Origin of the sequence: Bacillus infantis (assembly GCF_008180445.1) — a bacterium.
GTDB classification, from domain to species: Bacteria; Bacillota; Bacilli; order Bacillales; family Cytobacillaceae; genus Bacillus_AB; species Bacillus_AB infantis_B.
The window spans coordinates 403,215-460,885 of sequence record NZ_VTER01000002.1 but is presented as its reverse complement, the minus strand read 5'-3'; the positions used below and the strand labels follow the sequence as shown (position 1 = coordinate 460,885).

Below are 57,671 nucleotides of genomic sequence, written 5' to 3'. Positions count from 1 at the left end.
TGTATGGCGATTGGCCGAAGCCCATCTGCTGTCCATACTGAGGCTGGTATGGGGCTCCATAGCCCATTTGCGGCATGCCCATCCCCATATGATGCATTCCTGGCTGCATACCATGGTGCATGCCCGGCATCATCTGCGGCTGGCCTGAGCCGCATCCGCAGTCATCAGACATCCCCTGGACGCCCTGCTGAGGCATGAGCGGCATCTGGGCTTCAGAAGGCATGAGCGGCATTTGGCTTTGCGAAGGCATTAATGGCATCTGGGCCATAGAAGGAGACTCATATCCCTCCATCGCTCCCTGTACCATAGGCTGCTGAGGATATCCGAATGGCATCCCCGGTTCACAGGCACCGTAGCCAGGGCCAGGCATTACCGGTGAAACCGGGTGAAGGCAGGCTGGGTATGGAGGATATGGATACTGCTGCTGCATGGCAGGCATGGTCTGGGTCGGCTGGAGCGGAAGCTGCTGCTGGGACATAGGCGATAATGGAAGCTGCTGCTGATGATCTGACATTCCCATTACACCTGAATGCTGGGCATACATCGGATTTGTGTTTGCCATAGGCATAAAAGATGAAGATTCTTCATAATGGTGCTGCATCTGGCCGGCACCTTCCATTCCAGGCATCATGCCGTATGGCATCTGCTGCTGGTATGGCATGGAAGCCCCCTGAACCTGAGGATAATGGCCAGGCTGCTGATAACCATGCCCCGGGTTCACCGGAGATCCTTGATAATAGTTTGGCTGATAAGGGTACATAGGCTGTTTATAACCTCCTTGCAGCGGCAACTGCGCTGTTTCTGGACTTTCCATCTCAGGGCTTTCTTCACCAGCCGGTTTAATGCCGGGAAGGATATTCATTGGCTTCGGCGGCAGCTGCGGCTGCTGCTTTGGCATGGTGATCGGCATCTGGGCTGCCGGCTCTTCCATCGGCTTCGGCTTGTATTCCTGTTTCGGCATGGCCTTTGGTTTTGGCTGCGGTTTAGGGGCAGGCATGTTCATCATATAGTAATTGTTGATATCAATATCCGGAATGATCGGCTGCGGCATTTTTGGAACAAAAGGTGCTTTCGGCTGTTCCATCTTTGGAGCCGTCACCTGCGGCTTTGGTGCTTCTTTCTTTGGCTGCGGCGCTTCCACAGCCTGCATTGGCTTTTCTTTTGCAAAAGGATGCTCTGTTTTTGGCATTTCCTTCTTCGCGCCCATATTGATTTTTGCTTCAGGAGACATTCCCATCGGGGCTTCTTTCTTTATACTTCCCCCTGCTGTAGGAACTTTTATCTTCATCCCGGGCATAATCATATCAGGGTTGCTGAGCTGCGAATTCATCATCTTCAGCTCTTCAAAGTTCACGCCGTACTTCTTGGCGATCTTCCAAAGAGTATCCCCTTTCTGTACGATATGGATCTTCACTCTGATATCCCTCCTATGCATAAGTCCATACATTGTATGACGGAATGGGCAAATTGCTAATCATTATCAAAAAAACTTATGCGGTTCCAATAAACTTTGCGCCTCGAGCCTTGCAGCGGTGCCATAATCAATTGAGAAACAAAATAAAACAGTCCCTTCGTCTTCAATGATATGAATGGCAGGCTTGCCATATAACAAGGAAGAAGAGGGACTGCTGAAAAGCTCAGATATTTATTTATTTTACTTTTTGGTTTGTTAAACATTGTTTTACACGAATGAGCCCAAAATCAACAAGGTATACTAATACAGCCTATTTTAAAAAAAAGGTCAGGACCGTGCAAGCATCCTCTCAAGGGCAAGCCTTGCATTGGAAGCATGGGGCTCCGAAACTGTGATCCTGTTCACGGCATTTCCTTCCGCCGCCATCTCAAGCGACCAGACCAAATGCGGAAGGTCGATTCTGTTCATGGTCAGGCAGGGGCACATATTCGGGTTGAGGGAGATGATCTTTTTGTCCGGATGGGATTGGATGATCCTGTTCACAAGATTCATTTCGGTCCCGATCGCCCACTGGGTCCCCGGAGCAGACTTTTCGATTGCCTGGATGATGTAATTGGTTGATCCGGCAAAGTCAGATCGTTCGACTACCTCTCTCCGGCATTCAGGATGCACGATGATCTTCATGCCAGGATAGTCTGCCCTGACCTGCTCGATGTTTGCCAACGTAAAGTTTTCGTGGACAGAACAGTGCCCTTTCCAAAGGATAACCTTTACTTCCTCCAGATTGCCTTCGTATTCAAGAATTTCAGAGATGGGATTCCAGACGGCCATTCTGTCAAGCGGGACAGCTAGATTGAAGGCTGTATTCCTCCCAAGATGCTGATCAGGCAGAAAAAGCAGCCTTTCTTTTTGTGTAAACGCCCACTCCACCATTTCTTCTGCATTCGACGAGGTAACGGTGGCCCCTCCATGTGCACCTACAAATGCTTTGATCACGGCTGTTGAATTTACATAAGTCAGGGGCAGCATTGTATCGCCGAACATGGCAGACAGCCGGCTCCACGCTTTCTCAGTCTGGCGGATATCGGCCATATCAGCCATGGAACAGCCAGCCCTCATATCAGGCAGATAGACCTTCTGACTTTCTGTAGTCAGGATATCCGCTGTCTCAGCCATAAAATGGACCCCGCAGAAGACAATATGCTCTGCGTCTTTATTCTCAGCAGACAGCTGGGCAAGCTTCAGCGAATCTCCGGTAGCGTCGGCAAATTGGATGACTTCATCTTTCTGATAATGATGTCCGGGGATGAAGAGCTTCTTTCCAAGCCTGCTTTTTACAGCCCGGACCCTTTCCTCAAGCTCTTCCGCTGACATTGTTTTATATTTTTCCGGCAGCATCTTTGCCCCTTGCTCTGCTATCTCAAAAATATTCATCCTTTTACCTCCTGAAGCATTTTGACTTTTACACTGATATCCAGCGATTTGACAGAATGCGTGAGAAAACCTAGCGAAACATAATCAACATTTGTTTCCCCATAAAGGGCAAGTGTCTCCATCGTAATCCCGCCTGATGCCTCTGTTGTGATAGCTTCCGGGACGAGCGGCAGCCATTCGAGGATTTCTTTGGGAGACCGGTTATCAAACATGATGACATCCGCCTTCGCTTCGACCGCCTCAAGCACCTGTTCTTTAGTCTCTGTTTCAACCTCTATTTTCACCATATGCCCAAGTCTCGACCTGACCGCCTCGACTGCGTTTGTAATGCCCCCTGCGAAGGAAATATGGTTATCCTTGATCATGACAGCATCATACAAACCATACCGGTGGTTAAAGCCTCCGCCTGTACGGACTGCATATTTCTCCAGCATCCTCAGGCCCGGGGTCGTTTTTCTTGTATCCGTGACCCTCGTGCGGCTTCCGGCCATTAACTGTACGGCTTCATTTGTCCTTGTCGCAATCCCGCTCATCCGCTGCAGCAGATTCAGGATGACACGCTCCCCTTTCAAGAGGCTGTGAACCGGACCGCTCACCCTTGCAAGAGTCTGGCCGGCTCTTATCTGCCCGCCGTCCCTGGCGATTAAATCAATATCAATGCTGCTGTCCAGTAAAGGGAAGCCTGTCAAAAGGATATCAGCTCCGCAGAAAATGCCATCTTCCTTTGCCAAAAATACAATCTCCCCCAGTTCTTCTTCCCCGAATATCAATTCACTGCTAACATCCCGGTCCCCGATGTCTTCAAGAAAAAATTGTTCAAGTAGCAGCCGCAGCTTTAATCTGTTCATTTTCCCCATCCTCTTCTTTTTGATCTTTCTGCTGGATTATTTGTACTCTCAGCCATTTCTGGTCATCCTCAAATGGAAAGTCGCTGCGGAAATGCCCTCCGCGGCTTTCGGTCCTTTTTAAGGCCGCTTCTGTGATGAGCCATGAGGCAATCAGCATGAAGATAACCTTCATATCCTCCCGGCGATATCCTTCAAGCGAAGCGCTGACCCACTTTTCCGCTCCAAATCCCTGCAGCCATTCCCTTTGTGCAAGAAGGCCGGAGGCGGTCCGGACAATCCCGGCATTCATCATCATGTGCTCTTTTATTTCCTCGATATCGGGCAGGTATGGCAAAGGGCGGGATTCGTCTGTCTCTATGCTCCTGGATCCCGCCTCATTGCGCTGCACCCGGCATGATAAGATATATCGGGCAAGCTGCCTTCCAAAATAAAGTCCTTCGAGCAAAGAATTGCTCGCCAGCCGGTTCGCCCCATGGACACCTGTACAGGCAGCCTCTCCTATGGCATAAAGGCCGCTGACTGATGTCCTGCCTTCCAGATCGGTCCTGATTCCGCCCATCAGGAAGTGGCTGCCGGGAATGACCGGCAAAAGCCCCCGCTTCAGGGATATCCCGTTTTCCCTGCACATCTCCGTTATTGTCGGGAACCGGGAAGCGAAATTCCCGATAGAGGTAATATCAAGAAAAATGTCAGTTCCGCTATTTATATACTCGAAAATGGTTTGCGACACAATATGGCGCGGAGCCAGATCCTTCATAGGGTGGACGTTCTCCATGATCGCGCGTCCATCAGCTGTGACAAGCCTTGCCCCTTCTCCCCTCACAGCTTCAGAGATCAGGCCTGCGCCTTTTCCGCCGATTGACAATAATGTTGGATGAAATTGAATAAACTCCATATCTGCAACCTCTGCCCCGGCCCTGTATGCCAAGGCGATTCCGTCCCCCGTGACAGCTGCGGCGTTGGAGGTATAACTGTACAGCTGGCCGCAGCCCCCTGTTGCCAGCACAATGTGATTTGCGTAAAAATCAGCCTGTTTCCCATCCTGCCCTATGCCTCTCACCCCATAGCAGCCGGAATCATTTGTCAGAAGATCATAGACAAAAAAGTCTTCAATGATCAAAGTTTTTTCAGTAGTTTGTGCCAGTAAAAACGCTATCAGCTTTTTTCCTGTTGCATCGCCGCCTCCATGGACAATCCTTTTTTCCCGGTGTGCCCCTTCCATTCCCAGGAGAAGCTCCCCGGCTGTACTTCTGTCGAATGAACAACCGGATGCAAGCAGTTCATTGATCAATCCGGGAGCGGCTTCTGTCATACGCCTTGCTGCCTTCTCGTCATTATGCCAGCGGCCTGCTTCCAATGTGTCTTTCAAGTGAAGAGAAGGGCTGTCCTTGCTGCCAAGAGCTGCCGCTATGCCGCCCTGGGCCATATAAGAATTGCTATCTGTCGCTTTAGATTTTGTGAAAATAATCACATTCATATCACGGCTTAGCTCCTTTGCCATTTGCAAAGCCGCCACACCGCTTCCAATGATAATCACATCGGTGCGATTTGCCATTTTTTCTTCCTCCTGTTTTACAGGTGTCTTGACACCTATATTTACATAGATTTAAACTTATGACAAGTGATTTTTAATATTCATAGATTGGAAGCTGGTTTACGATGAAATATTTTGATTATGCTGCGACGTCTCCATTAGATCAGGATGCGGCAAATGTATTTGTGAAAGCGGCCGGGGAATATTTCGGCAATACAGGCAGCCTGCACGACACCGGCAGCCGGGCAGCTTCCCTTCTCGAAAGCTGCCGTTCCCAGCTGTCACTCGTGCTCGGTGCCGATAAAGAAGGGATTTTTTTTACAAGCGGGGGAAGCGAGGGGAATTTCCTTGCCATCCATGCACTGCTTTCTGCTGCAGAAAAGAAAGGAAAGCACATCATAGCAGGCAAGGCAGAGCATTCTTCTGTCCACAGTACACTCAGGCGGCTTCAGGATGAAGGCTGTGATATAACTCTCCTGCCTTTTGATGAAAAAGGAAGAATCAGAATTTCCGACTTTGAAGCTGCCATAAGGGAAGATACAGTGCTGGCTGTCATCCAGCACAGCAATTCCGAAATCGGGACCATCCAGCCAATGATGGAAATAAGCGCTCTTTGCCGGAATAATGGAATTCTGCTGCACAGCGATATGGTCCATTCTTTTGGGAAAATAGAGCTGGCCGGCATTCTTGGACATGTCGACAGCCTTTCAATTTCTGCCCACAAATTTTGCGGACCTAAAGGGGTTGGAGCTGTATACATCAGACCCGATCTTTCCTGGAAGCCTTATTATCCAGGCAGTGCGCATGAGAATGGTTTCAGGCCAGGCACTGTAAATGTCCCAGGGATAGCGGCTATGACAGAAGCCGCAGGCAAGGCATACCGCTCCTTGGCTGACTTTTCGGCGCTTGCTGAAAGGCAGAGGAAAGAATTTCTTGCCGTGCTGAAAGAGGCGGACCTCCCTATTACGGTATATGGTTCCGGCTTTCCCGGGGAGCAGCTTGCCTCTACGGTCGGTCTTGGGATCAGCGGGATTGAAGGACAATGGGTGATGCTCGAATGCAATCGGAGAGGATTTGCGATATCAACAGGAAGCGCCTGCCAGACAGGCATGCAGATTCCTTCCAAGACCATGAAGGCGATGGGGATAGAAGATGCTGCAGCAAAGGAATTTATCCGTATTTCCTTTGGGCGGGATTCTTCCTTTGAGGAAATCAGAGAACTTGGCAGCACAATTGCCGGCATCATCAGGAATTACAGCCGGCATAAGCGTGCCGCTGATTGATCGCTTTCAGGAAAATGCTGTGTTAAAATGGTTCATTATAAAAGGTGTTAGGAGAGTTTTGTATGAACGGACAGAAAAAAGTTCTGGGGGATGAACGGCGCTCTATGCTGCTGGATCTCCTGAAATCCCGCCAGGAGCCAGTCACAGGGAGCGAGCTTGCCAGAAAAGCGAATGTCAGCAGGCAGGTCATCGTCGGCGATATCACGCTTCTTAAGGCAAAGAATGAGCCGATCATTGCCACCAGCCAGGGATACCTCTATCTTCAGCAGGTCCCTCCCGCCCAGCTGTTCGAACGGACGGTCGCATGCTCCCACTCTCCAGACAAGACAGAAGAGGAGCTGAATCTGCTTGTAGACCACGGGGCAACTGTTAAGGATGTGAAGATTGAGCATCCTGTATATGGGGACCTCACAGCATCCATCATGGTGTCCAACCGGCGGGAAGTCAAACAGTTTTTGGAAAAAATCAGGAAAACGAATGCTTCCTTCCTCTCAGAGCTTACCGGAGGCTTTCACCTCCATACCATCACCGCTCCTTCTGAGGCAATTCTGGATGCTGCAGAACAGGCCCTTTCGGAAGCTGCTTTCCTCGTTGACCTTCCATAGAGCGGATATTCATCTTAAACAGGCAAAAGGCCGGGCTACAGAAAGCCCGGCCTTTCTTTTATGTTGTTAAAGCGCATTGGATGCCTTATCCTTCGTTTTCCTGCCAATCTGGTAATACGGATAGCTTCCCAGTATTTTCACTCCGCATCCCAGCGCTTCCAGCTCTGCTACCGCTCCAGGTATCAGGATATCATCGGCTTCCATATCAATATCAATGATGAAAAAATAATTGCCAAGCCCCGTTTTCATCGGCCTTGATTCAATCTTGGTCAAATTCAGCTTTCTCCAGGCAAATGCAGATAAAACCTGATGAAGCGCACCTGCCCGGTCTGAAGGCAAGGTGGCCATAACGGTCGTTTTAAAGCCCAGCGCCTTTGTTCTTTCAAGCTTGACAGGCTTTTTCGAAATAACAGCAAAGCGGGTGTGGTTATATTGAAAATCATGAATATCCCTTTTCACAATAACCAATCCATATTCCTCTGCCGCGAGTTCATTGGCAATGGCGGCTGCCTTCATTTCCGGATTCTCTTTCACAAATTGCGCGGCAGCAGCCGTCGAGGTCATATTTTCTGACGGGATGCCCCTCAAATCCTGGTGCAGGAATTTATGGCATTGGGCGATTGCATGAGAATGGCTGTAAATGATTTCAGTATCCTGCCACTCTTCTGCATGCTCCGGATGCACCATCAGATGCTGGCTGATTGGAGCCGTTATCTCTCCGCAGATCGGCAAATCCACTTCGTGAACCAGATAATCCAGCGTAATATTGACAGATCCTTCAAGCGCATTCTCAATCGGAACAACCGCAAAATCAATTTCACCATTCAAGACCGCGTCCATGCAGCCTGGAATGGTGCGGTAAGGGATAGATTCCATACCCGGAAACATCTCCCTTACTGCCAAGTCAGTGAATGTAGCCTTTGGCCCAAGATAGCCTGCTTTCATAGTCAATACTCCTCCCAAACAGATCCACAGTCCTTTTTATATACTTTAACACTTTACACTATGTATGTCCTTATTTTTTCAGGCCTGGAATGGATAAATCTGAACAATCGTGCTGACATTGCACCCCTAATTTTAAGGCTTTGTTAAACATTATTGTTGATTTTGGGCTCATTTTAGCCAGATATTCAGCTGTGCTGAAATGCGTGTGAAACAGAGTTTCACACACATGAGCCCAAAATCAACAAGGTATACTAACACAGCCAATTTTAAAAAAAGGCGCCGGGAATATGGCTATGCACCTGATCCCAGCACCTCTACTTTTTCAACAAATTCCAATTTTCTCAGCCTGGCCAAAAGCTCATCGATCTCAATTCCCATCCCGCTCGTATTGAGAGACATGGTGACATTCGCCCTGCTCTGCAGAGGGATGGTCTGATGAATCGTTAAAACATTGCAGCCTGAGGATGCAACAATCCCAAGGAGCTGTGATAATGTCCCTGATCTGTCCTCCAAATGGAAAAACAGAGTGATGAGACGCTCTTTGATCACAGTATGGAAAGGAAAGACCGTATCCCGGTACTTATAAAAGGCACTTCTGCTTAAGTCGACCTTCTGGACAGCATCCCACACCGATTCTGCTTTCCCTCTATCAATCATTTCCTTCGCTTCAAGCGTTTTTTTCATGGCTTCCGGAAGGACATCTTCACGGACCAAATAAAATTTCCTATCTGACTTATCCTGTCTCATTCCTTTCACCCCTTCGCGTAAAGCAGTGTCTATGTATGTATAATTTTCCCTTGAAAAAGCCATGAAGCCTGCGCCGGCCCATCAGGGTTCTCCGGCGCAGCGGCTTTATATACTACTCAACAAATTCGAATTCAAACTCAAGCAGCTTGATCGTGTCGCCATCCTTGGCTCCGCGTTCTCTCAGTGCCTCGTCCACGCCCATGCCCCTCAGCTGGCGCGCGAAACGGCGGACAGATTCTTCCCGCGAGAAATCGGTCATCTTGAACACTTTGATGACTGCATCGCCGGAAAGGACAAAGCTGCCGTCCGGATCCCTAGTAATCACAAACTCAGTCTGAGGTTTTTCATGCTTATAGACAACCCGGTTAATTCCGTTATCTTCTTCTTCATCTTCCATGAGAGGGAATTCAGGCGTTTCCTCGATCTTGTCTGCCACAGCAAACAGCAGATCCCTGAGGCCCTGCCTTGTAAAAGCAGAGATCGGGAAGATCGGATGATCATCAGTCAGCCTGCTTTTGAATTCCTTGAGATTTTCTTCAGCTTCCGGCATGTCCATTTTATTGGCTACAATGATCTGCGGACGCTCTGTCAGGCGCAGATTATACTCTTTCAGCTCTTTATTGATCGTGAGATAATCCTCATACGGATCACGGCCTTCCACTGCTGCCATATCAATAACATGGACAATGACACGGGTCCTTTCAATATGACGGAGGAATTGATGCCCCAGTCCAACACCTGAGTGCGCCCCTTCGATCAGCCCGGGCAGGTCTGCCATTACAAAGCTTCTTCCATCTTCTGTTTCAACCATCCCTAAATTAGGGGCGATCGTTGTAAAATGGTATTCAGCAATCTTCGGCCTTGCTGAAGAAACAACCGAAAGCAGGGTGGATTTCCCGACACTTGGGAAGCCGACAAGCCCTACATCAGCAAGAAGCTTCAGTTCAAGGACTACTTCACGCTCCTGGCCAGGCTCGCCATGCTCTGACAGCTCCGGCGCAGGATTGGCAGGAGTAGCAAATCTGGTGTTGCCCCGCCCTCCGCGTCCGCCTTTTGCGATGATGGCCCTTTGCCCATGCTCAGTCAGGTCTGCAATTACATCATTTGTATCTGCATCAGTCACAATCGTTCCAGGCGGAACCTTGATGATCATATCCTTTGAATTTCTGCCATGCTGATTTTTGGACATTCCATGTTCCCCGCGGGATGCTTTGAAATGGCGGTTATAGCGGAAGTCCATGAGTGTCCGAAGACCTTCTTCCACCTCAAATACTACATCTGCACCCTTGCCTCCGTCTCCGCCGGCAGGGCCGCCCTTAGGCACGTACTTTTCACGGCGGAAAGCAACCATCCCGTTGCCTCCGTCGCCGCCTTTCACATATATCTTCGTTTGATCGACAAACATATTAAAAACTCCTCCTGTCTGCTTTATGTACACAAAATTGCGAAGCTACAGCAGTAAAAATCTGCTTTGCCCTAAGCAACGCGCAGCGGCATCTTTCCGCAGCATATCCCTTCAGGGCACCCAGCTACTCTAATCCCCTGCTGAATGGCATAAACACTTCCAGTGCCAGCTCCTGCTCTGACAGCTCCTCCATCTTCATCCTGATGGCCTGGTGCTGCTCTCCCAGATAAGATCTGATCGATTCTCTCTCTGTTATTATTCCGCTAAAATCAAAAAACAAACGGATTCCATCCTCCTGAGGCTCTATCAATACCGATAAATGGTTATCATGAAAGGGTTTGACCGAATCGTCCAGCCTTGCAAAAAAGGACCTTGTCCAGCTCTCCAGGAACTGGTCATCCAGTTTTCTGCACTTGACATCATCCAGCACCTCATAATCAATCTGGAACGAATGGTTTTCCCAATTGTAGGTAAACAGCAGGGAGGCAAATTGGGGAATATTCAAGTTGGAAAGCTTTGCTTCATTCTGGGCTTCTACAACGATTTCATCGATGATTTCCTTGGCTCTGTCATATTTGCTTAGGGAAAGATTTCCTTTAATTAATTGTATTTTATTCATCCAGTCATGGCGTGCATGCCGCAAAACCTCAACTGTGCTCCAATCTTTTTCCATAAATGCACTCCTACACAATTATTAGTGTCATAAGATTGCCTGCTGATAGTATATCAAAAAAGAAGATGGGAGTAAGCAATTTCCTTTAAAAATGGCTTTGTTAAACATTGTTGCTGATTTTGGGCTCATTTTAGCAAGCTGTGCTGAAATGCGTGTGAAACAGTGTTTAACACGAATGAGCCCATAATCAACAAGGTACACTAACACAGCCTTAAAATTAAAATATCCCGGCAGCCGGGCACAAGCCGGCGAACCGTGGAAAAGCCACGGCAGCCCGATGGGGATCCATGCCCTTTCCGCGGTCCACGCTTGATCAGCAGCCCTATAGCTGGAATCGCATCTAAAGGAAAAAAGAAAACTCTAACCTGTCGGTTAGAGTTTTCTGTGGTAAGCTTAAGCTTCTTGAGCAGCTGGATAAACGCTCACTTGCTTGCGGTCACGGCCTACACGCTCGAACTTGACAACTCCGTCCACTTTCGCGAAAAGAGTATCGTCGCCTCCGCGTCCAACGTTCACTCCAGGGTAGATCTTTGTACCGCGCTGACGGTAAAGGATAGAACCGCCGGATACGAATTGACCGTCTGCACGCTTAGCGCCAAGGCGCTTAGAGATTGAGTCACGGCCGTTCTTTGTAGAACCTACTCCTTTTTTAGAAGCGAAAAACTGAAGATCTAATCTTAGCATTTGTTTCACCTCCTATTTTTTGAAGGTTATTTTTATGTGCTTGCCATACTCGCGCTCAATCGTCTCCAATGAAACAATCATGCCTTCCAGCAGAAGCTGGACTTTCTCTTGCGTCTCTTCAGGAAGATCCTGCGGAATGTCGCATCGGAGAAAGCCGCTGTCTCCCTGTTCGATGTCGGGCTCGACTCCTGTCAGCGCCATGATGCTGTTGATGGCACCGATGGACACTGCAGAAGCGCCTGCACATACGATATCTTTGCCATGGTTGGCAAAAAGGGCATGCCCGCTCAATGAAAAAGACCTGATGCGGCCGGCTTCAGTACGAATAATCGTCGTATGGATCATACAGCCAAACCTTATGCGTTGATCTTTTCGATCACAACTTTAGTGAACGGCTGACGATGACCTTGCTTTTTACGATAGTTTTTCTTCGCTTTGTATTTGAAGACAATGATCTTCTTTGCACGGCCTTGTTTTTCAACTTTAGCCGTTACAGTAGCGCCTTCAACTACAGGGCTTCCTACCTTTACATTGTCGCCGCCTACGAATAAAACTTTGTCAAAAGTAACTGTTTCGCCTTCTACAGTGTCCAGCTTTTCGATGAAGATAGCTTGGCCTTCTTCAACTTTGATCTGCTTTCCACCAGTTTCGATAATAGCGTACATGAACTGCACCTCCTTATAGACTAAGACTCGCCAATTGCAGGCGTTTTGCAAAAAGCAAAAACTTGAATACCTGCTCTGAGCGGTTGTAGCTTGGTGCGCTACAAACATAACATAAGAATACTATCATATATTCAGAGAGTGTGTCAATACGTTATCCCGGTTTTAAATCAGGAAGCTTTATTGCTTTTTATGCTTTGCTTCAATTTCCTTCATGCTTCCCAGCTGGCGGATTTCATAAAAAGGAGTCCTTGAGTCTTCTGCAGCGAAAAAGAGCCTGATGCCGCATGTTTCTTCCAGCCTTTTCCGGTGGATCTCCTGCTCGCCCGAAAAAACATCCAAAACGTCTGCAGAAAGCCTGATCAGGGCAGCTTCATAATCGCTTCCCCGCTGTTCCCAAAGCTCCCGCTCAAGCCGGAAGGCCGCTGTTTCTGCACTGACCATACGCCCAGTCCCTTCACAGGCCGCACACTTGACCGTAAGTGATTCAGAAAGGGCAGCCCGCGTCTTTTTCCTTGTAATCTGCAAAATGCCAAGCGGAGTGAACCCGACGATCCTCGTCCTCCGCTCATCTTTGCGGAGCTCTTTTTCCATCACCCTTGAAATATGCTGCCGGTCTCTTTCCTCTTTCATATCAATGAAATCAATCAGGATCATGCCGCCGATATCCCTGAGCCTAATCTGCCTTGCAGCCTCTGCCGCCGCCCATTCATTGGTCCTGAGAACCGTGTCGCGCAGATTTTCCCGGCCGGAGTATTTTCCTGTATTCACATCGATGACAGTCAGTGCCTCTGCTTCGTCAAAGATAAGGTAGGCCCCATTATCAAGCCAGACGATTTTTTTTAGCGCCTTATCGATTTCCTGATCAAGATTATAGGCAGAGAAGATGCTTTCCTTGCTGTTATAGTAACGGACTTCAGACTCTGCCGCTGCTTTTTCCAGTTTCTGCTTTACAGCAAGGTCGTCAACCACAACCTCGCCGGCTCCAAGCCTGGCCACCTCAGCTGCCGCTTCCTCCAGGAAGGTTTCTTTTTCAGCAAGCTTTGCAGGCTTCTTTACAGAAGCAGCCTTTTTAGCAAGCTCAAGGTGCTCTGCACGAAGCTCCTCCAGTTCTTTTTGGAAGTCTTCTTCAGATGCTCCTTCAGCAGAAGTACGGAGGATGAGCCCTTCTTCTTCTTCCTTCAGTTTCATCCCGAGCGTTCTCAGCTCTTCCCTTGCAGAGTCATCCTCTATTTTCCTTGAAACAGCCACATACCGGCCAAAAGGCATATAAATAAGCTTTTCGCCCTGAAATTCAATGATATTGGTAAGCCGGGGACCTTTCGTGCCTGCTGCATCTTTTTCAACCTGTACAAGCAGTTTTTCACCTTCACGGACAAAAGAGGAGATTGATTTTTTGTCTTTCTTCTCTTTGTCTTCGGCTGAACGCACATATGACGCGAGCCTGTCGCGGTGAAGAAACCCGCTCTTTTCTTCCCCAATCTCAACGAAGGCAGCATTCATCCCAGGCAGCACCTTTGCGACCGTCCCGAGATAAATGCTGCCTACTGCGGATAGATTTTTCGGCTGGTCGATGATCACCTTTTCCGGCTTGCCCGATTCATTAAGAACTGCATAGCGTTTTTCTCTTGTTGCATAATTGATGACTAATTTTTTCAACTTTATTCCCCGCTTTGATATATCTAAAAATCTTTGTCTATTATTATCAAGCTTTAATAGGCATAAAGCAAATCAGCCATCCGGGCAGTGGTGAGCTTTTCGGAAAAATAAGCATGAAGGAGCTCATTCTCATCAAGCGCTGCATGCTCCTTTCCATCCTTTTCCACAATAATCGGATGCTTGGTGCCGCGCTGGAAACGTTCAAGCACTTCGACAACCATCTCATCCTCCTTGACGATCAATGGCTTCAGTACTTTGAATTCATTCCGGTTTCCATAATACCGCTCCAGCAGGAATCGCATAAAAATAAACCGCCGCTGCTTCCATTCAAAATGCAGGGAAAAAAGCAGGAAGCCGAGCACAATCCAGACATTCGGATTAAGTGGTGCTGACAGCAGCATAACCGCAGCAAAAATAAGGGCCGCCCCAAGTGAAATCCTTAAGGCCTGTTTGTGGGCATCTGGGAACGCCTTCTTTTGGGAAAGATATAAAAACAGCAGCTTCCCCCCATCAAGCGGCCAGATAGGCAGGAGATTGAAGATCAGGATCATGATATTATATTGAAAAAAAAGCTCAAACAGTGCCCCGTCCAGCACTGACAGCCTATAAAGAATATAGGAAAGGGCGATCAGCCAGACATGCTGAAGAGGCCCTGCCAAAATAACGGCCGCTTCTTCCTTCAGCGGCCTGTTTCCATGCTCATCCATTTCGGCTACTCCGCCAAATGGAAGCAATGATATTCTTTTTATTCGCCATGAAAAGCGGGCTGCCGCCCAGGCATGACCCATTTCGTGCACAAAGACAATCAGGAGGAGCATCATCACCTCCTGAAAACGGGCCGTTGCCACTGCCAGCCCGATGACAGCCCACAGCAGGGGATGAATGTGGACATACCGGAATAGACTGAGCATTTTAGTCAAATTGCATCACCTGGATCGGATCGATAAAGTCATCGCCTTGCTTTAGCGCAAAATAAAATGATCCTTTGCCGCTCTCCGGCACTTCGGCGGCTGTTCCCACTGCGACACCTTTGCCGATATAATCATAAAGATTGACCTTGATTTCGCTCAAATTCCCATACCATGTCTCAGTTTTATCAGCATGCTGGACAATGACGGTTTTTCCGAATCCTTCTTTATTGCTGGCAAACTTAACAAGCCCCTCTTCTACTGACTCCACATTTGCATCCATTGCAATCTCAATCGTCACCCTCTGGCCTGTCTCATCGAACTCCTCAAGGATTTTGCCGGAGGCTGGGAGCGCATATTCCTGGGCGGGAGTTGACTCGTCCCTCTCCTTTTTTGAATCCGTAAAAGGCACCAGCGCCAAAGGCTCCCCGAACTGCTCTTCATACCATTCCGACACAGCCGCAAACTGAAAATCAGTCTCCATCGTTTTGGCCACAAAGTTTTTGGCCGGCTCGAAGGCAGCCGACGGATTCTTGAAAAGGATGGCTGTGACTAGAACGAGGCATGCTGATGCCAGCAGCTTAAAGAAAAATACTTCTTTTTTAAAAAGGGGATGCTCTCCTTCAGGAGAGGAAGCTTCATAAGCAGGCATCTTTCCAAACCCGTGCTTTTCTTCCTCTTCTGCCCAGGGAAGCCTGTGCTGCAACTGTTTATTGATCCGTTCCTGGTCTTTTTTCCGCTTTTCGATTCTTTTGCGTATTTCATCTGCTCTTGAACGCATGATCTCCCCACCTGTCCCTAAACTGATTTGTACAAGTCTATGAGGGGGTTGGGGGGAGTATGACATTTTGGGGGAGAAAGAGGTTGGGGACTGGGGAATATTTATGATTGAAGACTGTGTAAAAAATCGCAAACAAAAAAGCCGGATTACCGACTTTTTTGACTGTAGACAAATTTTTAAAAATAGACTTTTGGTTGCATTTAGTATGAGGCTGTTGATTTGCGTTCCAGGCACTTCGCTTTCCGCGGGGCGAAGTTGAGCCTCCTCGCGCTGCGCGCTGCGGGGTCTCAACTTTTCCGCTGCAATCCCGCAGGAGTCTTCGTGCCTTGCACTCCAATCAACAGGGTTTTTAAACTTTTTTGGCACCAAATTGCAAAGTTAAAAGATTTCATGCAAATAGACTATTTGAAATTAAAATTCTTAATAATTTTTATATTCAAAGCTAGCTTTCTCGCTCCTATTTCACACCAAAGAATCTTTTCAGTTTGGTGAGCATGCCTGTGTTTTCTTGTTCGAGCTGCTGGAGCGGAACGGCTTCGCCGAGGATGCGGCGGGCGATGTTGCGGTAGGCGACGGATGCTTTGCTGTTCGGGTTGAGTGCGATCGGTTCGCCGTGGTTTGATGCTTTGATGACTTCGTCGTCATCTGCCACGATCCCGATCAGGTCGATGGATAGATGGGCCGTGATTTCATCGACATCCAGCATATCGCCATTTTTCATCATATGGCTGCGGATCCTGTTGATGACAAGTTTGGGCGCTTCGACATTCTCTTCCTTTTCGAGCAGGCCGATGATCCTGTCGGCATCACGTACAGCTGAAACCTCGGGAGTCGTGACGACAATCGCCTTGTCTGCCCCGGCAACAGCATTCTTGTAGCCTTGTTCGATCCCTGCCGGACAATCGATAATGATATAATCATAGTCCTGCTTCAGCTCTTCTACCAGCTTTTTCATCTGTTCAGGATTTACAGCGGTTTTATCACTTGTCTGGGCAGCAGGCAGCAAATAAAGAAGGTCTTCAAAGCGCTTGTCCTTCACAAGAGCCTGATGGACCTTGCAGCGGCCTTCGATGACATCCACCAGATCATAGATGATGCGGTTTTCAAGCCCCATCACCACGTCCAGGTTGCGCAGGCCGATATCTGTATCAATCAGGCAGACCCGCTTCCCCTGCAAAGCCAAAGCTGTTCCGATGTTGGCGGATGTAGTCGTTTTGCCGACACCGCCTTTGCCTGAGGTAATTACAATAGCTTCTCCCACACTAGTGTCCCCCTTCCAATCTCGTTAAGTTTGGTCTGAGATGCATTAAAACCTGCAATCTATCAACTATCATTTGTTCATTTTCGTCTATGTAGGCACATTCCATTTCTCTCATGTCCTCATCCTTGCTGTGATCAGGCGCCCGGTTGATGCAGTCGCTGATCCTTAGCTGGGAAGGCCTCATCATGCTTGCCGCTATGACTGCCTGCCTGTTTCCGTAGCAGCCGGCATGGGCGATTCCTTTTAAGCTGCCCATGATGAAAATGCTTCCTCCCGCCATGACAGTGCCGCCGGGATTCACATCCCCGATCAGGAGCAGGTCGCCAGGAACTTCAAGGACCTGCCCCGAGCGGATGATTTTTGCCACCGATATAATCTCATTTTCTTTCTTTTCCCTGTCGGCTTCTTCCTTAGTCAGAACATTTGAGCTGACTGAATCCACTACAAAGTTCTTCTTTGACCTGATCAAGTCCTTCAGCTCTTCCTCCTGATCAGCGGTAAGATAGCGGTTTCCTGCCTGCACCCTTACAGACATAAGTGGACGGTCTACATTGGTTCTCGCGCTTTCGGAGAGCTTTCTATCAAGCTCCTTTTTCAGTTCCTCATAGGAACAGGAGTCGTCCAGATGAAGAGTCAGGCCGTCCTTTGTCCCTTTTATTGTCACATTCTGAGTTTTCTTCATTGCAAGATGTTCACCTCAATTAGAAAAACCTGGCATGTGCCAAGTCATTTCAGCCGGCTGGCCGGCTTTACATCCCCATCCGGAACAGCCATGCTGCTCCTTAAGAAGATTTGAGCCATGCGCCATACAAAAGATGTATGCCTTTTCTGCGGCTCCACATAATACAATTCGACATAAGCTCACAAAATCCTTTTTTCGCCTGTGCAGTTTTACATGCTGCCATATTATTTTTATCGGCTGGCCACAAGCTTTTTCAATATCACTGGCCGTATTCATCAAGCTCGCGTGCAAACTTTTCGAAAAACTTCTTAAAAGGAAAGGATACCACAACGATGAAAGCGAGATTCAGCACAAGCGTCGGCAGCAGCCTCTGCTGCAGGAACACTGAAAACTCCATGTTTGTGCGGTGAATCAGGAAATTCATTTCGTACACACCCAGTTCCAGAAGCGCCAGTTCAAACAGAGTGATAAGGGCAACCACAGCCAGATTGGTATGCAGGATCCGGATGATTTTGGACGCAATATAGGCCAGCAGCGGCAGCATGAATAAATAGATGCCGATGATATCTGTATACACAATATCAAACAGCAGGCCGAAAATCAGCCCATAGATAATCCCATGTTTTTTACTGCCGTAGATGGTCAGGAAAATGATGATGACCGCCAGAAAATGCGGGACCATGATCCGTTTGCTGTTATACAATTCTGCAGACAGCAGCTGGACAAAAACGCTGTCCAGGACGAAAAAAAATAAAACGAGAAGAGGAAGAAGAAACCGTTTCATTCTCTATTCCTCCTCTTCTTCCAACTTGTCCAGGTCGGGCTTCTCCATTGATAGCTTTGCGACCATTACATGCTCTATATCATAAAAGTCCGCTCCAGGCTTTACATATGCAGTCTGGTTCAAGCCAAACTCATCGGGAACGACCTCTTCCACGACCCCAACAGGCAATCCGGATGGAAACACGCCGCCAAGTCCTGAGGTTGTGACGATTTCCCCTTTTTTAATTTTTGCATCATACGGAATCCGCTTTAGCAAAAGAAGCTTTTTCTTTGTATCATAGCCTTCAATGGTCCCATAAATCTTTTCATTGATAACGGCTGAAATCCGGTTGGCTGGATCGGTGCTGCTAAGGAGCTGAACACTGGCAGAAAGATTGCTCGTATTTTTCACTTTCCCGATTAAGCCGCCGGCTGTTATAACAGCCATATCTTTCTTCAAGCCGTCTTTTTCACCTTTATTGATAATCAGCGTCTCTTCCCAGCGGTCAGGATTCCTTGCTATTACAGTTGCCTGGATGGGCTTATATTTGCTTAAATCACCTTTTTTATCGAGTATCGTCTGCAGTTTTTCATTCTCATCCTTCAAGCGCTGGACATCGGCCTCAAGCATGGCAAGCTGATCAAGCCTGCCCTTCAATTCCTTGTTTTCTTCATATGTATTCTGCAAGTCTTTCACATTTTCGAAGAATCCGGCAACATAGCTTGCCGGCCTGGAAACGATGGTCTGCGCCCAGCTCGCTGTATCTTTCACAAATTGCTCTGCCCATGAAAGCTTTTCCCTTTCTTTCAGGGAAAATCCGATTAATGCCACCAGAATAATGATACTGACAAGCAGGATGATCAGGCGTTTATTCAGGAAAAACTGTGGCATGGTTCACACCTCTATTTCTTTAAAAAGAAGAGACTCCAGGATAAAAGCGAATGACTGCTTCATGCCCGGAGCCGCCCTTTTTTGTTATTAATAAGAATCTTTGGATTTGTTTTTAAATAAGTGAATATGGTCAAGTGCCTTCCCAGTGCCGATTGCCACACAGTCAAGCGGATTTTCAGCGATAAGGACCGGCATTTTTGTTTCCTCTGCAATCACCTTGTCCAAGTTACGGAGAAGTGCTCCTCCGCCAGTCAGCACAATCCCCCGGTCCATGATATCAGCAGCCAGTTCAGGCGGCGTCTTTTCCAGGGTGACCTTTACGGCATCCACAATGCTATAAACAGTATCACGAAGGGCAGCGGCAATCTCCTCAGCTGTAATTTCAATCGTTTTCGGCAGTCCTGTCAAAAGGTCACGGCCGCGGATTTCCATGTTCTCAATGCCTTCAGGCTCACCGGCGGAGCCGATCTCCATTTTAATGCTTTCAGCGGTCCGGTCGCCGATCATCAGGTTATAAGTTTTGCGGATATAATTGATAATCGCATCATCCATTTCGTCCCCCGCAATACGGATGGACTGGCTCGTAACGATGCCGCCAAGTGAAATGATGGCCACTTCAGTCGTCCCGCCGCCGATGTCGACAACCATGCTGCCTGTCGGCTCCCAAACAGGGAGATTTGCACCTATTGCAGCAGCAAACGGCTCTTCAATCGGGTAAGCGTCGCGGGCACCAGCCTGGCGTGTAGCATCAATGACGGCGCGCTGTTCTACAGCAGTAATGCCTGAAGGCACACAAACCATCACATAAGGCTTGCCTGCAAAGAAGCCCTTCTTGACAGCCTGTCTGATATAATATTTCATCATAGTAGCAGTTGTTTCATAATCAGCGATAACGCCGTCCTTCATAGGACGCATCGCCACTACATTGCCCGGCGTACGGCCGATCATATTTTTCGCATCATTGCCGACAGCTACAATGCTTTTAGTATCTGTCTGCATGGCAACCACAGAAGGCTCCCTTACAGCGATTCCTTTTCCTTTTACATAAACGAGTGTATTGGCAGTCCCCAAGTCGATTCCAAGATCCCGTGTTCCGATTCCAAACATAGCTGTATCTCCCTTTCTGATACGAAATGCAATTTTTTTTAAGGTGATTTTTATATTCGAAGAAGGCTGAAAATGCAGCCTATTTAGCAGTTGGCAGACTTATTCTAGTCTAAAAAATCATAAATTATATTATATCCTAACAATCGGTAAAATCATAGTGTTATAAATAACCTTTTTCCTTTAAGCTGACATATTTGTTTTCCCCGATGATCAAATGATCGAGCACATCAATGCCGATGATTTTCCCGCACTCCGCCAGCCTCTTCGTGACTTCTATATCCTCCCTGCTGGGAGCAGGGTCGCCAGAAGGATGGTTATGGATGCAGATGATAGACGCAGCCGACCTCCTGAAGGCCTCCTTGAAAACCTCCCTGGGATGAACGATCGAAGCATTCAGGCTGCCGATGAAAATCGTCTGCTTATGGAGCACCTGATTCTTTGTGTTCAGATAAAGGCAGACAAAATGCTCCTGTGAAAGGAAGCGCATGTCATTCATGACATATTTGGCGCCGTCCTCAGGTGAACGGATCACAAAGCGGTCATCATAAGAAAGGCTGGAAATTCGCCTCCCTATCTCGACCGCGGCCAGCACCTGAATGGCCTTTGCCATGCCGATCCCTTTGATGCTGGTCATCTCATCAAGCGTTGCATCCTTCAGGAGGCGGAGGCCTTCAAAATGGGTAAGAAGCCTGTTTGACAGCTGGAGCACAGACTCCTCTTTAGTCCCGGTCCTGAGCATAAGAGCAAGAAGCTCATGATTGGACAGGCTTTCCGGGCCATTCTGGATAAAGCGCTCGCGCGGCCTCTCATCCTGCGGAAAATCACGGATCATCAATGATTCAGTTTTCAATATGGTTCCTCCCTTGCCGGCGGGAAAGGGAGGCAGATGATCGTTCAGTATTTAAAAAGGCAGAGTGAATCCGGCCTTTTTCAATTCTCTTGCTGTTCTTGAAAGCGGAAGCCCGACGACCGCGAAATAATCACCGCTGATCCGCTTCACCAGCGTTGCACCCAGCCCCTGGATTCCATAAGACCCGGCCTTGTCGAAGGGCTCGCCGCTTTCGATATATGCCGACTTTTCGTCATCTGTCAGCTCCCAAAATTCCACATCCGTTTTTTCGTAATATTCAACCTTGCTTTTTTGTGGAGTAATAATTGATACTCCGGTATAAACCGAATGGACTCTGCCGGACAAACGCGTCAGCATTTCAAATGCCTCGCTGCGCCCTTCCGGCTTACCTAGAATAAGACCGTCTGCAAAGACAATCGTGTCCGAACCAATGACAAATGCAGCTGGATTTTTCCGGGCGACAGACTCCGCTTTCCTGGAAGAGAGCTCCATGACAACATTTTCGGGAAGCATTCCCGGTTCGAATGTTTCGTCCACATCACTGCTGGAGACTTCAAATTTCAGCTGAAGATTTTCAAGAAGTTCTTTTCGCCGTGGAGAAGAAGAGGCTAATATGAGGTTCTGCAAAAAAATCACCCTATCCTTTACTTGTATCATTTTGGGAGATACAAACTAATCGTACCAAAATTTATAGGTTCTAACAATTTTTAAAAGAGTTTTGTCAAAAAAAATGGGAGCTTGTCGAATGAAGTCCGACAGCCCCCTATAATGTGCGATATTTCCTGGAAAATATTCACCCTTTTATTAAAGGGCAGTGTATGCTGCAATGAATGACAGCAGATGCTGCTGAATCGCGTAATAGCCTTTTTCATCCGGGTTTTTCTGATAGCTGGCAATCAGCTCTGCCGCTTCTGAAAGCTCCTTCTGCATGACCCCCACACGATCCGCAGAAAGCTTAGCTTCATCAAATCCTGCAAGCTGTGCTGATACATCGGCCGCCTGCTTTAATGCTTCTTCCGGAATCGCAGCTCCGGGTGTAACAGCACCCATTCCTGCAGCCATGGACGAATATATTCCTGGAGCCGCTTGCAGGAATTTTTTATCTTCCTCCTGCAGCTTATCAAGTGTTTTTCCGCCTGCAGCCAATTCCTTTGCGAATGCATCCATGCCCTTGCTCTTATAATCAGTTCCAAGCTGTTTCGCGTCTTCCAGTGACCCTGCAGCTCCAAGGAAGAGATATGATTTTCCTTCCATCTCCATCAGCTGTGCAGGAGCACCTTTCTCAAAAATCGCACTTTGGATCTTTTCAGCCGCATCCTTCGTTGAAAAAACACCGCCCTGAACAACAAAAACCGTAAGAGGCTCAAGGGCCAAAGTATCGTTTCCGGCTGTGCTTCCCTGATCGGTGCCGCTGACAGTGCCTGCTGTTGCCTGCGCAGCTCCTTCAGGCTCTTCAGCACTTCCGTCATGGATCACCATCTTCAGCATTAAAAAACCAAGGCTTGTCCCGAACAGGACAGCAAAGAATACAGAAATGACAACTGAACGGACCAGTGCCTTCTGATTGGAAGGCTTCCCCGGTGAGTTTAAAATACTGCCTTTCTTTCCGCTTCCTTTTTCCGTCTTCGCGGCAACCTTGTATTCCTTCGGTTCTCGATCTTCCTCCATTATTTCAGGGAGGATCCAGTCAAACTCGTCATCTGCCGCTTCCCTGGCAGGAGCTGCCTCCAATTCAGCCAGGTCCTCGTTTGCTGATAGAAGGTTCCCCTCTGCAGACTCTTCTTCCGCATTCTCTAAGTGCTGCACTTCTTCTGCAGGATTTCTTTCCTTTTGAGCCGTTTTGTCTTTCATATGCACAGCTTCCCGATCCTTGCCATTCAGCTTGATCGTAATGGTCCGTCCGTTCCCTCGGTTTTCCACAGCTTGTCCTCCCCGTGTCGATTGCTGGATTTGCCTTCATCCTAACACAGGGGCAAAAAAAAATAACAAGACTTTTGTCGTCTTGTTATAGGATGCTTTCGTCAAATTTTTTAGTTGTCTTTCACAATCAAATCCACTGACAGCTCATGCACCGGAATCGGCTTGCCCGAAGCGCCATTATAAGAGCAAAGATTGCGATTTTCGCCGTACAGGCATACCGCCCTGATATGCTCCCCCTCTATTTCTACAAAGCTGGCGTCTGAGGGTTCAACATAATTGCCCGTATAGGGGTCTTTAAAAGCTTCCATGAAGCCGGCTTCTGAAACCATACTGAAAGTGATCCGCTGAGCGAGTGTATTGCCGCTGGTCACTTCATGCTTCACAAAATAGCCCGCTGCCTCATTTAAGGCATAGGCATTGCCGACAAAGGCTTTATCTCTTGATTTCTGGATTACATTCAATATGGAGACAGTTGCGATTGCGGCAACAATGCCCAATATCACAATGACAGCCAGCAATTCTATTAATGTCAATCCTTTTTCATTTAGTCTAGCAAAGCTCTTCTTCATACTAGACCCCGTTTCTGTAGACTAGATTAAGGCTGAGTATCTTCTTCCGCTTCAATACTCTCCTGACTCGAAAATCCGCTCAGTGGATTTTGCTTATTTGATACAGCCGGGACATCCAGCGGCGGCAGCTCTTTTTGCAGTTCTTCAAGGGAGGGATAATAATAGGCTGCAAGAGATAACTCAAATTCGACTTTTTCAGTTTCCTGCTCTACCGAGTAGATTTCATCAAGGCCTGTGAAATTTAACGCCTCTACTTTGACTATCCTTTTAAGGGATTCCAGGCTTTCAATAAAGCGCTCCAGTTCAAAATAGGTTTCTGCTTCCCCGCCGAGCGAGAGTGTGATTTGCCGGATGCCATTAGGGAGCTGTTCTTCGCCAACTACAGCAGCAGCTTCTGTAGAATCTGTCTCTTCTCCTTCTCCCACAGGTTCTTCTGCAGATGCTGTCTCCAGCAGGTCAACCTCTTCGTCTGCTTCAGTACCGTCCAGCCTCAATTCCAGTATATTGGAAGCTGAAATAACCTCCGCTTTTTCAATGTCCAGCAGCAGCTGATCGAGCAGCCTTTTTACAGGGACTTGCTTTTGCAGTTCCATCGTAGTTAAAATTGTTTTTTCATTCGTTTGTGTTAGATTACTTTCCACAATCGCTAATTGCTGATTTGCCATCTGAAGCTCATTCTGCTTCCTCGAAAGCTGGTCATGAAGCGGCAAGGCAAATATATAATAACCACCAGCAGCAAGTCCTAAAGCTAAAAATAGTCCGGTTATCATAATAATTAGGTGTTTTTTAGATAATTGAAGGTTCAAGGTGCTGTCCCCCCCTCATTATCTTTTTCATTAGCCTTCCATTCGGCCTTAAGCTGTTCCGGATTGATTTTAAATTCGTAAAGCGCATAATACCTGGGAAGGTAGCCAAGATCTAAGGCTGATACCTCGGAATCTCCCTCCACTGCTTCATTAATGGCTTCAGCGGTCTTGGCTTCCTTAAGGACCGCTTCATCAAGCCAGCCTAATGTCAGCAGAGAGTTAAGATAATAGGCAGCCTCGCTTTTTGTATCAAACTGCACACCTAATTTGATTAAGTTGTCCTCATCCATTTCAAATTCAGCGATATAGCCTCTGTCAGGAAGTATTTTTGTAATTTCCTGAAGAACATAGACCATGCTGAAAGGCTGTTTTTCCGCCCATGCAATCGCTTCTTTTAGCTTTTCGGCAGCATTTGATGATTCAAATTCTGTCAGTTTGGCATTTTGAATTTCGAGGATAGCATTTGTCTGGGCAATCTGCTTTTCTACTTTACTGATTTCTTCCTTTTTGCTTCCTGTATAGAGAAAAAGTAAAGCAGCTGCGGCTGCCAGCAATAGCAGCATGGCTCCAGAATAGATGTAGACCGACCGGCTTCGCTTTTCTTTTTTCGGGAGCAGGTTAATATCGACAAGCATATTCTACACCTCTTTTAAGCCTAGGCCGACGTTAAGGTTGAATTGAGGAAGGAATGATGGCTTTTCCCCTAATTCTGCCGGGTCTGCTAATAAGACAACCGGTGCATCCAGCCGGCTGTTAAGTTCTTCATGTAGTTTCCCTAGCCAAGGATGGTCCCCATCTACCAGAACTCTTGTAATCTGCCTGTTTCCCTGATGAAGGGAATAGCGGTAAAAGCTCATTACCCGGTCAAGCTCTTTGTATATATCCTCCAGCGGACTGATAATTTCCTCTTTATCACCAAGGTATGTCAGCTGATTCCCAGGTTCCAGCTCCCATTTGCCGCTGTCTATATCCATCAGCAAATGCCGCATAAATACCGGCTTATGATTTTCAAAGATGCTAACATTAACCTGCTGGATGTCTACTTGAACCATCATGAGGTTTTCCTCTGAATCTAGCAGATCCAATTCATAATAAAGGCGATACAGCGCAAGGCATGAAATATCCGCAAGAACAGGCTTCAGCCTGGCTTCCTCGAAAACGGAAACATATTCATGAACGACTTCCTCAGGAGCAGCAAAAAGCAGGATTTCCTTCGTTCCACTTTCGGCAGTTTCTAAAATTGTATAATCAAAAACCGGGTCTTCAAAGGGCAGATGTATGGATGTGCCAAGCTCCATATAAAGATAGCCTTTAATTTCTTCGGCAGAAACATCTTGAGGGATGCTCAACTTTCTAATAATAATTACAGGATCGGGCACTAGGAAAGCAATCTCCTTGCCCTTGATTTTCCACTCTGAAATGCATTCTTCCAGAATGGCTGTCAAGGTTTCCGAATCCTGGATTTTGCCTTCTCTTATTATACCGTTCGGCAAATACCGCTCTTCTGACCGCAGGACTTGAGGTTCTTTATTATTTTTTAATTCGGCCATCCGGACTACATGGTCCTTGACCGTTATGTTGATCACTCGATTTTTGCCGAACGATATAAGAGGTGCCATAATTAACTTAACTCCTTACATGAATGAATAAAGATACCAATGAAGCAATCTGTCTCCCCAAAAATAAGCTGTCAGGCAGCCTAATGCTATGTATGGGCCGAATGGAATCGGCTTGCCTTTTTCAATTTTCCCGGTAAGCAAGCCGGCAATTCCAAAGAAAGCGCCAAAAAGGGTTGCAAGGAAAAATGTTAATAATACTGTTTTTATTCCCAGAGCCAGGCCTATTACTGCAAACAGCTTGATGTCTCCTCCTCCCATGCCGCCCTTGCTGACCACGGCTATGAACAGAAGCAGGAAAAATCCTGCCGCAGCCCCGGCTGCAGAATCCCACCAAGGAGATAAGGGGATAAATATCCGCTCCAATAAAAAAATCACTGCAAACACTAGCAGGACTTTGTCGGGAATAATCATATACTTGATATCTGACACAAACACGATGACCAAAAGCGAAATCAGCGTCCATGCAATGGCCAGTTCAAATGTCCAGCCCATCACTAACGGGGCGAGCACAAATAATAATCCGGTTGATAATTCAACAGCAGGATATAGAGGAGAAACCGGCGCCTTGCAGCGCCGGCATTTCCCTCCCTGCAGCAGATAAGAAACAACCGGTATGAGCTCAAACGGCCTTAAAGTATGCTGGCAATAAGGACAATGAGATCTTGGCTTGACTATCGACTGCTTCAACGGAACCCTCAGGCCGACTACGTTGTAGAAGGAGCCTAGGAGGAGTCCGTAGAGTAAAACTATTAAACTCAACAATATTATCCACCTGTAACTGTTCCTATTACTTTAGTACCTTTCTTGGACTCATTAATCTGCTCTACCGTAGCATCATTAAAAGTAATTGTTATATTTCCGGCTACACCTGAGCCATTAATTTTATAATCTTTACCGTCATAAGTAACAGAGTAATCCTTTGCTAAAGATACTTTTTCAACATACTGCTCTAAATCATCATCCGGAATAGTTGCTGTACCAGCATCAGCCAACGGATTTGCTGCCACATAAACCTTAGCTGCATTCAATACAGCTATTGCATCCGCCTTTACTGCATCTTCCTTAGACTTCTGGATAATACCGCCAATACTAGGAATTGCAATCGCCGCAATAATCCCCAAAATAACAATAACTGCCAATAACTCGATCAGTGTCAGTCCTTTTTCATTTTTGAGTTTTTGAGCTTTTTTAAACATTTTATTCTCCCTCTCATATGAGTTTTCGCCTATTACTTTAGTAGGTTAACCCTATTATACTAGATTCTTCAAATAACAAAAGTCGAAAATGTAATTTTTTTGCAAAATTTTGTTGTCAGCCGACATGGTTGAATATTTCGAACATCGGCACCATGATGGATGTTACGATTGTTCCGACGATACCGGCTAAAAATACAATCATAAGCGGTTCTATCAAGGATTTTAGGCGGTCGGTGGTGCTCTCTACTTCTTTTTCATAGAAATCTGCAACCTTTGAAAGCATTTCGTCCAGCGATCCTGATTCTTCTCCGATAGCGATCATTTGTGAAACAAGCGGCGGGAAGACCCAATGTTTGCGCATCGGTTCTGTAAGGGATTTTCCCTGTTCCAGGGAGGTCCGGGATTTTTGAAGGACCTTTGCCACCACTTCATTTTCGACGATATTCTCAACTATGCTAAGAGCCTGAAGGATGGGGACTGAGCTTGCAAAAAGCGAGCTGAGGGTTCTGGTCATCCTGGCCAATGCAGCCTTCTGGAGCATTTTGCCGAAAATAGGGAGCCTGAGCAGGAAATAATCAAAATAGTATTTCGTATTCTTGTTATTCCTGATAACCGATATCCCAACAAATATCAACACAAACAATAGTATGACTAGCCACCAGTATTTCTGCATAAATTCACTGGAATTGAGAACGAATTGCGTGATGGCCGGCAGTTCTCCCCCAAAGTCCTGGAACATCTCCACAAACGTCGGGACAACGCTCACAAGCAGGAAAATTACTACTGCAACTGCTATAATGCCGACTGCAATAGGATAGGCAAGGGCAGATATGATCTTCTGCTTTGTAAAATGCTGCTTTTCATAATGAACTGCCAGCCTCTCCAGGGTATCATCCATGTTTCCGCCTGCTTCGCCTGCTTTAATCATATTGACAAACATACTGGTGAAAACCTTTTTGTGCTTTGCTGCAGCATCAGATAGAGAATTCCCCTCTCTTAAATCCTGCTCGACAGCAGCAAGCGCTTTTTTGAGTGCCTTGCTTTCTGTTTGCTGAGAGAGTATGCCGGTTGCATCCACGACCGTGACTCCTGCCCTGAGCAGAGTGGCGAATTGTCTTAAATAGATAACAAAGTCCTGTAATTTAACCGGATTGCCGATTGATATCTCTTTAGTCAGCAATGTTTCAGGAATTTCGTTAAGATCTAGAATCCTTATACCTGATTCTTTCAGCTGAAGCATCGCTTCCCTTTTTGAAGCAGCTGTTACAATCCCTGATTTCTTTCCTTTTAAGTCACGGCCGCTGTATTTATACCGAGCCATATCAATTCACCTTTTCCAAAAGATAAGGCATTGCTGCCTCTTTCGAAACCTGGCCTGTCTGGACAAGTTCCTTGATGCTCGTGTCCAGTGTATGCATGCCAGCCGCTTTTGAAGTCTGCATGATACTGGTAATCTGATGGACCTTTTCGTTGCGGATAAGGTTGGCTACAGCTGAATTATTGATTAATATTTCAGTTGCAGCTTTCCTGCCTTTATTATCCGCCAATGGAAACAGCCGCTGCGAAATGATGGAGACCAGGACAGAAGCAAGCTGTATTCTGATTTGAGCCTGCTGGGAAGGCGGGAAAACATCGATTATCCGGTTGATCGTGGCAGGTGCACTCGAAGTATGAAGAGTGCCGAGGACAAGATGTCCGGTTTCCGCCGCCGTGATTGCCGTTTGTATCGTTTCCAGATCCCTCATCTCCCCGACCATGATCACATCGGGATCCTGGCGCAGCGCTGCCCGCAGCCCGTTGGCAAAATTGCTGGTATCCAGGCCGACTTCACGCTGGTCGATGATGCAGTTGCCGTGTTTATGGAGGTACTCGATTGGATCTTCCAGTGTAATGACATGCTTTCTCATCGTCCTGTTCATAAAATCAACCATCGATGCCAGAGTAGTTGATTTGCCGCTTCCTGTCGGCCCTGTCACAAGGACGAGGCCCTGAGGCTTGCCGGCCACCTTTTTTAGGACAGGCGGAAGATCCAGTTCATCAAGGGCTGGAATTTTCGTCGGCACTACCCTCACTGCAAGCGCAATGCATGAACGCTGATGATAGGCGTTAACGCGAAATCTTGAAACACCCTGCACACCATACGAGAAGTCCAGCTCTCCCTTTTCTTTGAACCTCTCCCACATATGGGAAGGAATCATTTCCTTTGCCATTGCTTCTGTATGAGCAGGGAGCATCGATTCTTTTCCGTATCTCTTCATCTCGCCATTAATGCGAAAAATCGGGGGAACTCCGACTGTTATGTGAATGTCTGAAGCTTTCAGCTCAAAGCCTGCTTTCAGCAGGAGGTCTACTTTTTCCGTCATATCAGTTCTCCTAATCAGGAATGGCCACGCGCAGCACTTCTTCTGTTGTGGTAATTCCTTGTTTTACCTTGAGCAGCCCGTCGTCTACCAGAAAAATAGTCTTATTTTTAAGTGCCAGTTCCCTAAGCCTGGAAAAGGACTCGCCATTCATGATTACTCTCCGCATGCTGTCGTCAACAACAAGCACTTCGTGGATAGCAATCCTTCCCTTATAGCCAGTCATATTGCAGGAAGCGCATCCCCGCCCCCTTACAATTGCATCAATCTTCATTCCCCGCTTGGCAAAAATCTCTATCTCTCTTTTAGTCGGTGCCTGAGTTTCTGCACAATCGCGGCATACTTTCCGGACAAGCCGCTGGGCTACGATTCCACTAATCGAGGAAGCTGCCAAAAACGGTTCAATCCCCATATCAAGAAGCCTTGTTATACTTCCCAGAGAATCATTTGTATGGAGTGTACTTAGAACCAGATGTCCTGTGAGCGACGCCCTGATTGCCACTTCAGCAGTCTCTTTGTCCCTTATCTCCCCGACCATTATGACGTTTGGATCCTGTCGCAGAATAGCACGCAGGCCAGTGGCGAAGGTCATTCCTACGTTTGAGTTGACCTGTATCTGGTTGATTCCTTCCAGCTGATATTCTACCGGATCTTCAACAGTGATTATATTTACCTCTTCACTATTGAGCCTGTTTAAAGCCGCATAAAGCGTGGAAGACTTTCCTGATCCAGTTGGGCCAGTAATAAGGACTATGCCAGTCGGCTTCTCGATCATATCTGTAAAACGGCTTAAATTCACTTTGTTGAAACCCAGTTTATTAAGATCATTCAAAGCGCTGCCGAGATCCAGCAAACGCATAACGATTTTCTCTCCATAAACGGTAGGAAGTGTGGATATCCTGAGATCGATTGGATGAAAATCAAGATTCATTTTTATCCGGCCATCCTGAGGGATACGGTGCTCAGTTATATCAAGATTAGCCATAATCTTAATTCTGGCCGTCAGGACACTTTGCATATGTTTAGGCAATACCCTCTCGGTTCTTAGCACGCCATCAATCCTATACCTTATGGCTACCTTTGTTTCCTGCGGGTCAATATGTACATCGCTGGCCTTTACCGCAGCCGCATTTGCCATTATCTGATTGACCAGCCGGACTATGGGAGAATCTTCGTCGGCAATCTTCTCCTCCTGAATTTCCCTTGATACCTGTCCTGCATCTAGCAGTTCTTCAAAGCCTTCATCCATGTCATAGTATTTATTGATGGCACGGATAATATCGTCCTTTGTGGCGATTGCCGCTTCTATATGAAATCCAGTTGAAAGCCTGAGATCGTCAATGGTATAGAAATCCATGGGATCAGCCATGGCTACATACAGTTTTTCTCCATCCTTTTTTAATGGAAGGATCAGATTCCGCTTGGCCATATCCTTAGAAACAATACTGAACAGCTTTGTGTCAAAAGGATATCTAAAGAGGCTGACATGCGGTATGCCCAGCTGGAACTCCAGCACTTCAATCAGCTGCTGTTCCGTGATATAGCCTCTTTGAAGGAGGGCATCGCCCAGCCGCTGGTCCCTATGTTTTTCTGCCAGGGCAAGCTGAAGCTGTTCTTCAGTAATTAAACCTGATTCTACCAGCAAATCCCCTAAGCGCTTGCGGGTCTGTTTCATTGGCTTGTCCCCCTTCCACCATCATTTAGGCTCTTCATTCGGCTTGCCCCAAAGGCTCCCATCATTATCCTCTTTATCTGAGATGCTGCTGCCATCAGCTGTTTGAGTTCCTTTTTCAATAGCCCCTGCTGCGCCTTCCTGTTTGTCATCTTCCAGTGAACCGCTCTCATCTGTACTGTCAGTATTTTCTTCCTGCACTGGTGAAGTCCCTATGTCCCCAGGTACAGCATCAACTTGAGGTGCACTGGTTTCCGGACTGATTAAAGATTCCTTGATTGTAAGACTATGAACCTCAACTTTATGAACCGGAGGATAATAGTCTTCGGAAATGAGCTCAGATTTGAGAAGCGCACCATTCTCGTCGATCGAATCACGGTAAACCTTAACCAAAAGGCCTTCCTCACCTTCAACAACTGTTTTTTTCTCCCCAAATTTCAATTTTGCATCAAACTGAACAACAGTTTTTGGCTTAAAGGTTTCTTTATCTTTTAATTTGACATCATAGGAGTACATATACTCCTGGCCGGTTAATGCTACATAAAATAAATCATCGCTATAAGAAAATTTCAGCTTGTATGACTGGTCATTAGGGTTAAGGAATATCAGATCCATATTTTTGTTTTTATCAGCCCTGGCTTCAAAGCCGGCTTCCGTGAAAGAAGGGAGGGCGCGGCTGATATGCCGCTCTGCAATAGTAAAATTACTGGACAGGACAGTTCTATAGATGAGCGATGAAATGATACTCAAGGACCGTTCATTATAAACTATATTATTTTCTTTCAGGATCCCTAATATCGATATTCTGCTTTGAGGATCTATTTCAATGGAAGGAAATCTTTCAGCCCAGTCTGCAAGATCTTTTGAAGCTTCATGATAGGTTATTGACGCTTCAGAAATAACCACTTCACTTTCGGAAACCGGCAGATATGTATCCAGCTTGATCATATGGCTGCCGTCTTCGAGGACTGCAGCATACATTCTCAAGTCGGATATTAAACGTGATGAATCCAACTTCCCTTCCGCCAATTCAGCGGAAATCCCCTGCAGCAATTCCGTGAGAAGATTGTCGTCAACTGTTGTTATGAGCTGATTGTCGTTTTTATTAACAGCAGCCTTTACCGACTCGTCCAGATCAAACGTAAAGATTTCCAGCGGAATACTTTTTTCTTTTTCCTTATACCGGAAGGTCAGCTGGGTATTTTCCCTCCAAACTTCCTGCCCGCTTGAAATCTTCAAAAGGGCTTCATCATGAGTTAACCCGCTTACATCCACATTTCCGATCCTTGTCCCAGACCCGAATATTTCATCTGAAGAAAATACATTTACATAGGCAGAGGCCCCAATCTTCGAAAACGAGAGAATGAAGGCTGTACTGATTCCCAGTACGAGAAAAAGCTTTAAAAATTGAGCTTTATTCATGCCAGGCGCCCTCCTTATTAAGCTTCAACATTCATTGACAACTCAACGACTACATTAGGCCCTTCTGTCTGGGCCTGTTCAATGATTGTTCTCGTAAGGAGAGTCCCGTTCGGAATTAATACGGTTCCATTTTGCCCCCATATGTCTGCTGTTACTTTTTTTCCGTTCAGAAGTTCAATCTGCTTTTCCTTAAGTGTCTCTATATCCGATTCTTCTTCCATTGCAATATCAGTAATGAATGGTTCATTTTCTTTCAACTGCTTATTCTGAGGGTCCAGCAATGAGATATCATTTAGGAAGCCATCTGCAGCATCCTCTTTAACAATAAGGATATCTTTCCCGTAAGTTAAAACATATTCAGAAGGCAAAGCCTCTTCATTGCTTCCCGATTTCATCTCCATGCCAAGGATATTGCCTGTTTCATCGTCAATATAGTATTCAATTGCTTCTCCGATCAGTTCTCCCTTTCGGGTCATTACTTTAGTGCTGATAATTTTGATTTTTTTGTTCACCAGCTGATTGGCAATTGGAATTTCGTTTAGATCGATTACAGCATTGTCACTCTCCACAGTAACTGCATATTCACCAATCCCCACTACTTTTTTAAAAGGGATCGCCTTGACACTTACCTGCCAATCCTCATGTTCAATTGTCAAAAAGTCTACAGACCCTTTTTCCGGATTTATCACTAATGTTTTCACTTTACCGACCTGCTGACCGTCCGAAATGCTAATTATGGGAAGACCGGTAATCTGAGAACTGTTTTTCATAAAAGTCACCACACCTATATTAAAGTTTCGTTACACACATAACAGTAATATTACATTATTTCCTTATTTTTTATCAGTCTAATTCTAAAAATATTTATTTTGTAAAAATTGGATTTCTTGCCGGATAATTGGATGTTTTGAATATTTCCCTTCAAGTTCTCCCAGAAGCCTCTTTAATTTAGCAGTTTCCTTAAATGACAGATAGTGCTGAATCAAGATGCTGGCAAAGGTATAGTATTCAGCCGGCTGAAGATTTGAAATCATGCATTTTTTAAGCATTGCCTCATAATCATTGGCTGACATAGTCATCTTCATGGCTTTCAACTGGTCGACCGCAGTCTGGAGAACCTGATGGCGGAGCATTCTATTAGAAGAATTTTGCCCTTCTGCAGGTTCCTGAATATCCAGCTCTCCTGTATTGCTTAAAGTATTTTGGGTGGCATCATCAAAATAGTAGCCATATCCATTTTCAATGTCATCTGAAAGAGCAGAATGGTCTAATTCAATAGATGCCTGGATGCTGATATCATAGATTGAATCAATATTTTCCTGAGTTGCATTTCCTTTATCCCCATCCGTTTGAGAATCCCGGTTTTCAGAATCATCCAAAAGTTCCCGCTCACCCCAGGCTACCTCTGCGCTTTCTTGTTCTTGTTCTTGTTCTTGTTCTTGTTCTTGTTCTTGTTCTTGTTCTTGTTCTTGTTCTTGTTCTTGTTCAGGCTCAAGATCTTGTTCTTCATTTTGATCTGGTTCAGATTCTTGATCTGGCATATCCAGCATTTTTTCTATGTCTGCCAAATAATAATATTCGTCACTTCTTTGTATTTCATCAGAATCCTGCAGACCCAATTCCTCTGATCCGGCCAGCTTCGAAATGTTTCCTGGCAAATTCCCTTCACTGCCAGCTTCTTCCTCATTTTCAGTGAATAATGTGTCTGCATTTACAGCCTCCAAGGTACTTTCTCCATCTTGCTGAACTGGCTCTATGTCATCAGACTCTTCCAAATAAGAGATTGTTTCAATATCGCTTAAAATCCCAACCTCGTCATTCTTTGCTGTCTCTCTGATCAGAAAGTTTTCCAAGTCATCCACCATTTCCAGCGAAGTATCTGCCTTCTCTTGGGAATTTCCAGTTAACTCTGCATTGTACTCATCAGGAACTCCGGCAGCCGGAGAAGCGGGACTTTCCGTATAAATGGTAATGGTATCGCTGATGTATGCTTCATTCCCGCTGAAATTTGTTTCTTTATCTGGAAATTGACTATGCTTCATTGAATTGGTCCGTTCTTCGATGCCTGCTGACTCTGCCGCAAAAAATAATCCGGTCATTCTGGTTCCAAAGATATAAGCACAGACCATTATGAACAGCAGGATGAGAATAGCATTCTGCCAAAGAAGAAATGCATCCTGGGCAGCCAGGGCAAGGCCTGCTGCGCATAAGGAAGCAGCCACTGATATAATCTTCCCTTTCCTGCTGATGCCAAGCGGCAGAAAATACAGGATAGGAACAAGCAGAACAAGTGAACATAACGCAAATATATAATTGCTCATATCATCCACTCCCCCTAAGTGGTAAATTAGGCTTATTTGCCATATCTAGAAAATGAAAGAGAAGTATCATTTTTCGACCTATAAAGACAAATATAACTACAAAATATTGTATAATAAGATAAGAAAGAAAGAAAGAAGGGTCTAAATGAAACTTAAAAAAATTTATAATAGTTCAAAAGGCCTTACTTTAATAGAGGTTTTATTATCTCTTGCGATCCTGAGCATTATCCTGTTAGGTTCAATGAAGTTTTTTACACAAGCTTATACTTATACCAGCGGAAGCCAAAATAAAACAGCTGCTGTTAACGTTGCCAGAAATGCACTAATGTTCATCGAAAATGAGAGTTTTATAGAAGTAAGAAAAAAATTTCTGGAAGACAATCTGTCTGGCCTGTCCCTTTACATATGCAATAACAGCTATATAGCCGATTGGCATGGCGATAGGTCTGAATTTCCGGCCGGCTGCAGAAAAGACAAGATTACCGTCAACAATATTCCGTTTGACGTTACGATCAGAAAAGGAAAGGATTATAGCAAATTTTCCTCATCCTTTATCCCTCTGGAAGCTTCTGTTAAGTGGGAAAACCAGGGAAAAACCGAAGAAACAATAATTGAAGGGGCTATAAAAAGTGAAGATCTTCGATAATAAAGGTGTTACCTTATATGAACTTCTTGCCGCAATGGCCATTACCATGATTATTTTGCCAGTCATTTATGGGGTCTTCACTTCCGGTGTTAAGCTTTATAACAAAATACAGGTTGAAGGCCAGCTGAGGGATGATGCTGATTATGCAGCGACCATGATCATGAACACCTTTTATTCTTTTCCATTTGACTATGTAAAAGGCTGCGGAACCAATTGCCTTGAGCTGGTTGACTCAAGGCATACTGCGGTTGAAAAAGTTGAAGACAGCAGCTTTTATTCAGTTAATAAGAATGAAGAAAATGAACAGCTGACTTCTCTTCAAATAAAGCTGACCGATAAAGGCAGCGATAGCCAGGCCAGTGCCATTGAAATTAATAATTCCAAGCTAGATGTTTCTGCCGATTTTTCAAACTCAGAAATCAGCTTTGCCTGCAGCAATTCCGTCAGCGGGAACTGCCAAAGTTTTATGATCAGCTTAAATTTGGTTCTGGCTGATGAAAGGCTCGACGATAAGTTGTACTTAGACAGCAAATTCGGCTTTACTGGAGGAGGCGCTTCTAATGAATAATGAGCGGGGCAATACCCTGATTACCGTCATGCTTGTTTCTTTGATCTTTACGGTCCTGGGCCTGAGTATTCTTGCCTCTTCCATTGGCAGTGTCAAAAGAACAGAAACAAGAGAATCAGATTTAGATGTTACATACGATTCCATAAAAGTGCTGGAAACTATGACAGCTGACCTATCGGGAAAACTGTCTTCATTGCCGCTCGATTATTATATGGATTTTGAAAATAATAAGGTAAAAGGTTCCTATAATACTGATATGAGAAATCTGCTTTCGTCTCTGCTATCAGACACAAAGAAAAATTCCGGCTCATCTTTTGAATGTATTAATATTATTGATGTCAGCAGCGGATCTCCTGCCGCTGTTGATCCTTCTTCTTCCTGTGGAAGGCAGCTGGAACGAGACACGATTTATACTCTTGATACAGATAAGGACTTTACCAGAGTTCTTGATTTTGTTTTGGTAACGAAGAATCCGGCAGAAACAGAAGGTAAAGTTTCACGAACAGTAAAAAAGAGGATCATTCTATCTCCCCTGCCCAGCTTTTTAAAATATGCAGTCGGGTCAGAGGCGGATGAAGAGGATTCGGGACTTTTTTTGAACGGCTCTCCAAATATAGCCGGAAACACTTATGCCAACAGGCTTGCAATAGATGAGGATGCTCATTATATTTACCGGAATGGTGAGGAAAAAACAGTAAGCACACCGAAGCCATCCCTAATGGGCGACATATACAGCAGTACTTCTCATTTGCTGCCTGTTGTATCGGAGAGCAAAAATTTTTATAGGGGGCAAGCTCCCCCTTTAAAACATGACAGCCAGTTTTTTAATATCGATTTTGAGAAAACGATGAATCAAAGAATAGCTGCCCTGCAGAGAGATGCTAAACTCGATGTCAGAATGCCTGATGATGCGGAAAAATTAAAAGATATTATAAGTTTAGGCATCAAAAAGTTAGCAGGAACCTCCTATCAAATTAACCCGGAGGGCTATGTAAAAAAAATTGAAAATGCTGAAAGCCAGACCTCTTTGACTAGCGAAGATGTCATCCCTCTGGCGGAAGGTTATGTTATTGACAGCCGGGATGAGAAAATTGAAATAAAAACTGATACAAATGTGAATGGCGATCTTGTGATAATGAGCACCCAATTTCCAATAGATATGGATAGCACAATCATTGTAAATGGTGATTTGTATATAATGAGCTATAAGGATATTACTTTATCCAAAAATATTTATGTGACCGGAAAAACTGTGATTTTAAATTATGGAGAGAAAATCGCTCTTGGCGGCGATCTCATTTCTGCTGAATCAATTTCTGCAGAGTCGTACAAGAATGCTTCCCTATCTATAAAAGGCAATATAATGACCGGAACCAGTCTTACTCTTCTCCCTAATGAAACTTCCATCATTTTTAACGAGGATATTATTACGGGTGAACATTTTACCATCAATGGCAATGAAACAGACGGTTCTATCGAAGATGACTCCGTTGCCTTTGATTCAGTCGTATATACTGGAGGGAAAGCTTCCATATCAAATGCCAATATTGTAGGGGCTAAAGATGCTAATGGAAATGAACAGCAAATCATTTTAATGGCAAAAGATGATCTGCTGATAACCCGGATAGATGAATTCAATAAATACAGCTCTGTGGATGAAGATGGAGAGCCTTATTTGCCAAAGAAGTTTGACAAGAATATCACTCCACTGAAAGGATTCTTCTATACAGAAAAGGAAGCAACCCTTTATGGAGTCGGGTCACTCTTCTATATACATGGCGGTGTTTTTGCGAAGCAAAAACTAACGATTAATGCAGTCCGGGGCGTGACTGAAAGTATAGATGATCTGCCTAAGTTACAGGAGGGAAAACTTTCCCGTTTTGTTGTTAAGTATGATCAGGAAGTATTGCTGAAACGGATTGAGACTCTTCCTATAATGGAGCAGCTGCAAATATTTTCGGATGAATTGCTTGTATACTAGACTTAGTTTATGAAGATTAAAAAATAAATCAAAAAGGTGCTGAAATATCAGCACCTTTTTGATTACCATCTGCCTTCCCCGGAAGCCCCATTATCTCCGCCCGCTTGTTTATCACTCACTTCAAACAGTGCTGAAGCTTTTGGCTTGGATTTGTCCCGCTGCTCTTCTGCCTCAGCAGTAACAGTTGAATAGCCCGCCTTCTCAGCCACCAGATAATAATTTCCATTTTCTTCCTTAACAGCAACACTCCCTGGAACTGTAGAAGCCACTTCGACGATTTCTTTGTTGGTGGCGTTGTCCGGATTAAAAATAAGCACTGATTCAATCGCAATCTTTTCATTAAGATTCAATTTAAATACCGGCTTTTTAAATTTAATTTCCTCAAGACCGATATAAGGGTCCTTTACTATGATCCTGACTCTCGCTTCCAATTTTGAACCATCGGTAGTCTTGACGATAAGCTCAGTTATACCAGGCGTTCTGCCATTAATTGAATTGCCATTTACTATTGCAGCTATATCAGTATTGGAAACTGTAGTATTGAGATTTTTATTGGTTGCATCCGCCGGCAGTATTACTAATTGGAATGCGGCAGTCTTGCCTACCTCCACTTCAATCGGATCCGGTGAAACGCTGATTGATTCTATTCTTTTCTCAATTGTGATTGTTTTAGTAACCGGAAGATCGCTTGCGGAGAAACCGCCTGCTGATTTAATTTTAATTATGTTTTGACCTGGTTCTGTTAATAGGATCACCTCGTCAGGTGTAAACTCCTTCCAATCAGTGGTCCCTTTATCAGTTGTAACCGAGTGGTAGTATTTTACTCCCTGTCCTGCCACCAGCTTTGTCAGTTTAACATTTACATGTTCATTTGCCTTTTCGCTGCTGTTATATGACTTGCCTGTGTCTACACCTGTCATTTCATAATCAAGTACCAGATAAATTGTAGCCTTGCTTTTTTTATCACTGTAGAAGACTTCAATTGCTTTATTGTTATCAGTAAAACGCATATCCATGATCGGCTGATTAAGCAGCCCCTGATCATTTGGGAACCCTGTCTGCGCCAGCTTTTTCCCATTGTCGCTAAGATCGATTTTACTGATGATGCCTGCTGCATCACCATCATATGCCTGCTGCTTTGTCGTGTCCTTCAGCCTAACTTTCATATTAATGACCTGGCTGGAGGCCGCGATTGTTGTTTGGTTCTCTTTTCCAGAGCGGCTGTCCTTATAATGTAAAGTTGCAGCAGGCATTTTTACATTACTGAGTGCCCACTCACCCTTTACCTTGAAAGAAACTGTCACCTGTTCCGGACTGAAGCGTCCGTTGCTATAGCCAATCGTTTGGGGTAAGGTTAAAATTATTTCTTCTTTGTCCTTTGAATTCTCCGCTCCTGGCGAACTTACCAGTGAGAGACCTCTAGGAAGCGGCTGAACGATCTTCAGGTCGGTCAAAGAACCCTTAACTATATTATTCACAAGGCCATAAGGATTGAGCGTATACTCCACTTCAAACTCATTTGTTTTATCAGTTGACCCACTTATTTTAATAAGATTATCAGGGGTATTGATTGTTCCCTTTAAGTTCATAGTGCCTCTGAAGCCAGGTGGTGCATCCTCTTTAACCTCAATTGTTACCGGACTGTGGGGCTTGGTTATTTTACGGCCATTTAAATCTGTATACACAATGCTGATATTGTCAAAAGTATAAATTCCCAAATCTTTAAAGCTGAGCGGAAGATTTAGATCAATAGGCTGTGGTGCATTCTGATTTATTGGATATGGAAGATTGAACTTGATGCTGGCGAAGCCGTTTTCATCAATTCTTGCTCCGGTGCCTTCAATCAAACTTACCTTACTGCTGTATTTCTTCAAATCTACCTTTATCTCCCCGCTGATGGCTGGCGTATCCATGTCAGCAGAAATATCACGGAAAATGGAAGCGATATTTTCCTGAGTTGCTTGCCTGGCCGCCACACCTGTTACAGACGAAAGGCTCCTCAAATAATTCATATCAACTTCAGTGTTGTTGCCAAAACCTATGGAAAAAAGTTTAACATCCTTCTCTGCAAGTTTTTGGGCCATACTCACTCCATGGGCCCTTATACTTTCGACTGTTTCGTTAACTGATTTGCTTATAAATGTTTTCTGGCTGCCATTATAGAAATAAACCGAATTGCTTAAGTTAGGCTTTTGGCCATAGATCTCATAATGTACTTCTTTCAAGGCTGTCACGTTTTCACAGCCCCAGAATATATAAGCACAGGATCTGTATGTAACCTTCTCATTCACGTTGGAAAACGTCGGCTCCCCATCCGTCATAAACAATACATATTTATTATTAGTGCTGTTCCCAAACATACCTAAAGCTGCTTCCAGAGACTGCGTGTAGTTGGTTCCTCCAAGTGCTGAAAGGCTATTCGAATTGGAGTTGATCAGGTTAAGGCTGGCTATATTATTGTTGGGAGAAAATGTTACAACCTTCCCTGTTTCAACACCATCGTCAAACGGCACAAAGCCAAACCGGTCATTCGGCCCTGCATTTTCCTTAAAAAAGTTCACAGCTGCCGTCATGGCATCTTTGGCACTCTGAAACTTTTGCGGATTCTTGCCAGAGTCATTCATCGACCCCGATTTATCAAAAACAAACACTACATCTATCGGGTCGCGGTTTGCGTTTGTGGCTTTGCCTTTTGGCGTCAGATGGATGTCGATGCTTCCCTCGGCATTGCTGTTCTGCGGTTTGACGATGACAGATTGCGACGCCTTTGCACTAAAATCGACCCCCGCCTCTTCTGCTGCCAATATGTCCTTTCCTGTATAGGAAAGCATAAGGATCAGCAGCTGCAGCATAAGGATGGCTGATATAGCTTTATTATATTTCCTCATCATGTTCCCCCTTTCTCATTTTCCTCTATATAAAACTCTCAGATGTCAGCTGTGTCATTTTTACTATTATTATACCAATTTACCTATAGATTCCAAAGCTTTATCTTGCGGAATTTATCATATTTTGCAGTTTGATTTTTCATAACAGGAATTTCCATAAAAGAACAAAATAAAAAAATCCCCAACAGGGGATTTTCCTATTTCACATACTCCGCCACCCGATTCCTCCCTGCCCTTTTGGCGCCTACATATAAAGCGCGGTCGGCATGCCGGATGAGGGCGAGCGGATCGTCTGCATCCACTGGTGCAGATGCTACGCCGATCGAGGCGGTGATGCTGACTGGGAGTCTGGAGCCGTCTCCGTCCATATGCTGGCTGATGGTAAAAGGCTGGGTGGCGATGGCAAGGCGGATGACTTCGGCTAATTCAAGAGCATCCTGCTTTTCCGTGTCAGGCAGCAGGACAACAAATTCCTCTCCGCCATATCGCGCTATCGTTCCGTATGGCTCTGTAAGCAATGATAGCCTTTCTGCCAGTTCGATCAGGATCTCATTCCCGCTCTGGTGCCCAAAAGTATCGTTTACTCTTTTAAAGTGGTCGATATCCAGGATGATGAGCGAAAGGACGCTCCTTTTTCCAGAATCCATTCCAATGAACTCTTCAGCAAGCAGACCGTCAAAATAACGGTAGTTATACAGCTTCGTCAAAGCGCAGCGTTCACTGTTTTCCTTCGTCCTTTCATAATTCCTGGCGTTTTCAATAGCGACAGCGAAGTGGGAACAGAGGATGTCCACAATCATCAGCTGATATTTTTCATAGGCCCTTTTCTTGCGGGATGCGAGAAGAAGGACACCGACAACTTTGCTTGAACGGGCAATAGGGACACACAGGACGCTTTCGACTTCTTCTGGCATATAGCCCTTGGCTGCTGTCTTCCATTCTTTTTTCGTGCTGAACAGGGCAGCTTTCCCTGTCGCCCATACAAGCCCGCTGATGCCCTCATTTCTGCGCAGCGGAAGGGCTGACGGTGTGGTCCTTTTTCCATCCTCTACCTGGTAAAGGAGCTTGAGTTCAGACTCATCGACCACATCGAGGATATAAGCATAGTCTACCGGCAGCATGCCGATCAGCTTTTCGATAAAAAGCTCCATCACTTCATTCCTGTTGAGGCGCTCAGCAAGCTGATGGCCGATTTCGGCTGCTTTGTGCAGATAATCGTTCACCTTTTCACTGGAATTATAGAGCCCGAGAATGATAGACAGGCTGGCGAACGGGACGCCCACAAAAAGGATGGATAAAAGCCCCACTTCCCTATACAGGATGTAGAGCATGAATCCGACCGGCAGCGTCATGATCGATGTAAGTGACTCCCATATAAAATCCTTCCCGAAGAAATCCGTTTTCTGCTTGTGCAGGAAAAAGAGGATCAGGGAAAGGACAAGCTGATTCACAACATAATAGACAATCGGATACAGAATGGACAGCCATAAGGATGGGCCGTGCTCCATCAGGTCGGCTCCCTGCTTCCCGCCAAGGGAATAATAGAACACCCCGCTTATAAAGGACACTACAAAGAACATGAATGAATTGAGCGGAAACCTGTATGACTGGCTTTTCGGCAGCCTGAGCTTCAGGAGGAGAAAGATGACGGAAGCCTGTACAAGGAGCAGCTCGATAAAAATGCCGAAAGATAAAAAAACGGCAAATGCCACCCACTGCAGCATAAACACGGGCACGTTATTGATGATGATCGGCATGGATGATACAAAAAACATAAGCAGCATAAATGCCAGGACATCGACGTTCAAAGCTGCAGGCTGCGGAGGATAGAGGGTATAGGTAAGCCAGACTCCGGCAGGCACAGTCAGCGCCCAGATGATCCATATGTATTTTATCGCTCCCTGCTTAACCATAATCCCCATCCTTCCGCCTCGAAATACCCAAATATTTACAATATAGTAGAATAGTCACAAAATAAATATTATTGTATCAAATTTCCTAAAATTTGTCACTCTAATATTGCTTTGCTCCACCAAAGTATTTAACATTTTTCCTCTAGCAGCCTATTCAGAAATGGTTTTGCGGCAGAGAGGAAATAGAGCGACCCCGTAATCACCAGAACATCATCAGACTGCAGGTTCGACAATTCTGTCCTGATGGCCTCTTCCCAGCTGGCACAAGCCGTTTTATTTTTAGATATACTAAATCCGGCAAGCATTTCAGCATCCGCCGCCCTGGGGAAATCAAATTGGGTAAAAGTAATTCTATCGGCAGCTTCATCAAGAATTCTGATCATTTTGTCCAGCTTCTTGTCTGACAATGCTGCGAAGACAACTGCTATTTTTTTGCCGTCATACCTTTTGCCAAGCTCATCGGCAAGAGCCATGATGCCTTCTTCATTATGGGCTCCATCCATGAGAACGACAGGATTGTCAGAAAGGAGTTCAAGCCTGCCTGGCCAATAGGCTTCGGACAGACCTTTCCTGAGATCTTTTTCTTCTATCATAAAGGAGTAGTACTGGTTCAGGATTCCTGCTGCCGCAGCGGCAAGCGCTGCATTCCTTGTCTGATGCGATCCCAGCATGCTGATTTCAAGGTTCTTGTATTCCCGGAAAATCGTGCTGACGGTAAACCTTTCACCATGGTCAGCCGATCGATGATCACTGATTCCGATTTCGCTGCCTAGCCTGTACAGCTTCACGTTCTTCTCTTTAGCTGTTTTTTCAATAACAGAAAGGGCTCCCTCCTGTGAAACAGCAGTCAAGGCAGGGACGCCGCTCTTGATGATCCCCGCTTTTTCAAAGGCTATCTGTTCATAGGTATCTCCAAGGATCGCCGTGTGATCAAGGCCGATGCTGGTGATGATGGACAGAAGCGGATGGACGATATTGGTCGAATCCAATCTCCCTCCCAGGCCGACTTCGAAAATGGCGACATCAACAGGGTTCACATCGGCAAAATAACGGAAGGCCATTGCAGTGATAACTTCAAACTCAGTCGGTGCCCCAAGCTCCGTCTTTTCCAGCTCCTCGCTGAGCGGGTAAATATCGTTAACAAGCCTGAGGATGTCTTCATCCTTGACAGGCTGGCCATTCAGGCTGATTCTTTCATTGAATTGTTCAAAATAAGGAGAGGTGAAGGTACCGGTCTTGAATCCGGCACTCACAAGGATGGAACGCAAATAGGCAACCGTTGATCCCTTGCCGTTCGTCCCTCCGATATGTACACTCTTGAGCCTTCTTTCAGGATGGCCCAGTTTTTCCATCATCCATTCCATCCGCTTGAGCCCTGGCTTGATTCCGAGGCGAAGACGGGAGTGGATCCAGGATATTGCTTCTTCGTACGTTTGAAACATAAGTATCTGCCTCCATACATAGGAAACCATACGGAAAGACGAATCCTTCCTGGATCCGCCTTTTCCGTTATGGGTGGTTTACCCTTTTAGTTCATTTAAGCGAGCTTCGACAATCGCTCTCTTTTCAGTATAGTCCTTTTCTTTGGCGCGCTCTTCTTCAATGACCTTTTCAGGTGCCTTTTTAACAAAGCCTTCATTGGAGAGCTTCTTCTGAACACGCTCTACTTCTTTGTCCAGCTTATCCCACTCTTTTTTCAACCGGGCAATTTCTTCATCGATGTTGATGAGCCCCTCCAGCGGTAGGATGATTTCAGCTCCGGAAACGACTGCTGTCATCGCCTTGTCAGGTGTTGCGGCAGCAGGGCTGATTTCAAGCTCTTCCGGGTTGCAGAAGCGTTCGATATAAGCTTTATTGGCTGTGAGAGTAGCAAGAACCTCGTCATCATTCGGCTTCAGGATCATCTTGATCTTTTTGCTCAATGGTGTATTCACTTCTGCACGGCTGTTCCGGACAGAACGGATGATTTCAACAAGCAGCTTCATATCGCCTGCTGCCTTTTTATCAGTGTATTCTTCTTTCACCTTCGGCCATTCGGCAACAGTGATTGATTCGCCGCTGTGAGGCAGGTTCTGCCAGATTTCTTCTGTAATGAAAGGCATGAACGGATGAAGAAGCCTCATCGTGTTATCCAGTACATAAGCCAGGATTGAACGGGTCGTTTTCTTTGCAGCTTCATCTTCCCCATATAGCGGGAGCTTCGCCATTTCAATATACCAGTCGCAGAAATCGTCCCAGATGAAGTTATAAAGCACACGGCCGACTTCACCGAATTCATAGCGGTCTGAAAGCCTTGTTACCGTTTCAATCGTTTCGTTCAGCCTTGTGAGGATCCATTTATCAGCTACGGACTTTTCTCCTGTTAAATCGATGTCTTCAAATTTCAGGCCAGCCACATTCATAAGGGCGAAGCGGGAGGCATTCCAAATTTTATTGGCGAAATTCCAAGTTGCTTCTACCTTTTCCATGCTGAAGCGCAAATCCTGTCCAGGCGAGCTTCCAGTTGAAAGGAAGTAGCGGAGTGAATCGGCACCGTACTGGGCAATGACATCCATCGGATCTACACCGTTGCCGAGTGATTTGCTCATTTTCCTGCCTTGCTCATCTCTTACCAGTCCGTGGATGAGTACATCTTTGAATGGGCGCTCTCCTGTAAACTCGAGGCCTTGGAAAATCATCCTGGATACCCAGAAGAAGATGATGTCATAGCCTGTTACAAGGCTTGCTGTCGGATAATAGCGCTTGAAATCAGGGTTTTCTTCATCCGGCCAGCCCATTGTAGAGAATGGCCATAGGGCGGAGCTGAACCAGGTATCAAGAACATCATTATCCTGGGTCCAATTCTCAGCATCAGCCGGAGGCTCGGAATCTACATACACCTCGCCTGTTTCCTTGTGATACCAGGCCGGGATGCGGTGGCCCCACCAGAGCTGCCTGGAGATGCACCAGTCGCGGATATTTTCCATCCAGCGGAGATATGTGTTTTCAAAGCGGTCCGGGATGAAGTTGACTTTATCTTCTTTCTGCTGCAGTGCTACCGCTTCGTCTGCCAGCGGCTGCATCTTGACGAACCATTGTGTGGACAAATATGGCTCAACCACAGCTCCGCTCCGCTCAGAATGGCCGACAGAATGCATATGCTCTTCAATTTTGAAAAGTACGCCGCTGTCCTGCAGGTCCTTCACGATCTGCTTGCGGCAGTCAAAGCGGTCGAGGCCGTTGTATTTGCCGGCATTTTCATTCATGGTTCCGTCCTCGTTCATGACCAGGATGCGCGGAAGATCGTGGCGGTTCCCGATTTCAAAATCGTTCGGGTCATGGGCAGGAGTGATTTTCACTGCGCCAGATCCGAATTCCTTATCCACATAATCATCGGCAACAATCGGGATTTCACGCCCGGTAATCGGGAGGACAACATTTTTTCCGATCAGATGCTGATAGCGTTCGTCTTCAGGGTGAACCGCTACCGCTGTATCGCCAAGCATGGTCTCTGGACGGGTTGTGGCGACCTCAATGGATCCTGAACCATCTGCAAGCGGGTAGTTCATATGGTAAAAGGCGCCCTGGACATCCTGGTGGATTACTTCGATATCGGAGAGCGCTGTTTTTGTGGCTGGATCCCAGTTGATGATATATTCGCCCCGGTAAATCAGGCCTTTTTTATAAAGAGAGACAAATACTTTATTGACCGCCTTGGAAAGCCCCTCATCCATTGTGAAGCGCTCACGGCTGTAATCAAGTCCCAGGCCGAGCTTAGACCATTGCTGGCGGATATGCTCTGCATATTCTTCTTTCCATTTCCATGTTTCCTGGACAAATGCTTCGCGCCCGAGATCGTAGCGGGATTTCCCTTCGCTTTTCAGCTTCTGCTCGACTTTCGCCTGTGTTGCGATGCCGGCATGGTCCATGCCCGGAAGCCATAATACATCATAGCCCTGCATCCTCTTCATGCGGGTAAGGATATCCTGAAGCGTGGTATCCCAGGCATGGCCGAGGTGAAGCTTTCCTGTTACGTTCGGCGGCGGTATGACGATCGTATAAGGCTCTTTGCTTTGATCATCCTTCGCTTCAAAAAATTTGTTACCGATCCACCATTCATACCGTCCCTTTTCAATATTCTGGGGATCATACTTTGTTGGCATCGCCAATTCATTATTCTCCATTGTATTCCCTGCCTTCCTTGTATCTATCAGTGTTGTGGGTACCTGAACAACTAAAAAAACTCCATCCGTCAATAAAAGGACGAATGGAGCTGATTTCGCGGTACCACCTTTTTTCCGGGCAAGTAATGCAATCCTGCCAGGCGCTTAATCTGATAACGGTTTTCCCGTCTTTCGCTACTGTGAACAGGTTCTGTTCGCGAAAGAAGCTCAAGGGCGACATTCCGATGATTCTGCCTGGAAAACCTTTCAGCTTGTGGTTTTCCTCTCTTTAAGCAGCTTGCACCGTACTCTTCCCTGTCAATGCTTTTCTAATGATATTTATATATGATATAGTACCGAATTTCGCGGTTTATAGTCAATAAGTATCGGCAATATTTTTTAAAATCATACATCCGCCCGTACGATTCTAAAAAATAGGCACTTAACCTGGGGAAGGGACATAGAATGGTGTAAAAGAGATTAGGGGGAAAACAGATGAAAAGGAAATTCAATCCTTATACCCTGCCTCCATGGCTGAGGACCTTTAGAAGTGTTTGTGCCCAATTCATAATTCCCTTCTGTGTCTTTCAGGGAATACGGACCATTCTCATTCCGACGACATTTGATGTTCTTTTGCTTTCAGTCTTTATCTTGCTGGCTCTGGCACTCCATCTTGAATTCATTTAGGAGCCCTCAGGACGAATTGTCCGGGGCTCCTTCCTGTTCGGCCTGGGCTTTTGCAGCTTCCTGTGCCTGCTGCTTCTGCCTTTCGATTTCGTCGATCCTCATGACGATGTACTCTGTATTCTTCAGAAGCCAGAATTGGCGCTGAAACTGCTGGACGAGCTTTCTTTCATCTGCGGCACCGCGGTTCTTATGGTAGTTTTCCGCCTCCCTCAGGACAGGACCCGGGTGGGCAAGATAGCTCTGGAACAAGAGCATTTCATCCTGCTTGAACGGCATATATTTAAAGTAGGTATACAGCCACTCAACACTTTCATCGCTCCGCTTCGGGTAGCTTCTTAAAGAGCGCGATAGAAACGGCAGAAGATCATGCAGCGGGGAAGCCTGGCGCGATTTTTCAAAATTGCTGAAATATCCGTAGCCTCTTTCGTCATACAGAAAATGTTCTGTTGAAACTTTTCCATGGATGATGACGGTCCGCGCTTTTTCATCATCCTTCGTTTTTTCATGCCAGTCCTTCAGCTTGCCTTTCGAAAATTTCAGCGCCTGGGTAATATCATGGTAATACAGACAGAATAGGAGCTCGAATGGCGCCATATACTGCTTTCTTTCACATTCATCAATAAATCCCTCGCAGAATTCTGTCTCCTTCTCCCAGGCGAGCAGGGTCTTTTCATAATGCTCCTGCCGCTCCTCGCTGGTGACATTGACTTCCTTCAATGACAGTGTGTGGAGCCGTGCCAGTTCCCGGAACATCTGCTGATGGCGTTCAAAACGATTTTCTTTTTCTTCATTGGCGAGCCATGGCATTAAATAATACAGTTCACTCTCATGAAAAACAGCGTAGCGGCCGTCGGCAGCCGGATAGATCGGCACTATCCGGTTGTAGCCCTTCTGATAAAGGGACTGAACCTGCCTGATGAAATCAGTCCCATGCTTTGCTTTCAGCTTTTTCAGTGCAAAAACGCCTTTATCGGAATAGATCTTCCTGGTCCTGCCGTAGTCTTCCACAAAGTGGGGCTGGACTGCATAGTGCTTTAAAATCGGGGAAACCGCTGCTAATCTGTTGCTTCCTTCCATACGCGTATCCCACTTTCTTATTGGCGTAGTAATCCTCCGGAAATAAAAGAAACAGTTGAACAGGTACCTCCATACCTGCCCAGCCTGTTTCATACATGTCTTATTGCCTGCAGAAGGCTATTTCTGATAGGCATGCGCAGGGACATACAGCACCTGGCCTTCATAAACATCCTGGTTCAGCTCCAGGTGATTGACTCTCAGCAGCGCCGGAACAGGAACCTCATATCTTTCTGCGATAATATCGAGCGTATCGCCATGCTGGACGATGCACACTTTCATCCTGGCAGACTGCTCTTCTTCCTTTCGGGCCAGGAACTCAGCCAGTGACAAGCTCTTGCTTTTTTTCTTATTGGCTGCTTTCTTCTTTTTTGGAGCCTGGTCAGAAGAAGATTCACTTTCCTCCTGCTGGGCCTTGAAGCCGGTCAATATTTCTGCCGGCTGCATTTCCGGCTTTTGGTTACCGGCATAAGTATCTTCTGCTGCCTTTTCACTCCTGAACGCTGCAAAGCTATGGTCAGGCACCTGTTCTGCAGGTTCAGCATGGTATGCTGCTTCCGGGACCGGAAGCTCATGATCTTTGATGGTGTCAAAAAATGCTGCCGGCTTTTCTTCTTTTTCAGCCTCCTCCGGCTGCTTTCTCGCTTCGGCAGTAAAAGGGGCAAACAGACCGGCAGCTTCTGCGTTCTCTGTTTCATCTTCCTCTTCCGCTCCTGCCCCGGCTTTATAAATAGAATCTTTGAAACCGGCATATTCCGGGAGCTGCACCTCTTCATCGTCCTCTATTATTAACTCTGCCGGCGCTGCCGAACGGAATAAAGGCTCCAGCTCCTTTTCAGTCTCCTCTTCTGCTGCAAGCAGTGGCTCAAAATGATCCTGCTGCGGCTCCTCTTCCTGAGCTTCTGCCTCAGCTTCCTCTTCTTCCGGCCTTTCATCGTGTTCCTGTGCTGCATCTTCCTCATCATACTCCGCGGCAGGATGCTGCTGTTCCCCATAGAGGCCGGTGATGGTCAGATCTGCTGTCAGCCTCATGCAGCTTCTTTCCTGGAATTGATAGTCAAAAGAATCAATATAGACATCCAAATCATAGACGCTTCCTATCCTATTATTCGGAATGGTTATATCAACAGGGAAATGGTGAGAAAATTCACAGATCCCCCCTTCCCTCTCTTCAATGGATTGAATGAATTTTGGACTGGCAAAAGATTCTTCCAGTTCACCTTCTTCATTTTTCCGGTACTCCCCGGCCAGCTTCAGCGATCCTTGAATCGATACATATTGTTCATGTTCCTGGATGGTTATATTCGGATCAAGCGAAATAGAAACAAGCTCAGATACTTCCTGTCCTTTTTGGAACCAGACGGATTCTTCTAAAGAAAAGCGCAGGCATGATTGATCTTCCTGGGACAAAGCGACTCCTCCTTTCAGCTCTTTCACGTATAATCACTATGTCATTATCACTCTATGAACGGCTGATAGTAATTATGATTAGATTGTGAAAAGTTATGGAGCCCAGGAGAGCAGGGGGGTGAATGTTAATGAGGCAATGAGGGGAATTCGTTTATGAGGAGACACACAAAAAAACAGGCCGGATTCAACCGGCCTGCTTTCATCAGCCTTTCAGCTTGGAAAATGCAAGCTCGGCTGCGTTCAATGTTTTTTCAATATCTTCATCCGTATGGGCGGTTGATAAAAATAAACCTTCGAATTGGGATGGAGGCAGGAAGACTCCTTCATTTGCCATTTCACGGTAATAAGAAGCAAAATAGTCCAGGTTGGAGGTTTTCGCTTTTTCATAGTTGATGACTTCTTCGTTTGTAAAGAAGAAACCGATCATTGAACCGGCACGGTTGACGGTCAGCGGGATATCATGCTTTTTCGCTGCTGCATATAGGCCTTCTTCCAGCCTGTCTGCCTTCCGTTCGAATTCTTTGTACGATTCAGGAGTGAGCTGGCTCAGCGTTTCGTATCCGGCAGTCATGGCCAGCGGATTGCCTGAAAGTGTTCCTGCCTGATAGATTGGGCCGCTCGGGGCGATTCTCTCCATGATTTCCGCTTTGCCGCCATAGGCGCCTACAGGGAGGCCGCCGCCGATTACTTTGCCGAGGCAGGTAATGTCAGGGGTAACGCCGTAATAGCCTTGAGCGCAATGATAGCCGACACGGAAGCCTGTCATGACTTCGTCAAAAATCAGGAGCGTCCCATATTCACTCGTTATGTCCCTTAATGCTTCAAGGAATCCCGGCAGAGGAGGGACTACCCCCATATTGCCGGCAACAGGTTCTACGATGACCCCTGCAATATCTTCGCCGAATTGCTCAAAAGCATATTTTACGCTTTCCATATCATTGTAAGGTACTGTAATAGTATTTTTGGCTATACCTTCAGGGACCCCGGGGCTGTCAGGAAGCCCTAGCGTAGCGACACCTGAGCCTGCTTTGATCAGAAGGGAATCGCCATGGCCATGGTAGCAGCCTTCAAATTTAAGGATTTTGTTGCGCCCTGTGTATCCGCGGGCAAGGCGCAGGGCGCTCATTGTCGCCTCTGTACCTGAAGAAACCATCCTGACAATCTCAATGGACGGCACCCGTTCAATCACAAGCTTGGCCAGCTCATTTTCGGCAATGGTCGGAGCGCCGAAGCTTGTGCCAAGTTCAGCGATCTTCTTGATCCCTTCCACGACCCTGTCATTTGTGTGCCCCAGGATTAACGGCCCCCAGGAAAGCACATAATCGATATATTCGTTGCCATCAATATCATAGATTTTCGAGCCCTTTCCCCGCTCCATGAAGATCGGATCCATATTGACCGATTTGAAGGCACGGACGGGACTGTTGACGCCGCCAGGCATCAGCCTTTTCGCTTCATTGTAGGCTTCAGCCGATTTAGTATAAGAACGCATGCTTTTCCCTCTTTTCTTCTTTTTAATACTTTAAGAATAGGATGGCTTTACTGGCATTACTGCTGTTCTTTAATCCATCTTGCAGCATCTTTGGCATGGTAGGTGATGATTAAATCTGAACCGGCACGCTTCATTCCGGTCAGCATCTCCATTACAATGTTTTTCTCGTCAATCCAGCCATTTTGCGCTGCTGCTTTCACCATTGAATATTCGCCGCTCACATTATAGATGACCATTGGCAGGTTCACTGCATTTTTCACGTCTCTTACAATGTCCAGATAAGGCATTCCAGGCTTTACAATCAGGAAGTCTGCACCTTCTGCAAGATCTGCTTCTGCTTCCCTGAGAGCCTCCATGCGGTTGGCAGGGTCCATCTGATAAGCTTTCCGGTCGCCAAATTGAGGCGTGCTGCCGGCTGCATCACGGAACGGGCCGTAGAATGCCGAAGAATATTTGACTGCGTAAGACATGACCGGCACATCCTGGAAGCCCGCCTCATCAAGCCCGGCCCTGATGGCTGCAACAAATCCATCCATCATATTGGAAGGTGCGATGATGTCAGCGCCTGCTTTCGCCTGGCTGACTGCAGTCTGGACGAGGAGTTCAAGAGACGAGTCGTTCAGGACTTTTCCATCCTCTATCAGCCCGCAATGACCATGGCTTGTGTATTCGCACAGGCAGGTATCGGCGATGATGACCACCTCGGGAAATTTGGACTTGATCAGTCTTGTTGCCTCCTGGACAATCCCATGATCATGATAAGCCTGCTGGCCGCATTCGTCTTTTTCAAGCGGAATTCCGAATAAGAGAATGGATTTGATCCCTAATGATACAATCTCTTCCATTTCTTCCTCAATGCGGTCAAGGGAAAGGTTATACTGGCCAGGCATTGAAGGGATTTCCCTTTTAATGTTTTCTCCTTCTGCGGCGAATATCGGATAAATTAAATCATCAATACGAAGATGATTTTCTCTTACAAGCGCTCTCATGCTGGCTGACTGCCGTAAACGGCGGTATCTTTTGAACTGCATATCCATTTCATTTCCTCCTCTGATTCAAATCAGCTGCTATGCTTTTTGCCAAATCTTCAATCGTATATCCGGCAGGGACCACATGGACATCAAGCCCGAGTTCTTCCGCTCTTTTCTGCGTAACCGGGCCGATGCAGGCCACAAGGCAGCCCTTGATAGCTGCTTCAGCACCCGTCTTGCGGACTATCTCCATAAAATGATCTACAGTCGACGGGCTAGTGAAGGCCAGCACATCCAATGATCTATTTTTCAGCATGACTGCGAGCTTTTCTCCGCTATCTTCAGGAAATCCGGTTTCATATATAATGATTTCCTGCGGCTCTGCCCCTGCCTTCCTAAGCTGGTCTGCAATATAGCTTCTTGCTTTATTCCCTTTGGGGATCAGCACCTTCATGCCTTTTTCGGCAAAGGGAAGGAACTCATCAATAAATCCTTCTGCAGCAAATTCCTCCGGAGTAAAGCTGACAGCAAGCCCTGACTCCTCTGCGGCCCTCTCTGTTTTTGTGCCAATGGCGGCAATCTTGGGAAAAGCGGCATTTCTCCCGGTAAAGGAAATAAAAGTTTCAAGGGCATTTTTACTGGTAAAAATGACCCAATCGTATGTAGGAAGCTCCCTGACGGCATGAAGGATTTCTTCTGTTACCTCCGCCGGCCTGAAAGCAAGCAGCGGTATTTCCACCGGTATGCCGCCATAGCTGCGGATCAGCTCAGAAAAAGGTCCGGCCTGATCCTTCCCCCTGGGTACAAGCACTTTTTTGCCTGCAAGGGGAAGGCTCTCCCCGGTCATTCTCCGTCAAGCTCCTTTTTTACATCATCAATAAGCTTTTTGGCGCCTTTTTCAATCAGCTTTTCCGCAGTTCTCAGGCCGACTTCTACAGGATCAGCCCCAGTCACTTTTTCTTTATAAATCTTTTTTCCGTCCGGTGAAGCCACAAGGCCTGTAAGCTCAATTTCATCCTGCTCATTCAGAACAGCATATCCTGCAATCGGAACCTGGCATCCGCCCTCCATTTTATGAAGGAATGCACGCTCAGCACGGACTGTCTGGTTTGTTGTCCCGCAAGTGAACTTGCTCAGCAGCTCAAGCAGCTCCTTATCGCTCTCGCGGCACTCAATGGACAATGCCCCCTGGCCAACGGCCGGCAGGCAGACTTCCGGCTCAAGGAATTCCGAAACAGTATCAGTTGTCCATCCCATTCTTGACAGTCCGGCTGCAGCGAGAATGATGGCATCGTACTCCTCTGTTTCAAGCTTTGCGAGCCTCGTATCAATATTGCCCCTTATCCATTTGATTTCAAGATCCGGGCGCTTTGCAAGCAGCTGTGCTCCTCTGCGCAGGCTGCTGGTGCCGACAACCGCTCCCGGCTCAAGCTGATCCAGTGTCTGATGCCCTTTTGAAATCAATGCATCACGGTGATCCTCCCTTTCAGGAATAGAGCCTATCACAAGGCCTTCCGGCAGGACAGCGGGCATATCCTTCATGCTGTGGACTGCCATATCGATTTCCTCATCAAGCATAGCCTGCTCGATTTCTTTTACAAATAAGCCTTTTCCGCCAACCTTGGATAAGGTCACATCAAGGATCTGATCTCCTTTTGTCACGATTTCTTTCACTTCAAACTCGAAAGAATCGTCTATCTTCTTCAACTGGTCCATCACCCAGTTTGTCTGTGTTAATGCAAGCTTGCTGCGCCTAGAACCGACTATAATTTTTCTCATGACAGCCTCCTATGTATAGGGGGCAAGGCTCTTGCCAAGCCCCCTGATATAAATCATTATTATGAGCTCCAGAAGTGGAAGGATGAAAGCCTTCCAAACAGGAAAAAGTTGATAAGTACAATTAAAAAGGATGCGAGATTCCACAGGGCCAGCGATTTGCCTGAAAAGCCCCTTGCCACCCTCACGTAAAGGTATACGCTGTATACGCCCAGCACGATGAATGAGCCAATGACTTTCGCATCATACCAATGCATATCTGGTACCTTGATATAAGCCCATTGCGTCCCGAGGATCAGGCTTATAATCAGCATCGGTACACCGATTACATTTAATACATATGACATATGCTCAAGCTTTGATAAATCTGCAATTCTCAGAAGCCTGGATCCCCATTTTTTCCTCTTTAGCAGGTCATACTGAATAAGATACAGCAAAGAGAAGACAAATGACAGTGAAAAGGCGCCATATGAAAGGATTGCGACTGTTATGTGGATCAGGAGCAATTCCGAGACGAGCTGCTGGGCCATGACTTCAGATTCGTACTGAACGGGTGCAAAAGTGTGGATGGCCATGATGACAAAGCCGAGCACATTAGTGAAGAAGACGATGAAATCCACTCTCAGAAGGCGGTTGATTCCGAGTGAAAGAGTGATAAGCACCCAGGCATAAAAATAAAGCCCTTCAAATATGGTCAGCACCGGGAAACGCCCTGTATTTTTCATGTACAAAAACAGAAAAACAGTCTGCAGAATCCACACAAATGCAAGTAACCAGAAGGCAACCCTGTTGGCCTTCCGGTTATTGTGAAGAAAGTCGATGAAGTATAAAAGCACGCATAAAGCATACAGAACGACTGTTAACTCATGCAGCCTTGTCATATAGATGTCAAACATTGCCCAGAACCCCGCTTATGACTGAAAAGAAGGCACGGCTGGCTTCACTGCTGCCCGCATTGGTTCTGCTGCCTTCACTTCATCATCATGTTCTGCAACAAGGTCTTCTATATTGAAGATTTTTACAAATAAATCCAGCGCTTTATCGGCATCAGCCTGTGCAGCCATTTCCTTGGCCTGCAGGATTGGGTCTTTCAGCATCTGGTTGATGATGCTCTTCGTGTGTTTGTTCAGCACTTTTTTATCGCGCTCACTGAGATGAGGCAGTTTTCTTTCAATGCTGTTCATGGTTTCGGACTGAATGGCCAAAGCCTTCTCACGCAGGGCGGAAATGACAGGAACAACCCCAAGGAGGTTGAGCCACTGCTTGAATTCCACAATCTCGCCTTCAATCAGCATCATGATGGCTGCTGCCGCTTTTTTGCGTTCCTGGAGGTTGGCTTCTACAATGCCTTCCAGATCGTCAATATCATAAAGGAAGACGCTGTCCAGCTCAGAAAGCTTTGGATCAAGATCGCGCGGCACGGCAATATCCACCATAAAGAGCGGTTTGCCTTTGCGCATCTTCTCTACATGGACCATCATCTCTTTCGTAATGACGAATTCCTTTGCACCTGTAGAGCTGATCAGTATATCAGCTTCCATTAAAGCGCACTGCAGCTCCTGGAGGGTCTTGGCTTCACCGTGGAAGCGGCTCGCCAGATCCCGGGCCTTTTCAAATGTGCGGTTGATGACAGTCACCTTGCTAGCCCCGTTGGCATGCAGGTTCTGAATGGCCAGCTCTCCCATTTTCCCTGCACCAAGGACAAGGACATGCTTCCGGTCAAGAGATCCGAATATCTTTTTAGCCAGCTCGACGGCAGCATAACTGACCGAAACCGCATTTGCGCCAATTTCAGTTTCAGAATGGGCCTTCTTCGCCAATGTAACAGCCTGCTTGAAAAGCTGATTAAATACAGTGCCTGTCGCCTGCTTTTCCTGTGAAGCCAGGAAGCTTGAACGCACTTGTCCAAGAATCTGCGTTTCGCCAAGAACCATGGAATCCAATCCGCAGGCAACTTTAAACAGATGCTCTACAGCACCATCCTGTTCATAAACAAACAGATACGGAGAGAATTCTTCATGGGCCATATCAAACCACTCAGACAAAAATTCTTTTATATAATAGCGGCCGGTATGAAGCTGATCGACCACTGCGTATATTTCAGTGCGGTTGCAAGTAGAAAGGATAACATTTTCCAGGATGCTCTTTTTGCTGTTCAATGCCGTCATGGCATCCCCCAGAGAGTCCGGATTGAATGTCAAACGCTCGCGGATTTCGACAGGGGCAGTTTTATAGTTAAGACCTGCTACAATAATATGCATAAAGTGTTTGCACCCCCAGCTAAGTACGTAATTCAATACTATAATTATAACATTTTTTTCGTGTGAAATTGTGAACAGATAATGAACTCATATGGTAATATAAATGATTGAAAGGTGCTCTTGCTGCATGGCTCAAAAAGAAGCCTGCAGGAGCAGAAAGCCTTAGCCCAAATTACATATATCGACAAAAAGGCTTACTTATGTACAGTACCAAAAATAAAGCCGGGATTCAAGTGAACCTTACTGGAAGTGGTGTAAAAATGAAAAACCAGCGGATTTTCCCAGGAATTATCCTTATAGGCTTCGGCGCCTATTTCCTGATGCAGCGCTCAAACGTACAATTATTCCAGGAATTCTATTCCTGGCCGACACTATTATTGATCATCGGTATTGCTTTTCTATTCCAGGGCTACGGAGCCAGAGATTATGAAGCGATCCTTCCCGGCGCCATCCTGGCAGGGTTTGGATTGCACTTCCATATTGTAAGCCGCCTCGAAGTGTGGCCAGACCATATCGGCACCTTCATCCTGATCATCGCCCTCGGGTTCCTGCTCAGGGCCCAAAAGACGGGGGCAGGCTTTGTCCAGGGGCTGCTTTTCCTGTCCATCAGCATCCTGCTTCTATTCAATGACAAAGCAGAAAACATTTTAGGACCATTGGGGCCGGGCCTATTATCCATCTTAAGATTCTGGCCGGCTGCGCTTGTGCTGGTGGGCCTGTACCTGCTGTTATCAAAGAAAAAGTAGGCTTATACTGCCTATCATTCCACACTTGCACAAAGATAAAACACCCGGCCGGGTGTTTTATCTTCCTTTATTCAAAAATCTCCATTGCCTTACAG

The 57,671-nt window shown here is 46.2% G+C and carries 54 protein-coding genes and 2 other annotated features (2 of these 56 cut by a window edge); of the genes, 7 read left to right on the top strand and 47 right to left on the bottom strand.

The genetic code is table 11. From position 1 onward, the window contains the following. The 4 genes from safA to nadB form a co-directional block, all read right to left on the bottom strand. Positions 1 to 1,414: the 5' portion of a SafA/ExsA family spore coat assembly protein gene (safA, locus tag FZD51_RS04540; protein WP_262380691.1), read on the bottom strand. Its footprint begins 89 nt before the window's first position; the window shows 1,414 of its 1,503 coding nt (coding positions 1-1,414); it begins with the start codon at positions 1,412 to 1,414; its stop codon lies beyond the left edge, outside the window. 327 nt (positions 1,415 to 1,741) lie between these two features. Beyond that, positions 1,742 to 2,848, bottom strand: coding sequence for a quinolinate synthase NadA (gene nadA / locus FZD51_RS04535; protein WP_148973666.1), 1,107 nt, complete (start codon positions 2,846 to 2,848; stop codon positions 1,742 to 1,744). Then, positions 2,845 to 3,696 carry a carboxylating nicotinate-nucleotide diphosphorylase gene (gene nadC / locus FZD51_RS04530; protein ID WP_148973665.1) on the bottom strand — a complete coding sequence of 284 codons (852 nt, stop codon included), beginning with the start codon at positions 3,694 to 3,696 and terminating at the stop codon, positions 2,845 to 2,847. Before nadC ends, nadA begins: the two co-directional genes overlap by 4 nt. After that, a complete protein-coding gene (nadB, locus tag FZD51_RS04525; protein ID WP_148973664.1) occupies positions 3,665 to 5,251 on the bottom strand; it encodes an L-aspartate oxidase in 1,587 nt (528 codons plus the stop codon). The genes nadC and nadB overlap by 32 nt, the downstream gene beginning before the upstream one ends. A gap of 104 nt (positions 5,252 to 5,355) precedes the next feature. Here nadB and FZD51_RS04520 point away from each other — a divergent pair, with 104 nt between their 5' ends. Both FZD51_RS04520 and FZD51_RS04515 read left to right on the top strand, forming a co-directional pair. Then, a complete protein-coding gene (locus tag FZD51_RS04520; RefSeq protein WP_148973663.1) occupies positions 5,356 to 6,513 on the top strand; it encodes an IscS subfamily cysteine desulfurase in 1,158 nt (385 codons plus the stop codon). A 62-nt stretch (positions 6,514 to 6,575) separates the two neighbouring features. Further along, complete coding sequence (locus FZD51_RS04515) at positions 6,576 to 7,118, top strand: transcription repressor NadR (protein ID WP_009796110.1); 543 nt, start codon at positions 6,576 to 6,578, stop codon at positions 7,116 to 7,118. A 66-nt stretch (positions 7,119 to 7,184) separates the two neighbouring features. Here the strand turns inward: FZD51_RS04515 and pheA are convergent, their stop codons facing one another. The 30 genes from pheA to FZD51_RS26040 form a co-directional block, all read right to left on the bottom strand. Continuing rightward, positions 7,185 to 8,063: a prephenate dehydratase gene (gene pheA / locus FZD51_RS04510; RefSeq protein WP_148973662.1), complete on the bottom strand. Its 879-nt coding sequence runs from the start codon at positions 8,061 to 8,063 to the stop codon at positions 7,185 to 7,187. A 291-nt stretch (positions 8,064 to 8,354) separates the two neighbouring features. Next, positions 8,355 to 8,810, bottom strand: coding sequence for an ACT domain-containing protein (locus FZD51_RS04505; RefSeq protein WP_035403585.1), 456 nt, complete (start codon positions 8,808 to 8,810; stop codon positions 8,355 to 8,357). Between the two features lie 112 nt (positions 8,811 to 8,922). After that, a complete protein-coding gene (gene obgE / locus FZD51_RS04500) occupies positions 8,923 to 10,215 on the bottom strand; it encodes a GTPase ObgE (protein ID WP_148973661.1) in 1,293 nt (430 codons plus the stop codon). 124 nt (positions 10,216 to 10,339) lie between these two features. Beyond that, complete coding sequence (locus FZD51_RS04495; protein ID WP_148973660.1) at positions 10,340 to 10,888, bottom strand: sporulation initiation phosphotransferase B; 549 nt, start codon at positions 10,886 to 10,888, stop codon at positions 10,340 to 10,342. 393 nt (positions 10,889 to 11,281) lie between these two features. After that, a complete protein-coding gene (gene rpmA / locus FZD51_RS04490) occupies positions 11,282 to 11,572 on the bottom strand; it encodes a 50S ribosomal protein L27 (RefSeq protein ID WP_009796105.1) in 291 nt (96 codons plus the stop codon). 12 nt (positions 11,573 to 11,584) lie between these two features. Further along, entirely contained in the window at positions 11,585 to 11,917 is a 333-nt protein-coding gene (locus FZD51_RS04485) for a ribosomal-processing cysteine protease Prp (RefSeq protein WP_148973659.1), read from the bottom strand. 11 nt (positions 11,918 to 11,928) lie between these two features. After that, positions 11,929 to 12,237, bottom strand: a complete 309-nt coding sequence (rplU, locus tag FZD51_RS04480; protein ID WP_009796103.1) for a 50S ribosomal protein L21 — start codon at positions 12,235 to 12,237, stop codon at positions 11,929 to 11,931. Positions 12,238 to 12,250: 13 nt separating this feature from the next. Beyond that, positions 12,251 to 12,332 (bottom strand) — a sequence feature (ribosomal protein L21 leader region). Positions 12,333 to 12,414: 82 nt separating this feature from the next. Then, positions 12,415 to 13,893: an Rne/Rng family ribonuclease gene (locus FZD51_RS04475; protein ID WP_148973658.1), complete on the bottom strand. Its 1,479-nt coding sequence runs from the start codon at positions 13,891 to 13,893 to the stop codon at positions 12,415 to 12,417. Positions 13,894 to 13,946: 53 nt separating this feature from the next. Next, positions 13,947 to 14,813, bottom strand: a complete 867-nt coding sequence (locus FZD51_RS04470) for a M50 family metallopeptidase (protein ID WP_148973657.1) — start codon at positions 14,811 to 14,813, stop codon at positions 13,947 to 13,949. Next, positions 14,806 to 15,582, bottom strand: coding sequence for a M23 family metallopeptidase (locus tag FZD51_RS04465; protein WP_148973656.1), 777 nt, complete (start codon positions 15,580 to 15,582; stop codon positions 14,806 to 14,808). The genes FZD51_RS04470 and FZD51_RS04465 overlap by 8 nt, the downstream gene beginning before the upstream one ends. Positions 15,583 to 16,039: 457 nt before the next feature. Then, on the bottom strand, positions 16,040 to 16,843 hold the full coding sequence (gene minD / locus FZD51_RS04460) for a septum site-determining protein MinD (RefSeq protein WP_009796097.1): 804 nt from the start codon (positions 16,841 to 16,843) through the stop codon (positions 16,040 to 16,042). A 1-nt stretch (position 16,844) separates the two neighbouring features. Then, the gene (gene minC, locus FZD51_RS04455; protein ID WP_148973655.1) at positions 16,845 to 17,525 is read right to left on the bottom strand and encodes a septum site-determining protein MinC; all 681 of its coding nucleotides are present in this window, start codon (positions 17,523 to 17,525) and stop codon (positions 16,845 to 16,847) included. 259 nt (positions 17,526 to 17,784) lie between these two features. Continuing rightward, complete coding sequence (gene mreD / locus FZD51_RS04450; RefSeq protein WP_009796094.1) at positions 17,785 to 18,309, bottom strand: rod shape-determining protein MreD; 525 nt, start codon at positions 18,307 to 18,309, stop codon at positions 17,785 to 17,787. Between the two features lie 3 nt (positions 18,310 to 18,312). Beyond that, positions 18,313 to 19,179 carry a rod shape-determining protein MreC gene (gene mreC / locus FZD51_RS04445; RefSeq protein ID WP_148973654.1) on the bottom strand — a complete coding sequence of 289 codons (867 nt, stop codon included), beginning with the start codon at positions 19,177 to 19,179 and terminating at the stop codon, positions 18,313 to 18,315. Positions 19,180 to 19,266: 87 nt separating this feature from the next. Further along, on the bottom strand, positions 19,267 to 20,286 hold the full coding sequence (locus FZD51_RS04440) for a rod shape-determining protein (protein ID WP_009796092.1): 1,020 nt from the start codon (positions 20,284 to 20,286) through the stop codon (positions 19,267 to 19,269). A 160-nt stretch (positions 20,287 to 20,446) separates the two neighbouring features. After that, positions 20,447 to 21,118, bottom strand: a complete 672-nt coding sequence (gene radC, locus FZD51_RS04435) for a RadC family protein (protein WP_009796091.1) — start codon at positions 21,116 to 21,118, stop codon at positions 20,447 to 20,449. A 69-nt stretch (positions 21,119 to 21,187) separates the two neighbouring features. Beyond that, the gene (locus FZD51_RS04430; protein WP_148973653.1) at positions 21,188 to 21,763 is read right to left on the bottom strand and encodes a Maf family protein; all 576 of its coding nucleotides are present in this window, start codon (positions 21,761 to 21,763) and stop codon (positions 21,188 to 21,190) included. A 177-nt stretch (positions 21,764 to 21,940) separates the two neighbouring features. Further along, positions 21,941 to 23,056, bottom strand: a complete 1,116-nt coding sequence (locus FZD51_RS04425; RefSeq protein ID WP_148973652.1) for a hypothetical protein — start codon at positions 23,054 to 23,056, stop codon at positions 21,941 to 21,943. A gap of 110 nt (positions 23,057 to 23,166) precedes the next feature. Beyond that, positions 23,167 to 23,625: a type II secretion system protein gene (locus FZD51_RS04420; protein WP_148973651.1), complete on the bottom strand. Its 459-nt coding sequence runs from the start codon at positions 23,623 to 23,625 to the stop codon at positions 23,167 to 23,169. Positions 23,626 to 23,651: 26 nt separating this feature from the next. Further along, positions 23,652 to 24,431 (bottom strand): pilus assembly protein PilO, encoded by a 780-nt coding sequence (locus FZD51_RS04415; protein ID WP_262380690.1) that lies wholly within the window; start codon positions 24,429 to 24,431, stop codon positions 23,652 to 23,654. Further along, complete coding sequence (locus tag FZD51_RS04410; RefSeq protein WP_148973650.1) at positions 24,428 to 25,066, bottom strand: PilN domain-containing protein; 639 nt, start codon at positions 25,064 to 25,066, stop codon at positions 24,428 to 24,430. The genes FZD51_RS04415 and FZD51_RS04410 overlap by 4 nt, the downstream gene beginning before the upstream one ends. Before the next feature lie 3 nt (positions 25,067 to 25,069). After that, positions 25,070 to 26,050 (bottom strand): type IV pilus biogenesis protein PilM, encoded by a 981-nt coding sequence (gene pilM, locus FZD51_RS04405; protein ID WP_148973649.1) that lies wholly within the window; start codon positions 26,048 to 26,050, stop codon positions 25,070 to 25,072. Positions 26,051 to 26,065: 15 nt separating this feature from the next. Further along, the gene (locus FZD51_RS04400) at positions 26,066 to 26,809 is read right to left on the bottom strand and encodes a prepilin peptidase (RefSeq protein WP_148973648.1); all 744 of its coding nucleotides are present in this window, start codon (positions 26,807 to 26,809) and stop codon (positions 26,066 to 26,068) included. A 5-nt stretch (positions 26,810 to 26,814) separates the two neighbouring features. Continuing rightward, a complete protein-coding gene (locus FZD51_RS04395) occupies positions 26,815 to 27,246 on the bottom strand; it encodes a prepilin-type N-terminal cleavage/methylation domain-containing protein (RefSeq protein ID WP_148973647.1) in 432 nt (143 codons plus the stop codon). A 115-nt stretch (positions 27,247 to 27,361) separates the two neighbouring features. Beyond that, positions 27,362 to 28,567, bottom strand: a complete 1,206-nt coding sequence (locus tag FZD51_RS04390; RefSeq protein ID WP_148973646.1) for a type II secretion system F family protein — start codon at positions 28,565 to 28,567, stop codon at positions 27,362 to 27,364. A gap of 1 nt (position 28,568) precedes the next feature. After that, complete coding sequence (locus FZD51_RS04385) at positions 28,569 to 29,609, bottom strand: type IV pilus twitching motility protein PilT (protein ID WP_148973645.1); 1,041 nt, start codon at positions 29,607 to 29,609, stop codon at positions 28,569 to 28,571. 10 nt (positions 29,610 to 29,619) lie between these two features. Next, positions 29,620 to 31,281 carry a GspE/PulE family protein gene (locus tag FZD51_RS04380; RefSeq protein WP_148973644.1) on the bottom strand — a complete coding sequence of 554 codons (1,662 nt, stop codon included), beginning with the start codon at positions 31,279 to 31,281 and terminating at the stop codon, positions 29,620 to 29,622. 21 nt (positions 31,282 to 31,302) lie between these two features. Continuing rightward, positions 31,303 to 32,700: a G5 domain-containing protein gene (locus FZD51_RS04375; protein ID WP_148973643.1), complete on the bottom strand. Its 1,398-nt coding sequence runs from the start codon at positions 32,698 to 32,700 to the stop codon at positions 31,303 to 31,305. A 17-nt stretch (positions 32,701 to 32,717) separates the two neighbouring features. Then, positions 32,718 to 33,470, bottom strand: a complete 753-nt coding sequence (locus tag FZD51_RS04370) for a PRC-barrel domain-containing protein (RefSeq protein WP_148973642.1) — start codon at positions 33,468 to 33,470, stop codon at positions 32,718 to 32,720. Between the two features lie 84 nt (positions 33,471 to 33,554). Beyond that, the gene (locus FZD51_RS26040) at positions 33,555 to 34,742 is read right to left on the bottom strand and encodes a hypothetical protein (protein WP_187445624.1); all 1,188 of its coding nucleotides are present in this window, start codon (positions 34,740 to 34,742) and stop codon (positions 33,555 to 33,557) included. Positions 34,743 to 35,166: 424 nt separating this feature from the next. On the opposite strand from FZD51_RS26040, the gene FZD51_RS04360 reads away from it, so the two are divergent. From FZD51_RS04360 to FZD51_RS04350, 3 genes are read left to right on the top strand one after another with little or no spacing between them, the layout of a single operon-like run. Continuing rightward, complete coding sequence (locus FZD51_RS04360; RefSeq protein WP_148973641.1) at positions 35,167 to 35,667, top strand: type IV pilus modification PilV family protein; 501 nt, start codon at positions 35,167 to 35,169, stop codon at positions 35,665 to 35,667. Continuing rightward, entirely contained in the window at positions 35,651 to 36,235 is a 585-nt protein-coding gene (locus FZD51_RS04355; protein WP_148973640.1) for a PilW family protein, read from the top strand. Before FZD51_RS04360 ends, FZD51_RS04355 begins: the two co-directional genes overlap by 17 nt. Further along, positions 36,228 to 38,216 carry a hypothetical protein gene (locus FZD51_RS04350; RefSeq protein WP_148973639.1) on the top strand — a complete coding sequence of 663 codons (1,989 nt, stop codon included), beginning with the start codon at positions 36,228 to 36,230 and terminating at the stop codon, positions 38,214 to 38,216. Before FZD51_RS04355 ends, FZD51_RS04350 begins: the two co-directional genes overlap by 8 nt. 62 nt (positions 38,217 to 38,278) lie before the next feature. Here FZD51_RS04350 and FZD51_RS04345 read toward each other — a convergent pair whose 3' ends face one another. The 4 genes from FZD51_RS04345 to FZD51_RS04330 all read right to left on the bottom strand — a co-directional run bounded on the left by FZD51_RS04345 (position 38,279) and on the right by FZD51_RS04330 (position 47,180). Beyond that, a complete protein-coding gene (locus tag FZD51_RS04345) occupies positions 38,279 to 41,107 on the bottom strand; it encodes a VWA domain-containing protein (protein WP_148973638.1) in 2,829 nt (942 codons plus the stop codon). A 194-nt stretch (positions 41,108 to 41,301) separates the two neighbouring features. Continuing rightward, entirely contained in the window at positions 41,302 to 43,017 is a 1,716-nt protein-coding gene (locus FZD51_RS04340; RefSeq protein ID WP_338120372.1) for a sensor domain-containing diguanylate cyclase, read from the bottom strand. A 128-nt stretch (positions 43,018 to 43,145) separates the two neighbouring features. Continuing rightward, positions 43,146 to 44,459: a bifunctional folylpolyglutamate synthase/dihydrofolate synthase gene (locus FZD51_RS04335; RefSeq protein ID WP_148973637.1), complete on the bottom strand. Its 1,314-nt coding sequence runs from the start codon at positions 44,457 to 44,459 to the stop codon at positions 43,146 to 43,148. A 78-nt stretch (positions 44,460 to 44,537) separates the two neighbouring features. Further along, positions 44,538 to 47,180 carry a valine--tRNA ligase gene (locus FZD51_RS04330; RefSeq protein WP_148973636.1) on the bottom strand — a complete coding sequence of 881 codons (2,643 nt, stop codon included), beginning with the start codon at positions 47,178 to 47,180 and terminating at the stop codon, positions 44,538 to 44,540. Between the two features lie 72 nt (positions 47,181 to 47,252). Further along, positions 47,253 to 47,490 (bottom strand) — a binding site (T-box leader). Between the two features lie 164 nt (positions 47,491 to 47,654). Between FZD51_RS04330 and FZD51_RS04325 the strand changes: the two genes are divergently transcribed. After that, positions 47,655 to 47,846 (top strand): hypothetical protein, encoded by a 192-nt coding sequence (locus tag FZD51_RS04325; RefSeq protein ID WP_009796068.1) that lies wholly within the window; start codon positions 47,655 to 47,657, stop codon positions 47,844 to 47,846. Positions 47,847 to 47,852: 6 nt separating this feature from the next. Here the strand turns inward: FZD51_RS04325 and ysxE are convergent, their stop codons facing one another. The 8 genes from ysxE to hemA form a co-directional block, all read right to left on the bottom strand. After that, positions 47,853 to 48,923, bottom strand: coding sequence for a spore coat protein YsxE (ysxE, locus tag FZD51_RS04320; RefSeq protein ID WP_094766949.1), 1,071 nt, complete (start codon positions 48,921 to 48,923; stop codon positions 47,853 to 47,855). Positions 48,924 to 49,040: 117 nt separating this feature from the next. Beyond that, positions 49,041 to 50,330: a stage VI sporulation protein D gene (spoVID, locus tag FZD51_RS04315; RefSeq protein WP_148973635.1), complete on the bottom strand. Its 1,290-nt coding sequence runs from the start codon at positions 50,328 to 50,330 to the stop codon at positions 49,041 to 49,043. A gap of 202 nt (positions 50,331 to 50,532) precedes the next feature. Next, positions 50,533 to 51,822, bottom strand: coding sequence for a glutamate-1-semialdehyde 2,1-aminomutase (gene hemL / locus FZD51_RS04310; RefSeq protein ID WP_148973634.1), 1,290 nt, complete (start codon positions 51,820 to 51,822; stop codon positions 50,533 to 50,535). A gap of 56 nt (positions 51,823 to 51,878) precedes the next feature. Beyond that, positions 51,879 to 52,859 carry a porphobilinogen synthase gene (hemB, locus tag FZD51_RS04305; protein WP_148973633.1) on the bottom strand — a complete coding sequence of 327 codons (981 nt, stop codon included), beginning with the start codon at positions 52,857 to 52,859 and terminating at the stop codon, positions 51,879 to 51,881. Between the two features lies 1 nt (position 52,860). Continuing rightward, positions 52,861 to 53,640 (bottom strand): uroporphyrinogen-III synthase, encoded by a 780-nt coding sequence (locus tag FZD51_RS04300; RefSeq protein ID WP_148973632.1) that lies wholly within the window; start codon positions 53,638 to 53,640, stop codon positions 52,861 to 52,863. Beyond that, positions 53,637 to 54,572, bottom strand: a complete 936-nt coding sequence (gene hemC, locus FZD51_RS04295; RefSeq protein WP_148973631.1) for a hydroxymethylbilane synthase — start codon at positions 54,570 to 54,572, stop codon at positions 53,637 to 53,639. Before hemC ends, FZD51_RS04300 begins: the two co-directional genes overlap by 4 nt. Positions 54,573 to 54,631: 59 nt before the next feature. Beyond that, positions 54,632 to 55,465 carry a cytochrome c biogenesis protein gene (locus FZD51_RS04290; RefSeq protein ID WP_009796061.1) on the bottom strand — a complete coding sequence of 278 codons (834 nt, stop codon included), beginning with the start codon at positions 55,463 to 55,465 and terminating at the stop codon, positions 54,632 to 54,634. Positions 55,466 to 55,480: 15 nt separating this feature from the next. Then, positions 55,481 to 56,830: a glutamyl-tRNA reductase gene (gene hemA, locus FZD51_RS04285; RefSeq protein WP_148973630.1), complete on the bottom strand. Its 1,350-nt coding sequence runs from the start codon at positions 56,828 to 56,830 to the stop codon at positions 55,481 to 55,483. A 260-nt stretch (positions 56,831 to 57,090) separates the two neighbouring features. On the opposite strand from hemA, the gene FZD51_RS04280 reads away from it, so the two are divergent. After that, complete coding sequence (locus FZD51_RS04280) at positions 57,091 to 57,576, top strand: LiaI-LiaF-like domain-containing protein (protein ID WP_148973704.1); 486 nt, start codon at positions 57,091 to 57,093, stop codon at positions 57,574 to 57,576. Between the two features lie 89 nt (positions 57,577 to 57,665). On the opposite strand, the gene FZD51_RS04275 is transcribed toward FZD51_RS04280, so the two are convergent. After that, positions 57,666 to 57,671, bottom strand: partial view of an amino acid ABC transporter ATP-binding protein gene (locus tag FZD51_RS04275; protein WP_148973629.1) — the 3' portion only. The gene runs 732 nt beyond the window's last position; only the last 6 of its 738 coding nucleotides appear in the window; its start codon lies off the right edge, out of view; its stop codon occupies positions 57,666 to 57,668.

Coding starts and splice junctions, on each gene's coding strand:
- nadA (WP_148973666.1), bottom strand. CDS start 2,848: ATGAATATTTTTGAGATAGCAGAGCAAGGGGCAAAGATGCTGCCGGAA.
- nadC (WP_148973665.1), bottom strand. CDS start 3,696: ATGAACAGATTAAAGCTGCGGCTGCTACTTGAACAATTTTTTCTTGAA.
- nadB (WP_148973664.1), bottom strand. CDS start 5,251: ATGGCAAATCGCACCGATGTGATTATCATTGGAAGCGGTGTGGCGGCT.
- FZD51_RS04520 (WP_148973663.1), top strand. CDS start 5,356: ATGAAATATTTTGATTATGCTGCGACGTCTCCATTAGATCAGGATGCG.
- FZD51_RS04515 (WP_009796110.1), top strand. CDS start 6,576: ATGAACGGACAGAAAAAAGTTCTGGGGGATGAACGGCGCTCTATGCTG.
- pheA (WP_148973662.1), bottom strand. CDS start 8,063: ATGAAAGCAGGCTATCTTGGGCCAAAGGCTACATTCACTGACTTGGCA.
- FZD51_RS04505 (WP_035403585.1), bottom strand. CDS start 8,810: ATGAGACAGGATAAGTCAGATAGGAAATTTTATTTGGTCCGTGAAGAT.
- obgE (WP_148973661.1), bottom strand. CDS start 10,215: ATGTTTGTCGATCAAACGAAGATATATGTGAAAGGCGGCGACGGAGGC.
- FZD51_RS04495 (WP_148973660.1), bottom strand. CDS start 10,888: ATGGAAAAAGATTGGAGCACAGTTGAGGTTTTGCGGCATGCACGCCAT.
- rpmA (WP_009796105.1), bottom strand. CDS start 11,572: ATGCTAAGATTAGATCTTCAGTTTTTCGCTTCTAAAAAAGGAGTAGGT.
- FZD51_RS04485 (WP_148973659.1), bottom strand. CDS start 11,917: ATGATCCATACGACGATTATTCGTACTGAAGCCGGCCGCATCAGGTCT.
- rplU (WP_009796103.1), bottom strand. CDS start 12,237: ATGTACGCTATTATCGAAACTGGTGGAAAGCAGATCAAAGTTGAAGAA.
- FZD51_RS04465 (WP_148973656.1), bottom strand. CDS start 15,582: ATGCGTTCAAGAGCAGATGAAATACGCAAAAGAATCGAAAAGCGGAAA.
- minC (WP_148973655.1), bottom strand. CDS start 17,525: ATGAAGAAAACTCAGAATGTGACAATAAAAGGGACAAAGGACGGCCTG.
- mreD (WP_009796094.1), bottom strand. CDS start 18,309: ATGAAACGGTTTCTTCTTCCTCTTCTCGTTTTATTTTTTTTCGTCCTG.
- mreC (WP_148973654.1), bottom strand. CDS start 19,179: ATGCCACAGTTTTTCCTGAATAAACGCCTGATCATCCTGCTTGTCAGT.
- FZD51_RS04440 (WP_009796092.1), bottom strand. CDS start 20,286: ATGTTTGGAATCGGAACACGGGATCTTGGAATCGACTTGGGGACTGCC.
- radC (WP_009796091.1), bottom strand. CDS start 21,118: ATGATCCGTGATTTTCCGCAGGATGAGAGGCCGCGCGAGCGCTTTATC.
- FZD51_RS04420 (WP_148973651.1), bottom strand. CDS start 23,625: ATGAAGAAGAGCTTTGCTAGACTAAATGAAAAAGGATTGACATTAATA.
- FZD51_RS04410 (WP_148973650.1), bottom strand. CDS start 25,066: ATGCTTGTCGATATTAACCTGCTCCCGAAAAAAGAAAAGCGAAGCCGG.
- pilM (WP_148973649.1), bottom strand. CDS start 26,050: ATGGCACCTCTTATATCGTTCGGCAAAAATCGAGTGATCAACATAACG.
- FZD51_RS04395 (WP_148973647.1), bottom strand. CDS start 27,246: ATGTTTAAAAAAGCTCAAAAACTCAAAAATGAAAAAGGACTGACACTG.
- FZD51_RS04390 (WP_148973646.1), bottom strand. CDS start 28,567: ATGGCTCGGTATAAATACAGCGGCCGTGACTTAAAAGGAAAGAAATCA.
- FZD51_RS04385 (WP_148973645.1), bottom strand. CDS start 29,609: ATGACGGAAAAAGTAGACCTCCTGCTGAAAGCAGGCTTTGAGCTGAAA.
- FZD51_RS04380 (WP_148973644.1), bottom strand. CDS start 31,281: ATGAAACAGACCCGCAAGCGCTTAGGGGATTTGCTGGTAGAATCAGGT.
- FZD51_RS04375 (WP_148973643.1), bottom strand. CDS start 32,700: ATGAATAAAGCTCAATTTTTAAAGCTTTTTCTCGTACTGGGAATCAGT.
- FZD51_RS04370 (WP_148973642.1), bottom strand. CDS start 33,470: ATGAAAAACAGTTCTCAGATTACCGGTCTTCCCATAATTAGCATTTCG.
- FZD51_RS26040 (WP_187445624.1), bottom strand. CDS start 34,742: ATGAAGCATAGTCAATTTCCAGATAAAGAAACAAATTTCAGCGGGAAT.
- FZD51_RS04360 (WP_148973641.1), top strand. CDS start 35,167: ATGAAACTTAAAAAAATTTATAATAGTTCAAAAGGCCTTACTTTAATA.
- FZD51_RS04350 (WP_148973639.1), top strand. CDS start 36,228: ATGAATAATGAGCGGGGCAATACCCTGATTACCGTCATGCTTGTTTCT.
- FZD51_RS04345 (WP_148973638.1), bottom strand. CDS start 41,107: ATGATGAGGAAATATAATAAAGCTATATCAGCCATCCTTATGCTGCAG.
- FZD51_RS04340 (WP_338120372.1), bottom strand. CDS start 43,017: ATGGTTAAGCAGGGAGCGATAAAATACATATGGATCATCTGGGCGCTG.
- FZD51_RS04335 (WP_148973637.1), bottom strand. CDS start 44,459: ATGTTTCAAACGTACGAAGAAGCAATATCCTGGATCCACTCCCGTCTT.
- FZD51_RS04330 (WP_148973636.1), bottom strand. CDS start 47,180: ATGGAGAATAATGAATTGGCGATGCCAACAAAGTATGATCCCCAGAAT.
- FZD51_RS04325 (WP_009796068.1), top strand. CDS start 47,655: ATGAAAAGGAAATTCAATCCTTATACCCTGCCTCCATGGCTGAGGACC.
- ysxE (WP_094766949.1), bottom strand. CDS start 48,923: ATGGAAGGAAGCAACAGATTAGCAGCGGTTTCCCCGATTTTAAAGCAC.
- hemL (WP_148973634.1), bottom strand. CDS start 51,822: ATGCGTTCTTATACTAAATCGGCTGAAGCCTACAATGAAGCGAAAAGG.
- hemB (WP_148973633.1), bottom strand. CDS start 52,859: ATGGATATGCAGTTCAAAAGATACCGCCGTTTACGGCAGTCAGCCAGC.
- FZD51_RS04300 (WP_148973632.1), bottom strand. CDS start 53,640: ATGACCGGGGAGAGCCTTCCCCTTGCAGGCAAAAAAGTGCTTGTACCC.
- hemC (WP_148973631.1), bottom strand. CDS start 54,572: ATGAGAAAAATTATAGTCGGTTCTAGGCGCAGCAAGCTTGCATTAACA.
- FZD51_RS04290 (WP_009796061.1), bottom strand. CDS start 55,465: ATGTTTGACATCTATATGACAAGGCTGCATGAGTTAACAGTCGTTCTG.
- hemA (WP_148973630.1), bottom strand. CDS start 56,830: ATGCATATTATTGTAGCAGGTCTTAACTATAAAACTGCCCCTGTCGAA.
- FZD51_RS04280 (WP_148973704.1), top strand. CDS start 57,091: ATGAAAAACCAGCGGATTTTCCCAGGAATTATCCTTATAGGCTTCGGC.